We start from the raw sequence: 57,254 nt of genomic DNA on the forward strand, positions 1-57,254 counted from the left end.
GCCGCTGCCCAGCCAACGCCGCGAGCAGATTGTCGACCGCGCAGCGCGCCATGGCTTCGCGAGTTTCATGGGTTGCCGAGCCGATATGCGGGGTCGCCACCAGGTTATCCAGTTGCAGCAGGGGTGAGTTCGCGGGCAGCGGTTCACGTTCGAAAACATCCAGCCCGGCCGCGCGGATCTGCCGCTGTTGCAGGGCCTGGATCAGTGCCGGTTCATTCACCACCTTGCCCCGGGAAATATTGATGAAGATGCTGTCCGGGCGCATCAGGGCAAACTCCTTCGCGCCAATCAAGCCTTCGGTGGCGGCGGTCAGGGGCAAGGTCAGGCAAACGAAGTCCGCTTGTTGCAACAACTCGGGCAGGCTGCGGTACTGCGCATCGAAGCGTTTCTCCACGGCAGGTTTCGCGCTGTTGCTGTGGTAGAGGATCGGCATGCCAAAGCCGAAATGCCCGCGCTGGGCCAGCGCCTCGCCGATGCGGCCCATGCCGATGATGCCCAGGGTCTTGCCGTGTACGTCGCTGCCAAAGTGGGCCGGGCCGATATTGCCGGTCCAGCCGCCCGCACGCACCAGGCTGGCAAGTTCCACCACGCGCCGCGCCGTGGCCAGGATCAGTGCGAAACCGGTGTCGGCGGTGGTCTCGGTCAACACGTCCGGGGTGTTGCTGAGCAGGATCCGGCGCCGGGTCAGGTAATCGATGTCGTAGTTGTCGACACCCACCGAGACACTGGCGACGGCCTCAAGCTTGGGCGCCAGGTCAAGCAGCCCGGCATCCAGGCGCAGACTCGCGCCCAACAGGCCATGGGCGCCGGGCAAGGCATCGCGCAGGCGCATCAGGCCATCGTTGTCCAGGCGTTCGATCAGCGTCACCTCAACCTGCGCTTGCAGGCGCGCCATCAGCGCGGGAGACAGTTTCTTGTAGAGCACGACGTGCTTGTTCATCCGTTCACCTTCAATTCGATTCAAGAGTGTGCGCTCGCCAGCGGTTGCGGGCTCGCCTTGGGGGCTTGGCGGTCACTGGCGCCGGGCTTGAGACAGAGCGTCAGCAGCACCGCCAGCAGCAGCGACACGCTCATCAGCAAAAAGGACGCACCGGGCGAACCGGTAGCACTGTTCAGGTAGCCCACCAGGTAGGAACCGCCGAACGAACCGAGGGCGCCCATGCTATTGATCAGCGCCATTGCGCCACCGGCGACGTTGGCCGGGAGGATTTCCGGAATGATCGCGAAGAACGGTCCGTAGGGGGCGTACATGCACGCGCCGGCAATCACCAGCAAGGTGTAGGACCACCAGAAGTGTTCGGCGCCCAGGGCATAGGAGCCGTAGAACGCAATCTTCTGGGGCTTGATAAAAGTTAGAAGGTAAGTACTTTATAAACAGTAATTTAGAAAGCAACCATAGAAGCATTGGTTTAGATCATAGGTTGGGGGGGCGGTTGATGGAGCTTGTGTGGGCTACTGAACTCTTGGTGATTGGCGGTCGCCCGTATCCAGGCTTTCCGATCTTGCTTTGGGACACGATGGACAGTTGCGTTCCTGCCAATGAATTCATGCGCCACTTTCTATTGCGGGGAGCCATTGGGTCGCGGAAATCTTGGCCAAGCACGGGGCGTGCTCTTTACGACTTTTTCAGTTTCCTTCAGGCACATGAGCTCGACTGGCGAGACGTAGATCGTGGCGAGGCCAAGAGTGTCGTTGCCGGTTACCGGGACTACTGCCTGGTGGAGTGTCAGTTGGCCCGATCAACAACCCGGCAACGACTCCACTATATCTGCAAGTTTTATGAGTATGCCCAGCAGCAGGAATGGGTGAGCAGACTGCCGTTTGGTTATGAGGAGCGGAAGATCAAGCGGGCTCCCGGCTTTCTTGCACACATCGATGCCAGCGGCGGAAAGGCAATGGTGAACGACGTCATGCCGCGTCAGCATCGGGTGCTGCCGAAGTTCCTCAGCATGGATGAGATTAAGGAGTTGCTGGAGAAGGCGGAAAATCCGCATCACCGAATGATGATTCGACTTGGACTTCAGACTGGCCTGCGGCGAGCGGAAATCGCCTCTTTTCCGTTGGCGTATGTCTTCGATCCGGACAAAGCCGGTAGGCACGAGCGCAACATCCGGATTCGCCTTGATCCACACGATGGTCACGGAATGCGAACGAAGGGAAGCAAGCCGCGTGACATCTATATCAGTCGACGCTTTCTCGCGGATCTGTACCGGTATGTAGTGCAGGTTCGTGGTGAGCGGGCTTCACTGAGTCGTACTCAACACAAATCGCTGTTCTTGAATCAGTTCGGTGAGCCCTACGCCGATGATGGTAAACGCATCGAACGCATTGTCCGAGAAATTGGCAAGCGTGCGGATATCAAGGTTCATACGCACATGCTTCGCCACACCTACGCGACCCATACTCTGGTCGCCCTTCAGCGCAATGGCAGCAGCCTGGAACCGCTCGTGTTTGTGCAGCGGCAGCTCGGTCATAGTTCGATCCAGACGACGATGGTGTACCTGCACTTGGTCAACGAACTGGCCGACAACGCGGTGCTGGCTTACGACGATGAACTGTCTGACGACTTGGGAGCTGTTTAATGGGGAAGCGCAAGGTCTTCTTAAAGACCGACCTCAATATCCCGCAAGTCGAGCATAGTCACGACGCGAACGGGTCTGTCATTGTTCTGCCCGAAGTGATTCCACCTGTCCACACAAAGGTCAATTTCGGAAGGAATGCCACGCGTTCCCGAGGCATCGACTTCGCTTTCTGGTACGGCGTGGGTATCGATTCAATCACGTATGCCTGTCAGCGACAGACTGAACGCTTTCTGGCCCAGCAGGACACTGGGGTCGAAGCGAGTACCGTAGCAAGCTTCTGTAAAGGCGGTTTACGCCACTTCCTTAACTTCATGATTTTGCGTGCAACCGCGCTCAGCCGTGAGTTGACCCTGAACGCCATCGATCGCGCATTGATTGACGATTTTCTTGGCTACCTTGCTGGATTGGGCATTACCACGCTTAGCCAGAGTACTCACTACACCGGTATGAAGTGCGTCCTTCACGCGTTGGGCCGCAGAGGGATAATTTCGTTGGTCACCACAGGGGACGATGCGACGTTTCCGCGAAACCCGTTCCCAAACAGTGGCAAGAGTAAGGGGGAAACGCCACTACCGAAACGTCAGCGACAAGCGTTCACCTCAGCATTAAAACAGGCGACCCTGCCAATCTGGAATGAAGACGCCGTTGTGACAGGTGAGCTACTGGCTTATGCCTTGTTGACCGTTGCGCTGCACACCGGGCGTAACGCCACGCCGCTGCTGGAGATGGGGCACGATTGCCTGCGCGCTCACCCCAAAGACAACAGTGTCTTTTTGGTCCTCTGGAAACGTCGCGGACACAGCAGCAGTAAAGTGGCTCTGCGCGCAGAGAGCGCCACTGAGCGTCGTCTGGAGTCGACCCCAACCATCAAAACCAACATTGAACGCCTGATCCGCCGTGTCCTTGCTCACAGTGAAACGCTGCGTGCGGAGGCTCCGAACGACATCAAGGATTGCGTTTGGCTGTATCGCGTGCACCGTGGTCCAGGCGTCGGCACGGTCATTGTCCTGACGGATTCAGCGTTGAAACTAGCGGCCAAAAAATTGGTGACTGATTATGGACTCGTCGATACGGATGGTCGGCCGCTGCGCATCAACATCTCTCGACTACGTAAAACGTTTGCCAACCGAATATTCGAATTGCTCGCGGGTGACCTGATGACCACGGCCATCGCGCTTGGTAACACACCACAGGTGGCCGGACGAAATTACTTGGCACCTAGCGCAGACGCGAGGCGCAACTGGCAGTTTATGGGCGAGATAATGGTTCAGGAACTGCTCAGCCGGACCATTGGCGCTACTTACAAAACTACCCCAATGGGGCGCTGTGGTGATCCGGTGAACGGCCAATATGCACCAAAACGTGAGGGGGAAGCGTGCTTCTCATTCCTCAACTGTCTGCGATGCAAACATTACGCGGTCACGGGAGACGATTTGCACCGGCTATTTAGTTTTTACTTCCGTGTGTTTGCGGAGCGTACCCGCATGAACAAGCGGCGTTGGGCGCAGGAATACGCGCATATTCCTCGATTGATTGACGACTATATCGTGGCTGAAGGGCTGCGGCGTGGAACCTTCAAATCGGCCGTCGTTGAAGCTGCTCGCGAGCAGGCTCGCCGCGATCCGCACCCGTTTTGGTCGTCCGATGTAGTGGAAAGTCTGGAGATGTTTGCATGAGCAAAAGCAATGTGGCCATGTTGCCTTGGGCAAGCATCGAACTACAACCAGGGGATATACGTGAGTTGCCCGAGGGCGACCGCGAAGCACTCATTGTCAGCGCCATCCATGTTGATGGCCACTGGGTCATCCTCAGTCGCTATCGCGACAACATTTGGCAGCTCGAAGGGTTGACTAGCAATGTACCGGACAACATGAGGAATTTGGACTTCAATCGAGTACCCGCTGCGTTTGTAACGGTGATGAAGTCCCTCTTGTACCGCTACCTACGGCGCGGTCGCGCAGGGCAGAAGCGTCCCGTGGCAAGTACTTTGCGCAATGTTTTTGAAAATGTATTGCCCTTTCTACGGTATCTAAGCGCGCTTAAGCTCGGTCACTTCGGCGCTGTAACGCCCATGATCTGTGCAAATTACGTCGCCGAGTGCAAGGAGATCCGACAGACGCGTCGCAATCGGGGGCAGGCGCTGTCTCCGGCGGCCCTTGAACGTCGTTTTATGTCAGTCGAGGCGCTTCATGAACTCAGTCAGTACACCAACGACCCAATCCCAAGACATCCCTGGCCTGATACATCGGCGAGAGCCCTGGCCGGTAGAGCCTCCCTCAACAGTGAGGCCGGCAAAACGCCGTTGATACCAGATGAGGTGTTTTGTACTTTGTTCGAGAAGGCCTATGAACAGGTTCAGCGCGGTGAGCGTCTGCTCGATCTGCGCGACGCCCTCGATAGCGTCGCAGTAGCGCGCAAGGGACAGGTGATCAGATCAGTTCAGGAGCATAAGGTTCGCCAGCTGACGGCTCTTGGGTGGGAAGGCGGGCTTGAGACATTCAACCAAGCGATTAAAGATTTGAGAACTGCCTCCTATATCGTTCTGGCCAGCACCTCCGGTTGCCGGAATCATGAGTTGGCCAACGTAAAATCTGGCGCGCACCACCGTACGGAAGACGATGAAGGCACGGTCTTCCACTGGCTGCGCTCCACATCGGAAAAAACCGATACCGGCGTGCACGACTGGATGATTCCAGAAATTGCTGTGCACGTGTTGCGCCTAATGGAGCGTTGGGCCGAGCCGTACCAGGCGATGATCGACGCTGAGATCGCCGAGCGAAGAATGCTTAACTCGAGTGATCCGCAAATCGCCACGGCGCAGAAGCATCAGCAGGCTCTCTTTCTCGGGGTGGCTGCCACGAAGCGTAATCAAGTTCGTACCCTCTCGGGTTCGGCATGGAACATGTGCCTCAAAGCGTTCGCGAAGAGCTGTGGTCTGATCTGGATCTTAGCCAGCCATCAATTTCGCCGTAAATTCGCCAACTACGCAGCGCATAGCCAGTTTGGCGACCTGCGTTACCTGCGTGAGCATTTCGCGCACTGGTCCATGGACATGACCTTGGGCTACGCCATGGATCAAGATTGGGGGCAGCATCTCGATATCGAACTGTACGAAGACATCCAGTCAGAACTCGAAGACATCAAGTCCGAGGTCGTCGGTACTTGGCTGGGGGACACACCACTGACTGGCGGCTACGGTCGATCGATCAAGCATTGGCAGCGCGATTCGGCGAACCTCGCGATCTTCAAGAACCACGCCTCGATGGTGACCTCGATTGCTGAGAGCACCGCGATTCGAAGTAATGGTCATGCCTGGTGTACCGCCGCCGATGATCGTTGCGTCGGCAACACCATGGAGCGAACGCGCTGCGGCGACTGCAACAACGCCGTGATTGGAGGTGCCCATGTTGGTATCTACCAGCGTCTTTATGGCAACTTGAAGGGGTTGTTGGATTGCAACGATATTGGTGACGGTGGTCGACAGCGCGTATTGCGTGATTTGGATCGCTGTCGTGACGTGCTTATGCAGCTTGGATACGACCCGGAGGCGAACGTAGTATGACGATCAAACGCAAGCCCTCGGACGCCCGCGAGCGGGATTTGCAACTCGCGCTCGCGCGCATCCAGCGTGGTCGGACGCACACCGGAGAATCCAAGGTCACCATCGCCGCGGTGGCGCGTGAGGCCGGTGTTTCGACGGCGCTGATCCACAATCACTACCCAAATATCGCCGAAGCGATCCGTGAAGCTCAGGGACGTTCGAGTCGTGCTCAGCGGGATGTGAAACACCAGGATCTCTTGGCTGAACGCGAGAAAAATCGAATGCTCCGCCAAGAGAATGAGGAGCTACGCGTGAAGATTGCCAACCTCGCCTCGATTAACGAGGTATTGATAGCCGAGACCCGTGTTCTAAAGGCAAAGCAGAGCGACCCCAAGGTAGTAGATCTACCCTCGGGCAAGTTGTAATTCCGTAAGCTCTCGCTCTCTAAATGTGCTACGAAAATGCTCTGATACTCCCTCCAAGTATGTTCTGTCCGTCGGACGGAATCTGCCAGAAGGGAAGGACTTACAAAAAAATCACTGGGGAGTGTCAGCCAAACAACATGCCGCAGACGAATCGTTTCAAGAAGTGTGCCCATAACCGTCCGTCCAACACACCTTCCTGATCCCAACGCTAAGGGCGATTGTGTGCAAGTGATGCGACTGCTGTTCAGTGGGAATGTGATCTGGCAACGTATCGGTCGGCAACCCATTGAGCAGCAGGTCCCCTCAACACCAGTGTTCCTCGATGCATAATTTGACGAGATAGAGGTAGCAAGCTCTAATTCCAGTAATGCATCGTGGCGATGCTCTAAAGCCAGCGATAGAGGAGTCGGACATGAGCAAGGCTCTGTTTTTTACAACAGCTCTCCGATGTAGTGTCTGTAGAACAGCAGTACTCCAGCGCTCTCGACCCGGCGCGCAATCAGGTTGCAGTGACGCTTCTCGGTGATCAGCAAGGACGCATCGCCCAGGCGGAGGGGTTTAGCGTGAAGTCGGCACCTGCGCTGGTATCGACCACCAATCATTCACATCAACTTCGGTGCCGCGCTCGCGGACTGAAGTACTGAGGCAACCATGAAGCGCTTACTCGCTGCACTGACACTGGCAACCCTCGTCAACCCTGTCCTGGCGACAGATGCGGAAGTGCCGTACCCGACCGGCTACCGCGACTGGCACCACGTCAAGAGTATGGTCATTGACCAGGGACATCCGCTTTACGAAGCCTTCGGCGGCATCCATCACCTGTATGCCAATAAGCAAGCGATGGAAGGTTACCGATCAGGTAAGTTTCCGGATGGCGCGGTCATCGTGTTCGATTTGCTGGACGCGAAGCGGGCCGACAATGCTGTGACCGAAGGAGCGCGCAAGGTTGTGGGCGTCATGCACAAGGATGCGAAGCAGTTCAGTGCGACGGGGGGCTGGGGGTTCGAAGGCTTCGGCAGCGGTGACTCAGCCAATCGCGTCGTGCGTGCCAAGGCGACGACCGCCTGCTTTGCCTGCCATACCCCGCAAAAAGATCACGACTACGTGTTCAGCCGCTTGCGTGACTGAGCGAGAAACATCGACAGTTTTGCGGTGGTCTCAGAGTGACAAATGAGCCAATGGTTCAATAAGGTTTCTGAAATTAATGCGACTTTTCTCAAATTAACGCAGACTTCATATTCGCCTGCTAGCTGAAGCCTTCAATTGATGTGGCGGGGGTAACGCAATCTCTCAAGAATGAAACTCTTGGTCGGATTTACCTTGTTGGGTGGTCGTCATGATGCTCGGACGTTTGCCCTTTACGCGGCGCTGCTCCAAGCGTGACATGGTTCAAAATCATTCATACTGGTTAAAATTGGTTCAGGCTGAATCAATTTACAACCCTAACGAATAGAGCTTACTTGTTTGAGTATTCATATGGATTGAATTGGCTGTCGATTACGAAGCGAAAGGGAGCGCTTACGTCTTTCGCAACGTGCGTTTGGTCAATTAGGTGGTGTGGAGGCAAACGCTGAAGGCAAATACGAAAGTGGCAAACGCATGCCTAAAGCTGATTATCTCGCAGCCATCACGAATCACGGTGTAGACATTCTCTTCGTGCTCACCGGCACGAATACGCCGATTTCTGCCGACAGTCTCAACCAAGTCGAAAAAAAGATACTGGTTAGCTTCAGAACCTTCGGGCATGGGCAGCCCGTAAGCTGCGCATCACTGGCACGCCTGACCCGCAGACCCTGCAACTCATCTTGCAGCAGTTATTGCGATGATTTCTCCTCCCGCTGGAGCCCGCATCTGGATCGCCGCCGGTGTCACGGACATGCGCCGTGGCTTCGACGGTTTAGCCGCACTGGTGCAGACTCAGCTTAAAGCCGATCCGTTCTCCGGTCAGATTTTCGCCTTTCGCGGACGGCGCGGTGACCGGATCAAATTGCTGTGGTGGGACGGCGACGGGTTGTGTCTGTTTTGCAAACGGTTGGAACAAGGACGCTTCGTCTGGCCGCAAGCAACCAGCGGCAGCGTGTCGCTGACGGCTGCGCAGTTGTCGATGCTGTTGGAAGGCATTGATTGGCGCAGGCCAATTCGTACAGCACCCGTCCTCGCGGTCTGACTTGCCACGCTGAAAAAATCCCAAGTAACATTCGGTCATGACTCTCGCGACCGACTCCCTGCCTAACGATCTTCAAGCCTTGAAGGCTCTGGTCTCTGCCCAGCGGGCAGAGATTGAGCGTTTGAAAATGATGATCGCCAAGCTGCGTCGTATGCAGTTTGGTCGCAGCTCCGAGCAACTGGACGCGATGATCGATCAGCTCCAACTGAGTCTTGAAGAGTTGCAAGTCAGCCAGACGGAACTGACGCCGCCAACCGAACCGCCACCTCGCCCTATCTCTCGGCGCAAGCCATTACCTGAACACCTGCCTCGCGAAATTCACGTCCATCAGCCCGAATCACAATGTTCTGGTTGCGGTGGGAAACTTCGCCTGCCGTCAGTGCCAAACGACCGGCACCACGGCTACCGGCAACTCGAACTTCTCAGTAGCCGCCCAGCAATGCCTTGAACACTTGCGTAGGTCCAATCCGAAGTTCTCCGCGGGCTCCAGCCCATAAGACGCTGCCTTGGGATAATGTTCGTAACTGCGCGCACGATGTTCGTAACGAACTTTTTTCAACAAATCCAATGCGGGTGTAATGGTAGCTCTTGGCTTGGCGGCTGAAGAAAAATGGTGTGCTGGATTCTAGGTCATTGATCGACACAAGGCTCTATTTGGCCAATTTCCAAAGGGCTACCAGCGCTTGTTGCCGCTCGTCAGAGAGAGGCGCTGATTAAGCAAGAACGATGATTCATGTGACTAATGACTAATAGTTGAATTGGGTTTTTATTCACTTTCGACCTTTGACACCAGTGTTCAATGTCTGTATTTTTCGAATGTGAACATTTTGCGAATGTTCCACTGCAACACTCGGCAGCAAGCTCGAGATCGAAGGGGATCTTGCTTCAGTGAAAATCGCGCTTTGACCCTGATGAAAAAGCGCCCGACAACAACAAAAAACGAGGTTTTCAATGACGACTGCATTACAACAACCTTCGCTCTCGAGCCAATGCATGGCCGAGTTCCTGGGTACTGCTTTACTGATCTTCTTTGGTACGGGCTGTGTTGCCGCGCTCAAGGTCGCGGGTGCCAGCTTTGGCCTTTGGGAAATCAGCATCATCTGGGGGATCGGCGTGAGCATGGCGATCTACCTGACCGCCGGTGTTTCCGGCGCCCACCTCAATCCGGCAGTCAGTATTGCGCTGTGCATTTTTGCCGACTTTGAAAAGCGCAAACTACCGTTCTACATCTTCTCCCAGGTCGCTGGCGCCTTCTGCGCAGCGTTGTTGGTTTACACGCTTTACAGCAACCTGTTCTTCGATTTCGAACAAACGCACCATATGGTTCGCGGCACACAAGCCAGCCTGGAACTGGCCTCGGTGTTCTCGACCTTCCCGAACCCTGCCTTGTCGACGGGCCAAGCATTTCTGGTTGAAGTGATCATCACCGCCATTCTAATGGGCGTGATCATGTCCCTGACCGACGACAACAATGGTCTACCAAAGGGCCCACTGGCGCCGTTGCTGATCGGTCTGCTGATTGCCGTGATCGGCAGCTCGATGGGCCCGCTGACCGGTTTTGCGATGAACCCGGCGCGCGATTTCGGTCCTAAATTGATGACCTTCTTCGCCGGCTGGGGTGAAATATCTTTTACCGGCGGGCGCGATATTCCGTACTTCCTGATTCCGATTTTTGCACCGATCATCGGTGCCTGCCTCGGCGCTGCCGCCTATCGCGGGCTGATTGCCCGCCATCTACCCAGCGTCATACCTGCTACAAAGGATGCAGAACACGCCTGCAGAACACGCCATTGACGGCAAAGTAAAAGTTTCTTGAAAGCGGCGGCGCGAAATCCTGCCCAACCCTGATCTCGCGCCCCCACCCCCCCTTATTTCGTCCAAGGCAATCGACATGACCGACATTCAGAATAAGAACTACATCATTGCCCTCGATCAGGGTACGACCAGCTCCCGGGCGATCATTTTCGACCGCGACGCCAATGTGGTCTGTACCGCTCAGCGCGAATTCGCCCAGCATTACCCGCAAGCCGGTTGGGTCGAACACGACCCGATGGAAATCTTCGCCACCCAAAGTGCGGTGATGGTCGAGGCCCTGGCTCAAGCCGGCCTGCATCACGATCAGGTTGCCGCCATCGGCATCACCAACCAACGCGAAACCACCGTAGTCTGGGACAAGACCACCGGCCGCCCGATCTACAACGCAATCGTCTGGCAGTGCCGACGTAGCACCGAGATCTGCCAGCAGCTCAAACGCGATGGCCATGAACAGTACATCCGCGAAACCACGGGCCTGGTTACCGACCCGTACTTCTCCGGCACCAAGCTGAAGTGGATTCTCGACAACGTCGAAGGTAGCCGCGAACGCGCCCGCAACGGCGAGTTGCTGTTCGGCACCATCGACAGCTGGCTGATCTGGAAATTTACCGGCGGCAAGATCCACGTTACCGACTACACCAACGCTTCGCGGACCATGCTCTTCAACATCCACACCCTGGAGTGGGATGCGAAGATGCTTGAGATACTGGATATCCCGCGGGAAATGCTGCCAGAGGTAAAGTCGTCCTCGGAAATCTACGGCCATACCAAAAGCGGTATCGCCATCGGCGGCATTGCCGGCGACCAACAGGCTGCTCTGTTCGGTCAGATGTGCGTCGAGCCAGGCCAGGCGAAAAACACCTACGGCACCGGCTGCTTCTTGCTGATGAACACCGGCGACAAGGCCGTGAAATCCAAGCACGGCATGCTCACCACCATCGCGTGTGGCCCACGCGGCGAAGTCGCTTACGCGCTGGAAGGCGCGGTGTTCAACGGCGGTTCCACCGTGCAGTGGCTGCGTGACGAGCTGAAAATCATCAACGACGCTCACGACACCGAATACTTTGCCGGCAAGGTCAAAGACAGCAACGGCGTGTACCTGGTCCCGGCCTTCACCGGTCTAGGCGCACCGTACTGGGACCCGTATGCCCGTGGTGCGCTGTTCGGCCTGACCCGTGGCGTACGCGTGGATCACATCATTCGCGCGGCCCTGGAATCGATTGCCTACCAGACCCGCGACGTGCTCGACGCCATGCAACAGGATTCGGGCGAACGCCTCAAAGCCCTGCGCGTCGACGGCGGTGCAGTCGCGAACAACTTCTTGATGCAATTCCAGGCGGACATTCTCGGCACTCACGTCGAACGCCCACAAATGCGTGAAACCACTGCCCTGGGCGCTGCCTATCTGGCAGGTCTGGCCTGTGGCTTCTGGGGCAGCCTGGACGAACTGCGTGGCAAAGCCGTGATCGAGCGCGAATTCGAACCTCACTTGGCCGAAGCAGAGAAGGAAAAACTCTACGCCGGCTGGCTAAAAGCCGTGAGCCGCACCCGCGATTGGGAACCGCACGAAGAGGCTAAGTAAGCCAGAGCACTGACTCGTATCCGTATGTAACTGGCAGGGAGTGGATTCCTGCGGCATCATGGGCAAATTTTGCACGGCAGCCCAAAGGAAGCCCCATGAATCTGCCTCCCCGTCAGCAGCAAATCCTCGAGCTGGTCCGCGAACGCGGTTACGTCAGCATCGAGGAAATGGCTCAGCTGTTCGTCGTTACACCGCAGACCATCCGCCGCGATATCAATCAATTGGCGGAAGTAAATTTGTTGCGTCGCTATCACGGCGGCGCTGCTTACGATTCAAGCGTAGAAAACACTGCCTACGCCATGCGTGCCGATCAAATGCGCGATGAGAAACAACGCATCGCCGAAGCTATCGCCGCCCAGATTCCCGATCACGCCTCGCTGTTCATCAACATCGGCACCACCACCGAATCCATCGCCCGGGCGCTGCTCAATCACACCCAGCTCAAGGTGATCACCAACAACCTGCACGTCGCCTCGATCCTCAGCGCCAAGGATGATTTCGAAGTCCTGCTCGCTGGCGGCAATGTGCGCCGCGACAGCGGTGTCGTCGGCCAGGCCAGCGTCGATTTCATCAACCAGTTCAAGGTCGACTTCGCCCTGGTCGGTATCAGCGGGATCGACGAAGACGGCAGCCTGCTGGATTTCGACTATCAGGAAGTGCGGGTATCCCAGGCAATCATCGCCAATGCCCGACAAGTAATACTGGCGGCCGACTCCAGTAAATTTGGTCGTAACGCCATGGTTCGACTGGGACCGATCAGCCTGATCGATTGCCTGGTCACCGATCAGCCGCCAGTGCCGGCGCTGGCGCAGCTACTGAGTCAACACAAGATTCGCCTCGAGGTTGTTTAACCCCAAGGGCGGTTAAGCCCGCACTACAAATCCCCCCCCCGCACATCTAAATGTTCGAAAATGTTCCTTTAGCGGCCCTTCGATGAGTATTTTCAATCGAAGTTAAGTGGTCGCGGGCGTCAATTTCGGTTGCAATTTTCGAAAATGAACATTAATGTTCGAATTCAAATGCACAACAAAGCCCTGAGGCCTGCCGATGCTCACTTCTACCTTGCCTACGCCCCCTCTCGCTGAGGTCTACGATATCGCCGTCATCGGTGGTGGGATCAATGGCGTGGGGATCGCAGCGGATGCCGCCGGTCGCGGTCTTTCGGTGTTCCTTTGCGAAAAGGACGACCTGGCCAGCCACACGTCGTCGGCCAGCAGCAAACTGATCCACGGCGGCCTGCGCTACCTCGAACATTACGAATTCCGCCTGGTTCGAGAAGCCCTGGCCGAGCGCGAGGTGCTGCTGGCCAAGGCGCCGCACATCGTCAAGCAGATGCGCTTCGTGTTGCCACACCGCCCGCACCTGCGACCTGCATGGATGATCCGCGCCGGTCTGTTCCTTTATGACCACCTGGGCAAACGGGAAAAACTTGAAGGTTCGAAAAGCCTGAAGTTCGGTCCGGACAGCCCGCTGAAAAGCGAAATCACCAAAGGCTTCGAATATTCCGATTGCTGGGTCGATGACGCTCGCCTCGTCGTATTGAATGCCATGGCCGCCCGCGAGAAAGGCGCTCATGTTCACACCCAAACCCGCTGCGTCAGCGCCCGGCGCAGCAACGGTTTGTGGCACCTGCACCTGGAACGCGCTGACGGCAACCTGTTTTCGATTCGCGCCAAGGCGCTAGTGAATGCGGCCGGCCCCTGGGTCGCCAAGTTCATTCGCGATGACCTGATGTTGGAATCACCGTATGGCATCCGCCTGATCCAGGGCAGCCACCTGATCGTGCCGAAACTCTACGACGCGCCGAATGCTTTCATTCTGCAGAACGAAGACCAGCGCATCGTGTTCGCTATTCCGTATCTGAACCACTTCACCCTGATCGGTACCACCGACCGCGAATACACCGGCGACCCGGCCAAAGTGACGATCACCGAAGGCGAAACCGATTACCTGCTCAAGGTGGTCAACGCGCACTTCAAGAAGCGACTGAGCCGCGAGGACATCCTGCACAGCTACTCTGGCGTTCGCCCACTGTGCAATGACGAATCCGACAACCCTTCGGCCGTGACTCGCGACTACACCCTGGCCCTGTCCGGCAGTGCGGCAGAGGCGCCATTGTTGTCGGTGTTCGGGGGCAAGCTGACGACTTATCGCAAACTGGCCGAATCGGCCCTGGCGCAACTGGCGCCGTTCTTTAAAGGCATCAAGCCGAGCTGGACCGCGCAATCGACTCTGCCCGGCGGCGAAGACATGACCACCCCGCAGGCATTGAGCTCGCTGATTTGCGACAAGTTCGACTGGATGCCAAGCGAAATCGCAAGCCGTTGGGCCACCACTTATGGCAGCCGCACCTGGCGCATGCTGGAAGGCGTGCAGAACCTGAGCGATCTGGGCGAACACATCGGCGGCGGGCTCTACACCCGTGAAGTCGATTACCTGTGCAGTGAAGAGTGGGCCACCACCGCGCACGACATTCTGTGGCGCCGCAGCAAGCTCGGTTTGTTTATCACACCGGCGGAACAGGAAAACCTCAAGGACTACCTGAATAAGGTCGAGCAGAACCGCAGCAAGATCGAAACGGCCTGATCGGGAGTCCGGTTAAAGCAAAGCCCCTGAACTCTACGATTCAGGGGCTTTCTACCGCGAATCATGACCGACCTTCGAGCATCCCGGCCGGCTTCGGCGTGCCGGGCTCGAACAATTCGCGCATGGGTTAGCGAAGCAGGGCTTCGGATTTATACGGGGCGCTATTCATACGAACGTATTTGAAGTGGTGACTGTCATGCAACGCAGAACAAAAATTGTGGCTACATTGGGGCCAGCAACCGAATCATTCGAAGCCATCGAGGGGTTGGTCAAAGCAGGCGTGGATGTCGTGCGTCTGAATTTTTCTCACGGCAAGGCGGAGGATCACATTGCCCGGGCGAGGTTGGTCCGTGAGCTGGCTGCCAAGCATGGCCGCTTCGTGGCGGTGTTGGCTGATTTGCAAGGTCCGAAAATTCGAATTGCGCGATTCGCGCAAGGAAAGGTGATCCTGGAAAAGGGTCAGCAGTTCGTTCTCGACGCTTCCCTGGACAAGAATGCAGGGGACCAGCAGCGAGTCGGTATTGACTACGAAGCGCTGATCACCGATAGCCGTCCGTACGACATTTTGCTGCTTGATGATGGGCGAATCGAGCTTAGGGTCCTGAAGGTCGAGGCGACGCGATTGATCTGCGAAGTCCTGGTCAGCGGGCCGCTTTCGAACAACAAAGGGATCAACCGCAAAGGTGGGGGATTGTCTGCGTCGGCACTGACCGAGAAGGACTTCGCCGATATCAAGACTGCCGCAGAAATGCAGGTGGACTACCTGGCTGTGTCGTTCCCACGCGATGCTTCGGATATGGAATTGGCGCGTCGGTTGCTGCATGAAGCTGGAGGGCAGGCAGGCTTGATCGCGAAGATCGAGCGCGCAGAAACCGTCAACGATCTACGTATTCTGGACGCGATCATTGAAGCATCGGAAGGTGTAATGGTCGCTCGTGGCGATCTGGGCGTTGAGATTGGCGATGCAGAATTGGTGGCCGTGCAAAAGCTGATTATTGACCGTGCTCGCACACTGAATCGCGTGGTAATCACGGCGACGCAGATGATGGAGTCGATGATCACTCAATCTATGCCGACCCGTGCTGAAGTGTTCGACGTGGCCAATGCGGTGCTGGATGGTACCGATGCGGTGATGCTCTCCGCTGAAACCGCGGCCGGTGCCTATCCGATCGAGACGGTTGAGGCCATGCACCGGATCATTATCGGTGCGGAAAAACACCCTCAATCCCATCGCTCCAAGCACCGTGTCGATCAAGTGTTCCACAAGATCGACGAATCCATCGCGATGTCAGCGATGTATGCAGCCAACCATCTGCATGGCGTCAAAGCCATCATCTGCATGACGGAGAGCGGCGATACCCCTCGTTTGATGTCGCGCATTCGCTCGCACCTGCCCATTTTTGCATTCTCTCGCAATCTGGCTACTCAGAACCGGGTCACGCTGTTCCGTGGTGTCACCACCATTCCGTTCGACAGCGATGATTTCGACCCTGAGTTGGTGAACGAGAAGGCCGTTGCGGAGCTGACCCGGCGTGGCGTCGTCAAGGCTGGCGATCACGTGCTGATTACCAAAGGCGACTACGCCAACGCCCAAGGTGGCACGAACTCCCTTCGAGTCGTGTGCGTCGGTGAAGCCATTCGCTGAGTGAGGAAGGACTGATGAGTAAGACCCATTCAGCAGATCACGACGCAACGAATAACCATGATCGTGAATCGTGGCCAAGAGATTTCGATTTTCGTGAGCAGTACGCGGAGCAGCAGGAATTACTGAAGTCGCCGAGCGACGGCACGCAAGCTCCGAACCATCCGAAGGGGGAAAACCATGCTTAACAAGACCAGCCAGATTCAACACATCAGCGCTCGGGAAATCCTCGACTCGCGAGGCAACCCGACGGTTGAAGCCGTGGTGACACTCGCCAATGGCGTCAGTGCTACCGCCAGCGTGCCCTCTGGTGCTTCGACGGGGTCACGCGAAGCGCTTGAATTGCGGGACAACGCAGCGCGCTACATGGGCAAAGGCGTTATGCGAGCGGTCGAGAACGTGAACAACCCGATCCGCGAGTGCCTGATCGGACTGGATGCTTTGAACCAGCGCGAAATCGACAACGTCATGATTGCGCTGGATTGCACCGAGAGTAAGAGCATCCTGGGGGCCAATGCGATTCTCGCCGTGTCACTGGCGACCGCCAAAGCGGCGGCCAAGGTTCAGAACATTCCTTTGTATGAACACTTGGCGGCGCTGTACGGCTCGCCTGGCCAGTTCAGCATGCCGGTTCCCATGATGAACATCATCAACGGGGGTGAGCATGCCGATAACAACATCGACATCCAGGAATTCATGATCCAGCCCGTCGGCGCATCGTCGTTCCGTGAAGGCCTGCGCATGGGCGCCGAGGTGTTCCATTCCTTGAAGAAGGTTTTGTCGGAGCGTGGCTTGAGCACGGCGGTGGGGGATGAGGGTGGGTTCGCGCCTTCGCTGGCCTCCAACGAAGAAGCACTGGTTGTTATCAAGGAAGCGGTGAGTCGAGCGGGTTATGAGCTGGGCAAGGACATTACCCTGGCACTCGATTGCGCGGCATCCGAGTTCTACGAGGGCGGTCAATATGTGCTCGCCGGTGAAGGCCAGTCGTTCAATTCGGCAGGCTTTGCCGATTACCTGGCGATGCTGTGCGACAAGTACCCGATTATCTCCATTGAAGACGGGATGGACGAAAGTGACTGGGACGGCTGGGCAGGCCTGACCCAAAAGCTGGGTCACGTGCAATTGGTGGGTGACGACTTGTTCGTGACCAACACCAAGATACTGCGTGAGGGCATTCAGAAAGGGATCGGTAATTCGATCCTGATCAAGTTCAACCAGATCGGCACGCTCAGCGAAACGCTGGACGCCATTCGCATGGCGCAAGATGCCGGTTACACCGCCGTCATCTCCCATCGTTCGGGTGAGACCGAGGACACCACCATCGCCGACCTCGCCGTCGCCACTTGCGCGGGACAGATCAAGACAGGCTCCCTCAGCCGGTCGGATCGCGTCGGTAAATACAACCGCTTGTTGCGCATCGAAGAGGCCTTGCAGGAGCGGGCGCCTTACAACACGGCCGCGCTTGTGAACAGGAAAGCCTGAATCATGCAGACCTCTTCGAACAAAAAACAACTGGTGATCGGCAACTGGAAAATGAATGGCAGCAGTGCTGAAAACGCGTCGTTGCTGCTTAGTTTGCTGCCGGTGATTTCACGCTTTGAAAGCGTTGAAGTTGCGCTTTGCCCGCCGTATCCCTACCTGACGACCGTAGCCGATTTGCTTGATGATTCAGATGTTGCACTGGGTGCGCAGAATCTCAGCGCCCAGCTCTCAGGCGCTCATACCGGTGAGGTCAGCGCTTCGATGCTCCACGATATCGGCTGTCGCTTTGTGTTGGTCGGGCATTCGGAGCGCCGTGCACTTTATGCCGAGGACGATGATCTCGTGGCAAAGAAATTTGCTACGGCGCTGCGTGCCGGGCTCATTCCGGTGTTGTGTGTGGGCGAAACACTCGCTCAGCGTCAGAGCGGCGAAACGGAAGTGGTCGTCACCAATCAGCTGAATGCGGTACTGAAGGCTGTTGGCATTCAGGATCTGGTTAAAGGCGTGATTGCCTACGAGCCGGTCTGGGCCATTGGTACTGGCGAAACGGCGACGCCCGAGCAGGCGCAAGCGGTGCATCGACACATCCGCCAATATTTGGCTGACCAAGATCGCGCAGCGGCCGCCGATTGCCGGATTTTGTACGGTGGCAGTGTGAAGGCCGACAACGCAGAACAATTGTTCAATCAACCCGATATCGATGGCGGCTTGATCGGCGGAGCGTCTCTGGATGCGATGTCTTTCGCTGCCATTTGCTGGGCGGCTCAAACCGGGCCGATCACCGACTCTATCGCGATCTGAATTCTTTTGAATGTGCAGGCGCTGCGTGTCCGATCGTTTCTTTCGGGCCGCGCGAGCACCTGCACAGAGGGATGAAAAATGACTTTGAATAATCGACTTGAAGCACTGTTCCCAAGCGCTGACGAAATCCCTGCGGCTTTCCGTCCAGGACCGGCCATTGAGCAGCGAGAGTATCTGGTCAATGGGGAACTGCGGTTGTGGGACGGCCCATTAGCGCCGGTCCGTAGCCCTGTGTGCCTGAAAAAAGAATCGGGACACGAGGCCGTGATTCTGGGCAGTACTCCGCTACTGGATGCGCAAACCGCGATGACGGCATTGGATGCGGCGGTGCAGGCCTATGACCGTGGTCAGGGCACCTGGCCCACCCTGCGTGTGGTCGAACGTATTCGCCACGTCGAGGTTTTCCTCAAGCGTATGCGCGAACAACGGGAAGCCGTGGTGAAGTTGTTGATGTGGGAGATCGGCAAGAACCTCAAGGACTCAGAGAAAGAGTTCGATCGCACCTGCGACTACATTGTCGACACCATCAATGCCCTCAAGGAACTGGATCGTCGTTCCAGCCGTTTCGAGCTGGAGCAGGACACGCTGGGACAAATCCGCCGCGTGCCTCTGGGCGTGACCCTGTGCATGGGGCCTTACAACTACCCGCTAAACGAGACGTTCACCACGTTGATCCCGGCGTTGATCATGGGCAACACCGTGGTGTTCAAACCCGCCAAGTTCGGTGTGTTGCTGATCAGGCCATTGCTGGAAGCGTTCCGCGACAGCTTCCCGGCAGGGGTTATCAACATCATCTACGGCAGCGGCCGGGAAACCGTCAGCGCTTTGATGGCCAGTGGCAAGATCGATGTCTTCGCATTCATCGGCACCAACAAGGCGGCCAGTGATCTGAAAAAGCTGCACCCCAAGCCACATCGCCTGCGTGCAGCCCTCGGTCTGGATGCCAAGAATCCCGGCATCGTCCTGCCTGATGTTGATCTGGATAACGCCGTTTCAGAGGCCGTGACCGGTTCTCTGTCGTTTAATGGGCAACGTTGCACGGCGCTGAAAATTCTCTTTGTTCATGAAAACGTAGTTGACGCCTTTCTGGATAAGTTTCAGTCGAAGCTTGCCCAGCTGAAACCGGGCATGCCTTGGGAAGCGGGAGTGGCCTTAACTCCGCTGCCGGAGCCTGGCAAGACTGATTTCCTTACCGGACTTGTGGCCGATGCTGTCAGCAAAGGCGCCCAAGTGGTCAATGCCGGAGGCGGGGAAGTCTGCGAAACCTTCTTCTACCCGGCGTTGCTGTACCCGGTGACTAGCGAAATGCGGGTGTACCACGAAGAGCAATTCGGACCCGTCGTACCAGTGGTGGTTTACCGCGATCTGGAAACAGTCATCAACTACGTCCTCGACTCCGATTTCGGCCAACAACTGAGCATTTTCGGCACGAACTCCGCAGAAGTGGGGCGTCTGGTCGATGCGTTCGCCAACCAGGTAGGGCGCATCAACATCAACGCGCAATGCCAGCGTGGTCCGGACAGCTTTCCCTTCAACGGCCGCAAAAACTCTGCCGAAGGCACGCTCTCGGTCGATGACGCGTTGCGGGTGTTTTCCATCCGGACACTGGTCGCCACCAAGTTCCAGGAGAGCAACAAGGATCTGGTCAGCGACATCATCCGTCATCGTGAGTCGAGCTTCTTGACCACCGACTACATCTTTTAGGGGGCACGATGACTACGCGCTCTTTGATTATTCTCGACGGTGTCGGCATTCGTCAGGCGACTGAGTCGAACGCTTTTGCAGCGGCCAGGACACCTACATTCGATGCGTTGCTTGCGCGTTTTGCGAACAGCCAAATCGAAACATCAGGTTTGGCGGTTGGGCTTCCTCAAGGCCAGATGGGGAACTCCGAAGTTGGGCATATGAACCTGGGAGCGGGCCGGGTGGTTTATCAAAGCCTGACCCGGGTTGATAAAGCGCTCGCCGATGGCGAGTTCTCCCGCAACCCCGCGTTGCTGGAATTGATCCAGGGAATAAAGACGCGCGAGGGTGCTGTGCACGTCATGGGTCTGCTTTCTCCTGGCGGTGTTCATGGCCACATCGATCAGATTGTCGCGGCATGCGGTTGCCTGGTTGAGCAGGGTGTCGAAAAAATCTATGTGCATGGCTTCCTGGATGGTCGGGATACTCCGCCCAAGAGTGCGCAGGCATCGCTTGATGCCTTGGAGATTGAGTTCGCTCGCCTGGGCGCTGGACGGATCGTCTCGTTGGTCGGTCGTTACTATGCAATGGACCGCGATAACCGCTGGCCTCGGATTGAATCGGCGTACCGCCTGATTGTTTCAGGGGATGCTGAACATCAAGCGGCAACCGCTTCTGAGGCTTTGTCAGCAGCTTACGAGCGCGGGGAGTCGGACGAGTTCGTCAAGCCGACAACGATTGGGCAACCTGTCAGTGTCGGCCCTGATGACGCGATGATCTTCATGAACTTCCGCCCCGATCGGGCGCGAGAATTGACCCAGGCATTGATCAAACCTGACTTCGACGCGTTTGAGCGGCCTTTTGTGTTGCCCAAGGATCGACTGCTGACGTTGACCCGGTATTCCGAAGAGCTGGACTGCCCCTGTGCGTTCGCTCCAGAGGCGATCAGCAACAGCTTGGGCGAACACCTGGCGAATCTTGGGAAGAAGCAATTACGTATTGCCGAAACCGAGAAGTATGCCCACGTCACGTTCTTCTTCAACGGTGGCCGAGAGCAGCCTTTTGCCGGTGAAGAGCGAATCCTGATTCCTTCGCCTGATGTGGCTTCCTACGATCTCCAGCCTGAGATGAGTGCACCGCTGCTGACGGATCATCTGGTCAACGCCATCGCCGGCGGCACATTCGACCTTATCGTTTGCAACTACGCCAATGGTGACATGGTGGGCCACACCGGCTCTTTTGACGCCGCAGTAAAGGCCGTAGAAGTACTGGATGACTGTCTGCGCCGAGTGGTCGAAGCGACGCTCGCAGCAGGAGGCGAATGTCTGATTACTGCCGACCACGGCAACGTCGAACAAATGCTCGACGTCAAGTCTGGTCAGGCACACACGGCTCACACCTTGAATCCTGTTCCCCTGATTCTGGTCAGTGAGCAGCCTGATCGTTTGGGACTGAAAAACGGCCGGCTGTGCGATATCGCTCCAACTTTGTTGCAGATGCTGAGTTTGCCTATTCCGTCAGAGATGGATGGCAAGTCGCTTCTTACCGTCTGATTGGCTTACAGGTGCCATCAGTGCATCGCCGTACAGACGATTTGATTGGTCTCCTATCGTTGAGGTAATGCGGCTTATCACGACTCGCTCATTTGAGCATGCGGGCATCGCCAATTTTTGGTGATGCCTTTTTTTGGTGCGCCAGGCATGGCGCGTTGCGGAGGTCATGCCGAGATAAAGGAAAATTAGGACATTTGAGTCACAAGGTTATGATTTTATAGCTTTATTTCATGCAAATAAAACACAATATTCGGCCCCTTCTGCTAGGTTTCGTGGATGCATGTAAACCACGTAACCGAGGACTACATTAATGGTTTTCGCCGTAACAACGAGCCGGCGGCATTGTCTTCGAAGGCTCTAGCCTCCTCGATATAGCCATGTACGGTGTCATCGTGCCGCCACCCACCCTGGCGCTTGATTTCCAGAAAGTCCGCCCCGGCACGGTAAGCGCTGGTGGCCAAGCCTCGGCGCAGGCTGTGGCTGCTCATCTGTGGCACATACAACAGTCCCGCGGCTTCGGCACGTGTCGCCAGGATGGTATTGACGCTACCCTCGTGCAGCGCCACCTCGCCGATCACGCCCCAACGACTGACGCGTCGAAACAATGGTCCTTGCTCAATCTGAGCGGCTTCCAACCAGCCCCGTAACACCTTCGTTGGACAGCAGAGGCCGTCGCCATAGGGGATCACGCGCTCCAGTCCCTCGCCCTCTTGATCGGTTTTGGAGCGCGGGAGCGTGATCCGTAGACCTTCCCGTTCCCACTGCAGATCGCGGACCTCCAGCGTGACCAGCTCACTGCGGCGGAAGGCGCCGAAGTACCCCAGCTGTAGCAGCGCGCTGTCACGCAGCGCGGCGAGCCCTTCGAGCGTGTCCAAGTGCGACACGATGAGTTCGAGATCCTCCAGCAGCAGGGCCTTGGCTTTTTGTCGAGGGCGCCCGTTCACTCGCTCAATACCGCGCAAGGTCTTACGCACGGTGGCGCTGGCTGCTGGGTCGGGAAAGCCCTGATAGCGGTGCCATTGAGTCAGCGCGGTCAGGCGCAGGGCCAGGGTCCGCGGGTTAAGCACCTCCGCGAAGGTCAGCAGGTAGCGATGTCGGTATTCACGATCATGACTTTCTTCCAGTTTTTGTTCGGATCGTAAGTGATCACAACAAAGGGATTTTCCCCCCAGTCCTCGTCTGGTCCAGTCACCTTCGATAGAGCTTCTGTTTTTTGCTCGGGAAGCATCTCGCTGGAAACTAGGGTTTCAAAATATGGCCTCCCGCGATGATCGAAGTATTGCTCATTCATCCCCCCTAGGGCGTCCATCTCTTCCATCATGTTCAGAGCGACCATCGCGGGAATTGTCCAGCAACCATTCTTTGTCAGGTAGAAACGGCGATTCGAGCCATCCGACGAATATTTTGTCCGCCAACTCAATGTCCACCAGGAATGATCGACTGATGCACTGGTCCGTTGCTGCAATGCAAGCTTTACCGGAATTCCTTCTATGATTCTCTCCACCTCGAGTCGACGATCATAGGTTGTCGATGGAGTGCGATCGCTCACAGCCCTCTTCACGGAGGCCGCCAAAGAGGCCTGTGCGACTATCCATTGCTCTCGATACTCATCTGCCGCCAGAAGCAACTGGCCCTGATTGTCCTTGGTGGGTGTCTGGAGATTGAGAAATTTTTTGTTGCGACTGTCGAAAGGCGTCGAAGCCGTTCGACTAAATGATGCCGACACATCGAGTCCATCCACGTTGGCAACAGGAGCCCACCATGAGCACCACCCTTACTCCCTACCTCAGCTTCAACGGCAACACTCGCGAGGCCTTTGCATTCTACGAAAAGGCGCTCGGCGCGAAGATCGAAACCATGATGAGCTACGCCGACATGCCTGCGTCCGCCAACCCCGGCGAAGGCTGTGATAGCGGCAGCGCACCCAGTGGGGATGGCATCATGCACGGCTGCCTGGCGCTGCCCGGTGGCGCGATGCTGTTTGCCGGCGACACCCCGCCCGGCATGCCATACGAAGGCGTCAAGGGCGTGATGCTCGCGCTTCAGTACGACACGATCGACAAGGCCCACAGCACCTTCCACGTGCTGTCGCAAGGTGGCCAGGTGACGATGCCGCTGGCACCCGCGTTCTGGGCCAAGACCTTCGGCATGCTGACCGACCGCTTCGGCGTGAGCTGGGCCGTCAACGGCGAACCGGTCGCGTTTAAGTAATTCCGTCGAACCAGGAGAAAGACATGGGCAGGCCAACGAATGGTTGATGCGTTACCTGGTGCACAGACTTTGCCGTAGAGCGCAACATGGTCTTGCATAAGACTGAAGCTCGCCTACATGGGGTCAAGCCGAGATAAGGGAAAACTCATTTGGTCTGCAACTACTTGTCGGAATTGAAAATTCCAGAGACCAGGCGACAGGCGTGCGAGGATAGGTCGAGGTCTGCGCCTATCCTTCAGTGAAACCATTATAGATCAACAGCTTACGGAATAAATGTCCTGATTTTCCTTTATCTCGGCTTAACCCCTTGTGTGCCAGCGCGCAAGCGAGCCAGGTTTTGCCTACGCCAGTGGGGCCGCCGATGATCAAGTTCAGGCCGTCCCGTAACCACTGGCCGCTGCCCAGTTGCAGGATCAGTGACTTGTCCAGACCACGGGGGCTGCGGTAATCGATGTCTTCCAGGCAAGCGTTATGACGCAGTCGGGCCGCTTTTAGGCGGCTGCTCAGGCGCGTGTTTTCACGCTCGGTCAGCTCGCGATCAACCATCAGGCCCAGGCGTTCCTCGAAGCCGAGGCTGGCGATATCCGGCGTGCTGTGTTGCTCGCTCAACGCTTTGATCATGCCGTGCAGTCGCAGGGTTTGTAGTTTGTCGAGGGTTGGATTGGGTAGCATTTTGGTGCTCCTTCAGGTCAGTGGTAGTAGCCGGGGCCGCGCAGGTTGATGTGCTCTTCGGGTAACAGCGGCAGGTTTTGTTGGGCCAGTGGCAGCCGCTCCAGACCTTGGCGAAGGATCGATTCGAGGCTTTTGTAACTGCACGCACCCAGCGCCAGGGCGCGCTGGCAAGCAGCTTCCAGCCGATCTTCGCCATGGTGTTTTCCTAGGCGCAGGATGCCCAGACAGGCACGGAAGCCGTCCCGCGGATGGATCCGGCGTTCGAGGATGTAGGCGATGACACCAGCAGTGTTCGGCCCGGTTTGCTCCGCCCAGCCGATCAGCCGTTGCGGTGTCCATTCGGCGTGTTCGCGGTGGCTCTTGGGCATGTGCTCGGTTTGGGTAGTGTGGCGGCCTTTGTACAGCGAGCGCAGATGGCTGGCCACTCGTTGGTTGGCGTGGAAGCACTCCACCGTTTGCGCCGTCAGGCGCACTTCGAGCTGGTGCTTCACCAGCTGGTACGGCACCGAGTAGTAATCCGCATCGCCACCACAGTCGAGTTGAAAATCCTCTATTGGGAGCGCAACGGGTTTTGCCTTTGGCTCAAGCAGAAATTTTGGGGGTATGTGTCTGGGTGCTCCATCACCTCTAGATCGGTACATGTCATGACCATCGCGCTGAACGCAGTGGCGCCCAGATTATTCCATTTGCGGGGTTCAGTAGAACACGCTCGAAAAACCTAAAAATAGTTACTAAGGTTAAAGCATTGAATTACATTGATAAAATCAAAGCTAACGGTTAATTAGGGTCCAGAATTGTCGGAGGCAATCAGCAACGGTGGCCAGACAAAACGTTTACGTTTCTGCAGTTTGTCCGAGCCCCAGGACACCAGCAGCATGCCGATCACGGCCGCCAGATACGGCAGGGCCGACAGCCAGCCGGCCTCGATCATGTCCATCTGCGCGCCTTGCTTGAGGATCGACGGCAGCCACAACACGAAGCCGTAGACACCGATGCTCCAGCAAAAAAACTGCAAGGCCAGGACGATGACTTTCGGCGAGCGGAAGGCTTCGGCGTAGTTCTTCACCGCCTTGATCCCGACCTGTTCGGCCGCCAGGGCGCTTTCCAGGTGGTGTTTTTCCTGGTCGTTGAGCCATTTGGCCTGCGCCGGACGATCGTCGGCCAGGCGCCACCAGATGAAGGCCCAGAGCACCGCCGGCAAGCCTTCGATGATGAACATCCAGCGCCAGCTGTAATGCTGCACCAGATAGCCGGAGACCACCGACATCCAGAGCATGGTCACCGGGTTGCCGAGGATCAGGAAGGTATTGGCGCGCGAGCGTTCGGCGCGGGTGAACCAATGACACAGATAGATCAGCATCGCCGGCATCACCGCGGCTTCGACGACGCCGAGCATGAAGCGGATGACGATCAGCCAGTAGGCGTTGGAGACCACCCCGGTCAGGGTCGCCAGGCTGCCCCAGAGGATCAGGCTGACAAAGATCAGCTTCTTCACGCTGTTTTTCTGTGCGTAGATCGCGCCGGGGATCTGGAAGAAAAAGTACCCGAGGAAGAACAGCGCACCGAGCAACGACGACAGGCCTGGGGTGATCATCAGATCGGCGGCCATTCCGGAAGCGGCGGCGAAGCCATAGTTGGCGCGGTCCAGATACGCCAGGCTATAGGTGATAAAGACAATGGGCATGATGTACCACCAACGGCGGGCGGCGAGTTTTGGCGTTTGCATGGTAGTGCTCCTGAGCTTGTTGTTTTTGTCGCAGCAGGTATCGGAATCTTCAGTGATCGGGTTGGCCTTATCGTAAGCAGGCCGCAAACGGGCGCTAGCCCCACAGGGTTTCTATGCCCGGCACAAATCCCCAGTGGGAGCGAGCTTGCTCGCGATGGCGGCCTCAAATTCAGCAGACATCTCAAGCCGGGTCGGCAGGCCCTCCATGTCGCCACGGCTCTGCACGGCGCGGCTGCCAATCCAGTTGGCCCGTTGCACCGCGTCGCTGACGCTGTGGCACTCCAGCAATGCGCTGATCAGGCCCACCGCAAAACCATCGCCGGCACCGACGGTATCGACCACCTGCGCCACCGGCACGGCGGCGACAAAGCCCTGGTCCTGCGCCGTGCGGTAGTAGGCACCGTGGGCGCCGAGCTTGATCGCCACGACCTGGGCGCCTTGATCCAGATAGAACGCGGCAATGTCCGCCGGGTCGTCGAAGCCGGTCAGCAGGCGGCCTTCGCCCAGGCCCGGCAACACCCAGTGGGCGAGGGCGGCCAGGCGGTTGATCTCTGTGATCATCTGCTGCTCGCTGGCCCACAACGCCGGGCGCAGATTGGGGTCGAACGACACGGTGCGGCCGGCAGCGCGCATCTGCGTCATCAGCTCCAGAGACAGCTCGCGGGCGGTCGCCGACAGTGCCGGCGGAATGCCGGTGGCATGCAGGTGCCGGGCTTGCAGCAACGGCGTCTGGATCGCCTGGGGCGACAGGTGACTGGCGGCCGAACCCCGGCGGAAGTATTCCACCTGGGGATCGGCGCCGGCTTCCTCGCGGGACTTGAATTGAAAGCCGGTCGGGTGCAACGGATCGACGTCGACCTGGGAGCAGTCCAGGCCTTCACTTTGCAACGTGTCGAGGACAAAGCGCCCCAGGGAGTCAGCGCCGACCCGGCTCAGCCAGGCCACCTTGAAGCCCAGTCGCGACAGGCCGATAGCGACATTGCTGTCGGCCCCGGCAATGCGTTTGTGAAAGTTTGCGACCTGCGCCAGGTCGCCGGTTTGCTCGGCGACCAGCATCGCCATGGTTTCGCCAAACGATAGGATATCGACTTCAGACATGGGCGTGCTCCGGGCCGGGTTGACCCAAGCGGGCGAGGACGGCCACGTGCTCGGTGGTCAGTTGCTGCAGGTCATCGGCCTGTAACGGGTATTCGGCGGCGCGGGAGATGCCCGGTGCCATGTGCGTGAGCAACTGTTCCCACTGCTGCAGGTCGGCGGCGGCCGGCGCAATCGCCACCAGCTTGCTGTCGGCGCGGCGGGTCACCGCCTTGCAATGCACGTAGGCGACATGCCGGCCCAGCAGGCGCGCAGCAGTGGCGGCGCTCTGGTCCTGCCAGGACCAGTTGCCGATATCGAAGGTCATCCGCACCGGCAACACGTGTTGCTCTACCTGCGCGAAAAAACGCTGGAACGGCTCGATGCGTCCGCCGTGCAGGGTCTGGTCGTTTTCCACCAGCAACTGCACCGCGTGCTCGGCCAGGCACGCGGCCAGGCTGTGCAGGTCGTTGGTGTCGGTGAAGTAGCCCAGGGACACCTTGAGCCAACGGGCACCGAAGCTCTCGGCGCGTTTGAGGGTGGCGGCCAGCAACGGGTTGGGCTGGGCGCGACCGGCGACCCACAGTTCCAGCGGCGAGGAAAACACCGCCTCAAGCCCCTGTTGCTCAATGGCGTGGGCCAGTTCCCGCGGGTCTTCGCTGGTCAGCAATTCTTCGCGCCACTCAATCCGCTGGGCGCCGGCCTTGGCCAGGACCTCGACAAATGCCAGTTGGCCCACCTGGCGAACTAGATCGGCGCCGTAGCTGGACAAGCTGATGGAAACAGGTGATTTACTCATTGTTATTGACCTCTGAAACCGGTTTCATTTTTGTTCAAAAAAAATCTGCACACCTGTGTAGCAACTGCCACCTGTAGGGATCAGTGGCGGGTGCCTGAGGATCGTGGTGAACGGGACAATTGCGTCGACCCGCGCACAACCAACTGCGCCGGGTAATCCAGGGTCCGCACGGGGCCGTCGTCGCCGCGCAAGCGTTTGAGCAGGCAGTCGAACGCACTGGCGCCAATGGCTTCGGTCGGCTGGGCGAGGGCGGTGATGCCGCTGCCCACCAGCGGGTACCAGTCCAGATCATCGAGGGCGATCAGGCCGACGTCGGCGAACAAGTCGCAACCCAGTTCACGCAGCGCCCGAGTGGTCGCCAGGGCGGCAATGCCGTTGGCACAGAACAACGCTTTAGGCCCGGGTGCCGGGGCGTCGAGGAAGGCTTGCAGATGGCCACTGAGTTCGACACCGGTCTCGACCACCGCCCCCCGCAGCGCCGGGCGCTGGCCGATTTGCTGCTCAAAGCTGGCAACGCGTTCGATCCGCGAACTGGTGCCGTCATAGGGCTCGCTGACCAACAGCACGTCGCGGTAGCCCTGGTCCTGCAGATGGCTCAAGGCGGTGTGGACGGCGGCCGGGTTATCCAGGCCGACCAAGTCGCTGTGCAATGACTCGACCTTGCGGTCCACCAGCACCATCGGCATCTCGCGGTGCAGTTCGCGCAACAGGTCCGGGTGGTGACCCAGGGTGTTCACGATCAGGCCTTCGATGTTGTACGAGCGCAAGGCTGCCAGGTGCTGGCTTTCCTGCTCGTCATCGCGATCGGTGTTGCACACCACCAGGCTGTAGCCGTGCTGGCGGCAGGCGGTTTCCACGCCATGCATCACGGCAATTGAATAGGGGTTGCGGATATCGGCCACCAGCATGCCGATCAGGCGGGTGCGCCCGCGTTTCAGGCCGCGGGCCATCTGGTTCGGGCGGTAACCCAACTCGTCGATCGCCTGCTCGATGCGCAAGGCAATGGCATCGGACAGCAAGGCGCGGTCTTCGCCGATGAAGCGTGACACGCTGGCCTTGGATACCCCGGCGCGTTCGGCGACATCGAGCATGGTCACGCGGCTGCGTTGGGCGGCAGAAAAACTATTCACGGCGACGACCTTATTATTGGAGTTATCGGCAGCAGCGTCGGTTAGCCCTCGCTGAAACCGGTTTCAGGAGACACCAAAAGCCTTTGGGTCGTCAAGCGCGAAAATGCGGGTTTCGAAAAAAGTTGATCAAGCGCGTGCGCCATCGTCTGGATCACGGGTTGGGCACAAAGGCAACTGGCAGATCTGTCAGGTACGCAACAGGTCGGTTTGGTCAGACACTGTGCGACACAAGGTTAACGCGCACAGGAGCTTCAATCATGATCTGCAGTCCCGGTGGAATACAAGGAGAACGAACCAGCCCCACAACCGCGCGCCTGACGTGGGATGAGCCCTACACTCAGTGTGTGTATTGCCCCTATAACGCCTCGGGTTATGAGGTCATGGCCGAGGGGCTTGCGACCCTTACCGTGAGCCGCCCACCGTGTGTCATCAACGGATTGAACCCTAATCAAGAGTACTTTTTTTATCTCTATGCCAAGGCGGCGGGCAACATCCGCTCCAACCCGAGTCGGGCTCGCATAGGGCTGTATGTGCCGGATCGCACGCCACCGAGCAAGCCAACGCAGTTACGCACTGAAAGTGTGGCGAGTAAGAGGGTCAACCTGGCGTGGATGGCGTCGGTCGACAATGGAGGGGTCGTTGAGTATCAGGTTTTCTGTGACGGGAAACTGATGGGCAGTACTGATAGCACTCGTTATACGGTCGCCAATCTGAATGATATGACGACTTATATTTTCATGGTGCGGGCGAGGGATCCCGATGGAAACTATGCCGATTCCGACCCCTTGACGGTCTCCACCCCAGATTGGACAGCCCCTTCCACGCCTGGAAACTTGAGGGCGAGCGCTATCACCAACAACTCCGTCGTCCTTGAGTGGAACGCCTCGCAAGACAATGTCGGAGTGAGTGGGTATGAGCTGCGTAATGGCAGTTGGCTGCTTGATACGGTCAGGGATACTCGCTATCAGGTTGCAGGGTTGAGCAGTAACACCAATTACAGCTTTTCGGTGATCGCCCTGGATGCTGCCGGTAATCGCTCGGATGGAACCGTGATCTGGGTAACCACATCCGCCGAGAGCAACGCACCGACTGAACTCAGATTGTTCCGTCAACTGGGCCGGGGTGACCTGACCTGGAGGCCACCGGTACAAAGTGGTGGTGTCACCGGGTACCAAGTATTCCTGGATGGAACCTTTCTCCGTGAACTGAGCGATACGTTTATCAGCCTCTACAATTTGACGCCCGGCACTGAACACCTGTTTGAGGTGCGTGCCATACGCAATGGTGTGCTCTCGGATCCCGCTTCGATCCGTGGTTGATCGCTCAGCCAAACAGTCCCGCCGCGATATTGATCGAAAACCCCAATATCGCGGTGTTGAATACAAAACCAATCAACGACTGGGCCAGGACAATTTTGCGCAGACCTCGGCTGGCCACGCCGACATCGGCGGTTTGCACGGCCACGCCAATGGTGAAGGAGAAGTACAGAAAGTCCCAATAGTCGGGGGTTCGCAGGCCTTCGGCAAAGCGCAGCGGCGGTTCCTTGCCTTCCCAGGTGTAGAACAGGCGGGCGTAGTGCACGCTGAAAATGGTGCCGATCAGCAGCCAGGAGCCGATCACGGTCAGGCCGGTAAAGCCGTAGCGCAGGAGCTTTTGAGTGGCATGCGTGTCGCCGATTCCCGCCAGTTCGAAGGTAATGGCGGCGAGGCTGGCAATCGCGGCAATGCAGACGATGAGCAGCACCAGCCCGGCATTTTCGTCTTCGACCTCGGCGATGCGTTTGACGTCATCGGCCTTGGCGCGGACAGTGAGCCACAGCATCAGGGCCAGGTAGGTCCAGACGCCGGCATTCCAGCCAATGAGGATGTTGCTGATGAAGGAGTCGGCGGGAGCCAGAATACCTGCCGTGATGCCAATCAGGCTGGCACAGGTGAGGCGAGGGTGGGTGCGCACGAGGTGGGGCATGGGGGCTCACTGCAATGGGACTTGAAAGAACCATAGCGCAGCGCAGCCCGTTGTGGCCATAAAGGTGAGCCTGATGAAGCCCTGTGGGAGAGCGAGCGGAGCACCGCCCGACCCGCCCCCACAGGTGAGGTTGCTCAGATGTCCTTGTGACGCTTGCGCACCAGTTTCATCACCACCACAAAAAACACCGGCACAAACACCACCGCCAACGTTGCGGTGATCATCCCGCCGATTACCCCGGTGCCAATCGCTTGCTGGCTCGCCGAGCTGGCGCCGGTGGCAATGGCCAGGGGCACCACGCCGAGGATGAACGCCAGGGAGGTCATGATGATCGGCCGCAGGCGCAAGCGCGCAGCTTGCAGCGTGGCATCGATCAGGTCGTGGCCTTCGTCGTACAGGCTCTTGGCGAATTCGATGATCAGGATCGCGTTCTTCGCCGACAGGCCGATGATGGTGATCAAGCCGACCTTGAAGAACACGTCGTTGGGCATGCCGCGCAAGGTCACCGCCAGTACCGCCCCCAATACCCCCAGGGGCACCACCAGCAGCACCGAGGTGGGGATCGACCAGCTCTCATATAACGCCGCCAGGCAGAGGAACACGATCAGCAACGACAGGCCCAGCAGGATCGGTGCCTGACTGCCCGACAAGCGTTCCTGCAACGACAGCCCGGTCCATTCCTGGCCCAGCCCGGCAGGCCCCAGGGCCACCAGGCGCTCGATCTCCGCCATGGCCTGGCCGGTGCTGTGGCCGGGGCTCGGTTCACCGGAAATGCTCACGGCTGGGTAGCCGTTGTAGCGGGTCAACTGGGTCGGGCCCTGGGTCCAATCGGCCCGGGTGAAGGCCGACAGCGGCACCATACTCCCACTGCTGTTGCGCACATGGATCTTGAGCAGGTCTTCGACCTGGCTGCGACGATCGCCCTCGGCCTGCACCACCACCCGCTGCATCCGTCCCTGGTTGGGGAAGTCGTTGATGTAGCTTGAGCCGACCGCCGTGGACAATACGCTACCGATGTCGGCAAACGATACGCCCAGGGCATTGGCCTGCTTGCGGTCGACGATCAGTTGCACCTGCGGCGCTTCGGCCAGGGCGCTTTCGCGCACATTGGCCAGGATCGGGCTTTTTTCGGCGGCGTCCAGCAAGGCCGTGCGCGCTTGCATCAACGCGCTGTGCCCCAGGCCGCCACGGTCTTGCAGGCGGAACTCGAAACCGCTGGAAGTGCCCAGCCCATCCACCGGCGGCGGCAGCACCGAGTAAGCGACCGCGTCCTTGATCTGGCTGAAGGCAATGTTGGCGCGCTCGGCAATCGAGTCCGCCGAGTCATCGCTGCCGCGCTGCGACCAATCCTTCAGGGTACTGAAGGCCAGCGCTGCGTTCTGCCCGCTGCCGGAGAAACTGAAGCCGAGGATCACCGTACTGTCGCCGATCCCCGCTTCGGTGGCGTTGTGCGCCTCGATCTGTTGCACCACCTGCACCGTTCGGTTCTTGCTGGCGCCCGGCGGCAGTTGAATGTCAGTGATGGTGTAGCCCTGGTCTTCGGTGGGCAGGAACGAGGAGGGCAGGCGACTGAACAGTACGCCGAGCGCCACCAGCAACACACCGTAAATCAGCAGGTAGCGGCCGCTGCGTTTCAGCGCATAGGCCACCCAACCCTGATACCGATCGGTGAACTGCTCGAAGCGTCGGTTGAACCAGCCGAAGAACCCCGTCCGGGCATGCAGCTCGCCCTTGGCGACCGGCTTGAGCAGGGTCGCGCAGAGGGCCGGGGTCAGGGTCAGGGCGAGGAACGCCGAGAACAGGATCGAGGTGGCCATCGACAGTGAGAACTGCTGGTAGATCACCCCCACCGAACCCTGCATGAACGCCATCGGGATAAACACCGCCACCAGCACCAGGGTGATACCGATGATCGCCCCGGTGATCTGGCTCATGGCCTTGCGGGTCGCTTCCTTGGGCGACAGACCCTCTTCGGCCATGATCCGTTCGACGTTCTCCACCACCACGATGGCATCGTCCACCAGGATACCGATGGCCAGCACCATGCCGAACATGGTCAGCACGTTGATCGAAAAACCCAGCGCCAGCATGGTGGCGAAGGTGCCCATCAGCGCCACCGGCACCACCAGCGTCGGGATCAGCGTGTAGCGGATGTTCTGCAGGAACAGGTACATCACCGCGAACACCAGCAGCATTGCCTCGCCCAGGGTGTAGACCACCTTGGTGATCGAGACTTTGACGAAGGGCGAGGTGTCGTAGGGAATCTTGTATTCGACGCCGGCCGGGAAGTAGCGGGCCAGTTCGTCCATCTTCTCGCGCACCAGGGTGGCGGTGTTCAGTGCATTGGCGCCGGGGGCCAGTTGCACACCGACCGCGGTGGAGGGCTTGCCGTTGAGGCGGGTGGCGAACTGGTATTCCTGGCTGCCGATCTCGACCCGCGCCACATCGCCGACGCGCACGGTGGAGCCGTCCGGGTTGGCCTTGAGCACGATGTCGGCGAACTCTTCGGGCGTCGACAGTTGCCCCTTGACCAGCACGGTGGCGGTGATTTCCTGGCTGTTGTGGGTCGGCAAGTCGCCGATGCTGCCCGCTGACACCTGGGCGTTCTGCGCGACGATCGCGGCGTTGACGTCCGCCGGGGTCAGATTGAAGCCGATCAGCTTCTGCGGGTCGATCCAGATCCGCATCGCCCGTTCGGCGCCGTACAACGAAGCCTTGCCGACCCCGTCCAGGCGCTTGATCTCGTTCATCACGTTGCGCGCCAGATAATCGCTGAGCGCCACGTCATCGAGCTTGCCGTCACTTGAGGTCAGGGTGATCAGCAGCAGGAAGCCGGAAGACACCTTCTCCACCGACAAGCCTTGCTGAATCACCGCTTGCGGCAGGCGCGACTCCACCACCTTCAGGCGGTTCTGCACATCGACCTGGGCCAGTTCCGGGTTGGTGCCTGGCTTGAAGGTGGCCTTGATGGTGGCCGAACCGAGGCTGCTCTGGGATTCGAAATACAGCAGATGGTCGGCGCCGTTGAGCTCTTCCTCGATCAGGCTGACCACACTTTCGTCGACGGTTTGTGCCGAGGCACCCGGATACACGGCGTAGATCTCGATCTGTGGCGGCGCCACATCCGGGTACTGGGCCACCGGCAACTGCGGGATGGCCAGGGCACCGGCCAACAGGATGAACAGCGCAACCACCCAGGCGAACACCGGGCGGTCAATAAAGAAATGCGGCATAAAATCTGCGTCCTGCCTACTGCCCGGTGACCAGGGCGTGCGGAAGAGGGGTGGCGTCGATGGCTACTTTGTCGCCGGGACGGGCGTGCTGCAGACCTTCGATGACAATGCGGTCGCCGGGCTTGAGGCCGGCGCTGACGATCCAGCGGTCCTGTTGCACCTGGCCCAGTTGCACGGCTTGCTGGCTGACCCGGTCCTCGCTGTCGAGCAGCAACACCTGGGCAATGCCGGCGCTGTCACGCTGGATCGCCCGTTGCGGCACGCTGATGCCTTGCTGGTTCACCGCTTGCTCCAGGCGCACGCGAATGAAGCTGCCGGGGAGCAGGTCGAGGTCAGGGTTGGGGAATTCGCTGCGCACAATGATCTGGCCGGTGCCGGGGTCGACACTGATCTCCGAGAACAGCAGCTTGCCCGGCAACGGGTAGTGGCTGCCGTCGTCCTGGATCAGCGTGGCCTTGGCCTGGTCCTGGCCGACCTGCTGCATCTGCCCGGCGCGGAAGGCGCGGCGCAGTTCGTTGAGCTCGCGGGTCGACTGGGTCAGGTCGGCGTGGATCGGGTCCAGTTGCTGGATCAGCGCCAGGGGCGTGCTTTCGTTCTGGCCGACCAGTGCGCCTTCGGTCACCAGTGCGCGACCGATGCGCCCGGAAATCGGTGCGGTCACCGTGGCGTAACCCAGGTTCAGCCGGGCACGGGCCACGGCGGCCTGGTTGGCGGCGACGTCGGCATTGGCCTGCAGCGTGGCGGCACGGGCGTTGTCGTACTCCTGGGCGCTGATGGCCTGGTCGTTGATCAACTGGGCGTAGCGTTTTTCCTGCAAACGCGCCTGGAACGCATTGGCCTGGGCCTTGCGCAACGCCGCGTCGGCGCTGTCGAGGTCGGCCTTGAACGGCGCCGGGTCGATGCGAAACAGCACCTGGCCCTGTTTCACGTCGCTGCCTTCGCGAAAGGCGCGTTGCAGCACCACCCCAGCGACCCGGGCGCGTACTTCGGCGATGCGCGGCGCGGCGATCCGCCCGCTCAGCTCGCTGCTGATCGACAGGGGACGCGCTTCGATGGTTTCGATGCGCACGCTGGCCAGCGGCTCGGCCTCCTCAAAGGTGGAAGACTTGTCGCAGGCGCTCAGCATCAATGCCAGTGCAATCAGGCTGAGCGGTGCAAGCAGGTTCTTGGACATGTAAATACCCCAATAATGACCCGGGCATGCTACGGGCAGCCGGCTAGGGTAGCGGTGAAGCTTTGTAGTGGCTGTGTGAAATTGTGTGAAGGTTTTGCTCAGGCGCGCGTGAGGGCGTATATCCTTGACTTCTTTTGTGTCTGTTCAGCCGCCTTCGCGGGCAAGCCCGCTCCCACCTGCCACACCCTGTGGGAGCGGGCTTGCCCGCGATGGAACCGGTCCAGACGCCATCGCTATTTCTGGAAACACCCATGCCCAACATCCTCCTGGTCGAAGACGATTCTGCGCTCTCCGAACTGATTGCCAGCTACCTCGAACGCAATGGCTATCAGGTCAACGTGATCAGCCGTGGCGATCAGGTGCGCGAGCGGGCGCGGGTCAGCCCGCCGGACCTGGTGATCCTCGACCTGATGCTGCCTGGGCTCGATGGCCTGCAGGTGTGCCGCCTCTTGCGCGCTGACTCGGCAAGCCTGCCAATCCTGATGCTGACCGCCCGCGACGACAGCCACGATCAGGTGCTGGGCCTGGAAATGGGCGCCGACGACTACGTCACCAAACCCTGCGAGCCCCGGGTCTTGCTGGCGCGGGTGCGCACCTTGCTGCGGCGCAGCAGCCTCAACGAACCGCAAAGCGCCAGCGACCGGATCCTCATGGGCAACCTGTGCATCGACCTGTCGGAACGCACCGTGACCTGGCGCGAACAGCCGGTGGAACTGTCCAGCGGTGAATACAACCTGCTGGTGGTCCTGGCCCGACATGCCGGCGAAGTGCTGAGCCGCGACCAGATCCTGCAACGCCTGCGCGGCATCGAGTTCAATGGCACCGATCGCTCGGTGGACGTGGCGATCTCCAAGCTGCGGCGCAAGTTCGATGACCACGCCGGCGAAGCGCGCAAGATCAAGACAGTGTGGGGCAAGGGCTATCTGTTCAGCCGTTCCGAGTGGGAATGCTGACGCCATGCTACGTATTCTGGTGCGCCTGTACCTGATCACCATCGTCACCTTCAGTGCGGCGATCTACCTGGTGCCAGACCTGGTGGTCAGGGTCTTTCACGAGCGCTTTTCCAGCTACAACCTGGACCACTCCCGGGGTGTGCAGAGCCTGCTGGTCAAGCAGTTTCAGGGGGTGCCGAGCGCTCAATGGCCGGCGCTCGCCGCTGAGCTGGATCAACAATTCAGCCCGTTGCAGATCGCCGTGGTACCGATCAGCGACGCGGGTTTCACCACTCACGAACGCGAGCGTCTGCAGCGCGGTGACATGGCGGTGCGCACGGGCGACTGGGGCTGGCGCACGCTGGCCGCGGCGCCATTGAATGAGACGCAGGCGGTCAAGCTGGTGGTGCCGCCGGATCCGCTGGACGTCAGCCTGCTTTACTGGGGCATCAATGTGCTGATCGGCGCGGCGCTGCTCGCCTGCCTGCTGGTCTGGCTGCGTCCTCACTGGCGCGATCTGGAGCGCCTGCGCAACACCGCCGAACGGTTCGGCAAAGGCCACTTGAGCGAACGCACGCAGATCGCTGCCAGCTCCAACATCGGCAGCCTGGCCCACGTCTTCGACACCATGGCCGGGGACATCGAGAACCTGCTGAACCAGCAGCGCGACCTGCTCAACGCGGTGTCCCATGAACTGCGCACGCCCTTGACCCGCCTGGACTTCGGCCTGGCCCTGGCGCTGTCCGATGACCTGCCGGCCGCCAGCCGCGAGCGCCTGCAAGGCCTGGTGGCGCACATTCGTGAACTGGACGAGTTGGTCCTTGAGTTGCTGTCCTACAGCCGCCTGCAGAACCCGGCACGTTTGCCGGAGCAGGTCGAGGTGGCACTGGACGAGTTCATCGACAGCATCCTGGGCAGCGTCGATGAAGAGCTCGACTCCCCGGAAATCGTGATCGACGTGCTGCTGCACGGCCATTTCGAACGCTTCAGCCTCGACCCGCGCCTGACCGCCCGGGCCATCCAGAACCTGCTGCGCAACGCCATGCGTTATTGCGAGAAGCGCATCCAGATTGGTGTGCAGGTGCAGCCCGAGGGGTGTGAAATCTGGGTCGACGATGACGGCATCGGCATCCCCGACGACGAGCGCGAGCGGATTTTCGAGCCGTTCTACCGCCTCGATCGCAGCCGTGACCGCGCCACCGGCGGCTTTGGCCTGGGCCTGGCCATCAGCCGCCGCGCCCTGGAAGCCCAGGGCGGCACCCTTACCGTCGAGGCGTCGCCGCTGGGCGGGGCGCGGTTCCGGTTGTGGTTGCCGACCTCGGCCTGACCACCGGGCGGTCGGTGGTCAGGTAGTCCAGCGCCATCAGGAAGGACGGTTCACCCTTCGATCACCTCCTGCAGCAACTGCTGCACGCCCTCATGGGCTTCGGCGCGCAGTTGTTCCAGGTCCAGCCCCGGGATCACTCCGTTGTCCACTACCAGGCGGCCGCCGACCAGGCTGTAACGCACCGTAATCGGTTCGCCCGCCACCACCGGGGCCACGGCGAGGTCGTGGAAGCCGAGGAAGCGTGGGTGATCCAGGCCGTACAGCACCAGGTCGGCGGCTTGCCCGACCTGCAAGGTGCCGACGGCACCCAGCCCCAATACCTGCGCGCCGCCGGCCGTGCCCCAGTGGATCACTTCTTCGGCGGTGGTGGCCGCTGCGCCCTGGGCGGCGCGGTGGATCAGCCAGGCGGTGTGGGCTTCGCCGACCATGCTTCCGGATTCATTGGACGCCACGCCGTCGACGCCCAGGGAGATCGGCACGCCGGCCGCTGCCATGGCCGGCACCGGGGCGATACCGCTGCCCAGGCGGGCGTTGCTGACCGGGCAGTGGGAAATCCCGGTGCCGGTTTGCGCCAGCAGGCGGATTTCCGAGGGCTGCAGATGCACCGCATGGGCGAACCACACGTCGGGGCCGAGCCACTCGTTTTCGGCGACGAACTCCACCGGCAGGCAATTGTATTGCTCGCGGCAGAAGTTCACGTAGTGCTGGGTCTCGGACAAATGGGTGTGCAAGCGCAAGCCCATGCCACGGGCGGTGTGGGCCAGTTCGCGGAGCAGGGTGGGCGGCAGCGAGAAGGTCGGGGTCGTCGGCGCCACCACCACCCGGCGCATGGCATCCGGGCTGTCCTGGTGGTAGCGCGATTTCAGCCGCTCGATGTCGCCGACCATCTGTTCGAGGCTTTCCGGTTGCAGCGCGGTTTTCGAGAACCCGGGGTGGGCCGTGGCCGACTCCAGCGCGCCCCCCCGGCACAGCACGAAGCGCATGCCGAACGCCTCGGCGATGTCGAACAGCTGGTCGCCGCTCTCGGTGCTGCCATGGGCGTGATACAGGTAGTGGTGGTCGGCGCAGGTGGTCACCCCCGACAGCAGCAACTCGGCCATGCCCAGGCGTGCGGCGATGCGCGTCAGGTGTGGGGTAAAGCGGTTCAGGCGCGGGTAGGGGACGCTGGCCAGCCAGCCTTGCAGGTCCTGGTTGATCCCGGCCGGGACGGCCTTGAGCAGGTTCTGGAACAGATGATGGTGGGTGTTGACCCACCCGGGGTAGACCACACAGTGGCGCGCGTCGATCAGCCGTTCGCCCGGTTGCGGGCTGAGGTTGGCGGCCATCTCGCTAATGCGCCCGTCGACGATGCGGATGTCGACAGCGCCCGCGCGGGCGTGCTCGCCCCGGCGGCCGGTCATCACCGCCGTCGGGTTCTTGATCAGGATGTTCTGGGTATGAGTCATGGACTTCTCCAAGGCAGAAAGAAACGCCAATCAAAGGCTGTGGGTCGCGGCTTCTTTGGTCGCGGCCGGGCTGCTGACGCCGTTGAGCGCGGCGTTGAGCAGTACCGACACCAGGCAGGCGATCACCACGCTGCTGTGCAGGAACGGCTGGCTCCACTCGGGCAGTTGCTTGAACAGCGCCGGGGCCAGTACCGGGACCAGTGCGGCGGCGATGGTGAAGCCGACGATCAGCACGTTGTAGCGATTGCGCTCGTAATCGACCTTGGCCAGGGTCTGGATTCCCGCTGCCGCGACCACACCGAACATGGCGATCCCGGCACCGCCGAGGGCGGCGGTGGGCATCGAGGCGATGATGGCGCCGGCCTTGGGCACCAGCGCCACCGCGCACATCAGCAGGCCGCTGACGGCCACCACCCAGCGGCTGCGCACCCCGGTGAGGATCACCAGGCCGACGTTTTCCATGAAGGCAATGAACGGAAAGGCCGCGAACATGCCGGCGATGGTGCTGGCCAGGCCGTTGGCGCGCAGGCCGTTGACCACCTGTTGGTCTTCCACCGGCTTGTCGACGATGTCACCGATGGCGACAAACAGGCCCATGGATTCGACCATCTGCACGATCATCACCACCACCATGGTGGCGATCGGGATGATGCCGAAGGTCGGCAGGCCAAAATAGAAGGGATAAGGCACGGTGAGCCAGGGCGACTCCTGCACGCTATGGAAGTTGCCCATGCCCAGCCCATAGGCCAGCGCCGCGCCCACCAGCATGCCGATCAGCACCGCCATGTTGCGCAGCATCGGCCCGGCGTAGCGGTTCACCAGCAGGATGGTCGCCAGCACCACGGCGGCCACGGCCAGGTAGGCGGGTGCACCGAAATCACTGGCATGGCGCCCGCCGCCAATCCATTCGTAGGCAATCGGGAACAGCTGTAAACCGATCACGGTGACGATGCAGCCCGTCACCACCGGCGGGAAGAAGCGACGCAATCGGCCCACAAAGGGCGCGGCGAGGATAGTAAAGATCCCCGCGCCGATCACCGCCCCGCAGACCCCGGCAAAACCCACCTCGGGGTTGGTGCCAATGGCGATGACCGGGCCGACGCTGCTGAACGCGACACCTTGGAGAATCGGGAGGCGCACGCCGAACTTCCAGAAACCGACGGTTTGCAGGAGGGTGGCGATGCCGGAGCAAAACAGCGTGGTGCTGATCAGCACCACGGTTTGTGCCTGGGTCATTTTCAACGCACTGGCGACAATCAACGGCACGGCAATGGCGCCGATGTACGAGACGGCCATGTGTTGCAGGCCCAGGGTAAGCATCTGGCGGACCGGCAGGATCTGGTCCACCGGGTGAATGGCGCGAATCACGGAATCTGAAGACATGGTGAATCCTCTGGCTGTTTTTATGCTGTAGAGAGGGGTACCCGTTCAGTCTGTCCAGAGCCGCCATCCACCGGCTCCAGCGTCTGTTGCTAGCCTGCCAGGCAGGCGGCGAAACCTTGGTTCAGCGCCGCCCGATCCAGGTCGCGGCCAATGAACACAATCTTGCTGGAGCGCGGTTCACTGCCCCACGGGGTCGATGCACGAAACTCCACCAGGCTGTGCACCCCCTGCAGGACATAGCGCTGGTCCTGGTCCTGGACCGCCAGCACACCTTTCATGCGGTAGAGGGAGTCGGCCTGGTCATCGCGCAACTGGCTGATCCAGCGATGGAAGGCCAGCAGGTTGACCGCGCCGTTCACGGCAATGCCCACCGACGACACGCTGGGGTCGTGATCGTGGGCCAGTTCGTCATGCTCGTGGGCGTGCGCGTGTGGATCGGCGTGGTGGTCATGTTCGGCACCGATCTCCATGAGTTTCTGGGTGGCTTCAAAGGCACCGATGCCAAGGATCCTCGACAGGTCGATCTGTGCGTAGCTGCTGGTCACCAGCTCGGCGGTCGCATTGAGGCCGCGGATTTTGCCGCGCAGCGACTCGACTTCAGCCGGCGTCACCAGGTCGACCTTGTTGATGACGATGCGGTCGGCGCAGACGATCTGGTCCACGGCCTGATTGTCGACGCCGTCCAGTTGCAGGTCTTCCAGGTGCTGGGCGACGTGCTTGGCATCGACCATGGTGACAATGGCGTCGAGTTCCACTTCAGCGGCGATCGGGTCGTTGATGAAAAAACTCTGGGCCACCGGGTACGGGTCGGCCAGGCCGCTGGTCTCGATCAGAATGTGGTCCAGGCGCACCGGGCGTGCCACCAGTTCGCGGACGATGCGCACCAGGTCCTCGCGGACCTCGGCGGTGCAGCACACGCAGCCATTGACCATCTCGTAGATTTCTTCGGTTTCCGAGCTGAGCACCAGGTCGCCGTCGATCCCGACTTCGCCGAACTCGTTTTCGATCACGGCGATTTTGCGGCCGTGGTTTTCCTTGAGGATGTAGTTGAGCAGGGTGGTTTTTCCGGCGCCGAGAAAGCCGGTAAGGATGGTCACCGGAATCTTGCGGTTGGGCGTTGGTGCATTGAATGGACTGTTCATAGGAGCTCCTTGGGGGTCGCAAAAGGGCGGGCTGGATCTTGGCTGGCGGGGGTGGGTTCACCCCAGCGCAAGGCGGTGCCGGCATCGAGGCCAAACAGGTCGAGGACCCGGCCCAGGCTGTGGTCGATCATCTGTGAGAGGTTCTGCGGCCTGGCATAAAACGCCGGCACCGGGGGAGCGATGATCCCGCCCATCTCGGTCACGGCCGTCATGTTGCGCAGGTGCGCCAGGGTCAGCGGGGTCTCGCGGGCCATCAGCACCAGGGTGCGGCGCTCTTTCAAGGTGACATCGGCGGCGCGGCTGATCAGGCTCGAGGAGGTGCCCGTGGCAATTTCCGCCAGGGTGCGCATCGAACAGGGCGCGACCACCATGCCCAGGCAACGGAACGAGCCACTGGCGATCCCGGCCGCGACGTCGTCGCAGCGGTGGTAATGGCTGGCCAGGGCGCTGACGTCGGCCAGCTTGTAGTCGGTCTCATGGGCCATGGTCAGCAGTGCCGCGCGGCTGATCACCAGGTGGGTTTCGACCCGCAGTTCGGCGAGCAACTGCAGCAGGCGGACCCCATAGACAAACCCCGAGGCGCCGCTGATGCCCACCACCAGGCGTTGCGGGGTCATGAGTGCAGGCCCTGGAGCAGGTCCCGGGCACGGGCCTGGACCGCCTCGCTCAATTGCGCGCGAATGCCTTCGAACCCCGAGCCGCGGGTGGCGTCCAGGCCCATGCGCGAGGTGGTGCCGTTGACCGAGGAGGATGGGTCGAGCGGGCTGCCGGGCAAGCCGTCGATGACGAACAGGTCCTGATGGGGCTGAAAGTGCGTGGCCAGGGCCCAGAGCACCTGGCTGTCGTCACTGATGTCGATGTCGCTGTCCACCGCAATCACGCTTTTGAGGTAGGGGTCCCAGCCCAGCAGGGCGAGCATGATCTGCCGGGCCTCGCCGTCGCGGCTCTGGTCCAGGGCCACGTAGCAATGGAAATGGGTGCCGGAGTTGGGGTAGTGCACGCCAGTCACCGCCGGGAAGCGTGCCTTGAGCTTTTCGCTCATCTCGGCTTCGCGGGGCAGGCGGGCCAGGGTCAGGTGTTCGGCGTAGCGCCCGCCGACCACATCCACCAGCCAGGCGTCCTTGCGCCGCATCAGGGTGTCGACCCGCAGCACGTTGTTGGTCGAGCGGTCCGAGGAGTAACCGCTGAACTCACCGAAGGGGCCTTCTTCGGCGTAGGCCGTGGGGTCGATGGCGCCTTCGAGGACGAATTCGGCGCAGGCCGGCACGCCGATGCCGTAGCGTGGCGTCTTGACCAGTTCCAGCGGGGCGCCGAACAGTCCGCCGGCCACCGCTCGCTCGTCGCTGCCAAACGGCAGGCGCGCGGCGGCGGCGAGCATGAACAGCGGATGGGCGCCGACCACCATGGCCACGGGCAACTCCTCGCCGCGCTCGCGGGCCGCTTGCAGCATGCGCCACAGGTGCCCGCGCGAATGCAGGCTGGTGGCCAGGGCCTGGCGGGCGTGCTTCATCGAGCGGTGGTAGCTCATGTTGGCGATACCGGTCACCGGGTCCTGGGCAATGATCACGGCGTTGGTGATGTAGGGCCCACGGTCGCTGTCGAAGTGCTTGAGCATGGGCAGCAGCGCCAGGTCGACGGCTTCGCCTTCGAAGATTTCATCGAGCACCGGGCCGGTTTCCAGGTAGCGCGGTGCGATGGGCTGGTTGGCGCGGGTCTGGAACGTTTCGTGCAGCTGCGCCGGGGTGACGCCGAACATCCGCGCGATACGGATGCGTGAGGCAAACAGGTTGGTCACCACCGGCACGCCCAGGGCGCCAACCTGCGAGCAGATCAGCAAGGGGTGGCGGCCCTGGACGGCCAGCGCGTCGACCAGGGCGGTGACGTCCTGGTCGGCCGACAGTGGTGCGTCGATGCTCAGCACATCGTCCGGGAACTGGCGGCGATAGGCGTCGATGAAATCGTGGAAATCCTGGGTCTGGCCAAGCGTGTAGAGGGACATGGTTTCACCTCATGGAGTCAATTCTGGTCACTCAATAAAACCTAAGCCAGGCACATTCCCTGTGGGAGCGAGTAGCTCGCTCCCACAGGGGGCGGCGTAGCTAGAGGTAGGTGGTGGTCAGGCGAATGTCCGCCTCGATCAGGTCCTTGGGTGGCGGCGTCGGTTCGATGCCGCACAGCCGGGCGATGTTGTTGCCCAGGTAGTCCTCCAGGTGATCCTCATCGATCCCCAGGCCCTGGGGCGCCGGGGAGCACAGGACTTCCAGTTCCCGCAACCACATGCCCGGTTCGTTGGGCGGCGAGTCGGTGCCGAACACGATCTTGTTGCGCGGCAGTTCCTTGGCGAACTCGACAATCCGCGACTGGAAGCACCAGCCCGATTCGCAGTAGACGTTGGGCGTGTCCATCGCCATCCAGAACGCCTCGAACGAGTAGTTGCCACCGGTCTGGATGCCGAAGTGACCGATGATGAAATTGACCATCGGGAACTCGCGGATGATCGGGTAGAACATGGTCGGGATGGTGTACGGCCCGTCGCCGGTGTGGATCAGCACCACGATGTTGTACTTGGCGCAGACTTTCATCGCCGGGCGCAGCCAGTCCAGGGCGCGGTCCGGACGGTAGCCGTGCATGTTGGCGTGCAGCTTGAGCATCTTGAAGCCGTACTCCTTGATGTGGAATTCCAGCTCGGCCGCACCGTTTTCCGGTCCCCAACGCGGGTTGAAGTTGAAGTTGCCGATGAACCGGTCCGGGTACTTCACGCACAGTTCGGCGATGTAGGACATGTAGTCGCGCACGCCTTCGCGGCCCCGGCGGTTGCCGTCGCGGTAGCCGGTGTTGCCCGGTGGCGGCTGGATAAAGCCCATGTCGATGCGGCGTGGCTTGCCGTTGATCATGTAGGGGCCGTCCATCAGCTTGAGCATGCGCTCGCCGGTGAAGGGCTCGCCGGTGTGGCGCCAGGCCTCGTCGACCAGGTTGGTGGGGTGCAGATGGGTGTCGATGATCATCGGTTCAGCTCCTGGCCGGTTGAGGGGTGACGGGGCGTTTGAGGTACGCCTCTGCTTCGCTGACGCTGCGCGGCGGGGGCGACGGTTGCAGGCCGATCATTCGTGCAGTGTTGTTGCCCAGGTAGTCTTCGAGGGTGTCCTCGTCCAGGTTCATGCCCTGGGGCGGTTCGTGGCACAGCACTTCCAGCAGGCGCAGCCACATGCCCGGCTCGTTTGGCGGGGTGTCGGTGCCGAACAGAATCTTGTGGGTCGGCAGGACCTTGGCGAACTCGACGATCCGCGACTGCAGGCACCAGCCCGACTCGCAGTACACGTTGGGCAGCTCCATCGCCCATTGCATCGGCTCGAACACGTAGACGCCGCCGGTCTGCACGCCGAAGTGGGCCATGATGAAATCGACGTTGGGGAATTCCTTGATCATCGGCACCCATTCGGACGGGATGCTGTAGGGGCCGTCGCCGGTGTGCAGCTTGACCGGGATGCCCAGCTCGGCGCATTTCTCGAAACACGGCCGCACCCAGTCCAACGCTCGGTCGGGCCGGTAGGCGTGCATGTTGGCCTGCATCTGGACCATCTTGAAGCCGTGCTGGGTGACGTAGCGCTCGATCGCCTCGACGCCGTTCTCCACCCCGCAGCGCGGGTTGTAGACGAAGCAGCCGATGAACCGGTCGGGGTAGGTCTGGACCATCTTCAGGGTGTACGCCATGTAGGCGTCGATGGATTCGCGCCCCGACAGGTCGCCGTCGGTCCAGGTGTAGATGGTGTTGCCCTGGGGCGGCTGGATGAAGGCTTTGTCGATGCGCCGGGGTTTGCCGTTGACCATATAGGGGCCATCCATCATCTCCAGCAGACGCTCGCCGGTGAAGGGGTCACCGTCGTGCCTCCAGGCGAGGTCCACCAGGTCGGTGGGATAGCAACTGATATCGATGATCATTGAAGTCGATCTCCTGATAGAGCGGGGAAGGGAACCTTGCGGTTCACAGCAGCCACGTCCCGGGCAATCGGCCGTTTCTATGCGCAACGGATCGCGCATTCCCTCGCCTGGTCGCATCCGGCTCGGGACGCTGTCTGCATGGCGGGAAGTATTGGAAGCAGGGGTTGGATCCGTACAATATTAATTGGACGAGGGGGTGATACCGGTTCGATATCGGGGCAATGGACGATCACGCCATGCCCCGTGGCGGCCCTTAGGCGAGGGTGTGGCTGGCGAGGGTTCTGATGACTTCCACCACCGGCGCCACTCGCTCGGCGTGGCCGTGGGGCCACACGGCGTAGAGGTTGTAGTGGGCCGGGATCCGGGCGCTGGTCAGCTCCACCAGGCGTCCGCTGCGCAAGGCGTCTGCCGCCAGCAAGCCACGCACCAGGCCGGCACCGACCCCGGCCTCGGCCGCGGCAATCAGGTTGGCGGCGTTGTCGAAGATCACCCGCGCCCGGGGTTCGTTGGGCGCAAGGCCCGCGGCGTCCAGCCAGGGAATCCAGGAGCGGCGCGTGTAGCCCAGCAGCGGCAACTCCAGCACCTGCGCCGGGTCGATCGGCCCCTCGATGCCGTGGCGTACGAGCAAGGACGGAGCCGCAACCGCGGTGACCCGGTCGCCGCAGATCTGGCTCATTTCACAATCTTCCCAATCGCCATAACCGTAGCGCAGTGCCAGGTCGACCCGTTCGAAGGCGCTACGGTCGGAGCGGGGCATCGACAGCAGCACCACCTCGGTGTCCGGCAAGGCTGCCAGCAGTTGGGGCAGGCGAGGATTGAGCCAGCTCTGGGCCAGTTCGCTGTCGACGTCCAGGGTCAGGCGTTGGCTGAGGCTGCGGTTCTTCACTGAAGACAAGGCCCGGTCGACCTGGGCCAGACCATCGGACAGCACGCTGGCAAACAGTTGGCCGGCGTCGGTGAGGGTGCTGCCGCCCCCTTCGCGGACAAACAGCGGCTGGCCGATGAACTCTTCCAGGGAGCGGATCTGCTGGCTGATGGCGCTGTGGGTGAGGTCAAGCTTGCGCGCCGCGCTGGAGAAACTGCCACACCGGGCGGCCTGGATGAAGGCACTCATGGACTGCACCGAGGGGTATCGCTTGTACATGCTGTTAGTCCTCCTTACACAGGGTGGCAGAAAACGTCGCTGGCCCGATTTGCCCGGGCCTACCAATAATCCGGCACCAGGCCCGCACAAAGACGGGCCGCTCTGCTGGAGCCTGACAATGATCGACATCACGGTAAACGGCGTACGTCACGAGCAGGTCGAGGCTGAACCCTCGATGCCCTTGTTATGGGTCTTGCGCGACCGCTTGCACCTCACGGGCAGCAAATTTGGCTGCGGCATGGGCCTGTGCGGTGCCTGCACCGTGCACCTGGATGGCGTCGCGGTGCGTGCCTGCCAGTTGCCGGTCGGCGCTGCCGTCGGGCACCAGATCACCACCATCGAAGGCTTGTCACCGACCCAGACCCATCCGCTGCAACTGGCCTGGGTGGCCGAAGATGTGCCGCAATGCGGCTACTGTCAATCCGGGCAGATCATGTCCGCGGCTGCCTTGCTCAATACCGGCGCGGCGGTGACTGATGATTCGATCCGCAATGCGATGTCCGGCAATCTCTGTCGTTGCGGCACCTACGGGCGCATCAACAAAGCCATCAAGCGCGCGGCTGCCGCGTCGAAGGAGGCCTGATGGACCTGGCACGCCGCACATTCCTCAAACAGTCCGCGACCCTGGCCTCAGGGCTGGCCGTGGCGTTCTATCTGCCGCCCAGCCTGGCCGGCACCGACCCCAAGGCACCCGCCGCGGCCAGCGAGTTCGAACCCAACGCCTGGGTGCGGATCTTTGCCGACGGCACGGTCAAGCTGGTGGTGCACAAGCACGACTCTGGCACCGGCACCCACACCGCCCTGGCGGCCTGCGTGGCGGAAGAGCTGGATGTGAACCCGATGACCGTGCAGGTGATTTCCCCCGAAGACCCGTTCTTCGAGGCCTACATTCACCCGGTGTGGAAGGTGTTTTCCACCGGCGGTAGCACCAGCGTCTCCCTGGAGTACGATCGCCTGCGCCTGGCCGGGGCCACGGCGCGGGCCTTGCTGGTGGCGGCAGCGGCTCGGCAATGGCAAGTCAGCCCGGCCAGTTGCAGCACCGCCGAGGGTCGGGTGCTGCACGGCAACGGCCGACACAGCCTGGACTACGGCGAGCTGGTGGCGGTGGCCGCGCATTTGCCGATGCCCGAACACGTCAGTCTCAAGGACCCGAGTCAGTTCAAGTACATCGGCAAACTGCGGCACAAGCGCGACGCTGCGGCCAAGGTCTGCGGGGCGTTCCAGTACAGCCTCGACCTGCGCTTGCCGCAGATGCTGGTGGCGCTGCTGCAACGCACCCCGGTAGTCGGTGCGCGGGTGCTGGATTTCGACGCCCGCGCGGCGCTGCAAGTGCCCGGGGTACGCAAGGTGTTGGCGATTCCCGGGCGCCCCGATGTGCTGGGGGGCAATCAGGAAAGTGTCGCGGTGCTGGCCGATGACTACTGGTCGGCGCAACAGGGCCGGGCGTTGCTCAAGGTGCAATGGAGCGATTCGCCCTTGGCGCAGTTTGCCAGCGACCAGCTCCCCGCAGCCCAGGCTGCGGCCATTGACGATCCCAAGGCGCTGCGGGTGCCGAGCCTGAGCGCAGGTGACGTGGCGGCCCAGTGGCCGTTGGCCAAGCAGTTGCTGGAAGCCGACTACGTCATGCCCTACAAGGTGCAGAACCCGCTGGAGCCGATCTGCATCACCGCCCACGTGGCAGACGGCGCGATCACCTGGTGGGGCGGGGTGCAGGTGCCGTCGTCGGCGCTGGAAGCGGCCCAGGTGGTGTGCAAGATCCCCAAGGACAAGGTGACGATCAATGAAAGGGTGTCCGGCGGGAGCTTTGGCGCGCGGGAATCCAAGTACTGGCTGTTCGAGGTGGCTTACCTGGCCCAGCAGGTCGGGGTCCCGGTAAAACTGATGAACAGCCGGGAAGACGAGATGCGGGCCCTGTTCGCCCATCCGGCGACCTTCCACCGCCTGAAGGGCGCGCTGGATGGACAGGGCGCCTTGACCGCACTGCAGCTCCACGCGGTGTCCCCCGCATCGCCGGAGCAATGGGAGCCGGGCTACTTCGAGCGTGCCGATCACATGGACTACAGCACCACCGAAGCCATCACCGCCTGGGATTTTGCCTACCGTCCCGCTCACCTGGACCTGGCGTGGGTGCGCCACGAGAGCCAGGTGCCCAGTGGCTGGTACCGTTCGGTGAGCTTCATTCCCAACGTGTTTGCCGTGGAGAGCTTCATGGATGAACTGGCCCATGCGGCCGGCCGTGATCCGCTGCAGTTTCGCCTGGCCCACATGCACGACCGGCCGCGCCACGTCGCGGTTCTGCAGCAGGCCGCCGCCCGCGCCGGTTGGGGTCAGCCGCTGCCGCCCGGTACCGCGCTGGGGATCGCCACCAACCAGGGCTACACCAGCTTCATCGCAGTGGTGGCCCGGGTGGTGCAAGAGGAGGGCGCGATCAAGGTGCAGAAGCTCACCTGTGTGGTTGATTGCGGCCTGGCGGTGTCGCCGGGCGGGGTCGAGGAGCAGATCTATGGTGGCCTGATGTGGGGCCTTGGGCATGCTTTGTTCGACCGCATGGAGATGAAAAATGGCCAGGTACTGCAGAGCAACTTCCACGATTACCGGGTGCCGCGAATGTCGGACATGCCGCCCGTGGACATCCTGGTGCTCGACGGTGAGCCGTCCAAGCCCGGTGGCGTCGGCGAACTGGGCAGCCCGTCGGTGGCGCCAGCGATCGCCAACGCGCTGTTCAGCCTGACCGGGGTTCGCCAGCGCGCAACGCCGCTGGACCTGAGCAAACGGGGATAAGCCGCCATGGACCTGCGCCTGCTGCGTTACTTCATGGCCCTGGCCGAAGAGCTGCACTTCGGCCGCGCTGCCACGCGCCTGCACATCTGCCAGCCGCCCTTGAGCCAGCAGATTCGCCTGCTGGAGGAGGAACTGGGGACCCCGCTGTTCGAACGCAGTCACCATCGCGTCGAGCTGACGGCGGCCGGCAAAGTGCTCAAGCAGCAGGCGCCCCTGGTGTTCGAGCAGCTCAACCGCGCGCTGGACCTGACCCGCCAGACCGGACGGGGGCAGTTGGGCGAGCTGGAAATCGGCATGATCAGTTCGGTGATGGTCGGTGTGTTGCCGCGGGCCTTGAACCGCTTTCGCGAGCGCTACCCTGAGGTCACCTGGCGCCTGCACGAGATGACGCCCGCGGCGCAACTGACGGCATTGAAGGAAAAACGCATCGACACCTGCGTCTTCCGGGTTGGCACCGATGACCCGGATTTGCGCAATGAACTGCTGATCTATGAACCGATCCGGGCGGTGCTGCCCATCGGTCATCCGCTGGCCGCGCGCGCCACGCTGGCGCCTGCGGACCTGGCCCTGGAGCCGTTTGTGGCGCTGGAACTGAAGCAGTCGCGTTTCGCTGATTTTCTCTACCAGTGTTGCATCAAGGCCGGGTTCACCCCACAGATCTGCCAGCAGGTGATCGAGGTGCAAACCTTGCTCAGCCTGGTACGCGCCGGGTTCGGCGTGGCGCTGCTGCCGGCCTCGATTGAGCAACTGGCGCCCGCCGGGGTGGTGTTCCGCAACCTGACCCCGGCTTTGCCGCAAGTCCCCTTGTATGCCACTTACCGCGCGGACGACAGCTCGCCGGTGCTCAAGCTGTTTCTCGATACCCTGCGCGAGTTGGTGGTGGAGGAGGGGCAAACCCAGCGCATTGATCCCGACACCCGAAATCACGGTGGGGGTATGTAGATCTGTGGGCAGCCAAAATCCCAGGTTTGGTGGGGGCATGCAAAATCTGCCAACACCCATCTAGCCTGTGGGAGCGGGCTTGCCCGCGATGAGCATAGGTATCTACATAACTGTGGTGCGACGTTGCATCGGTGGGCCGACCAGGATGTTGGATATGTACCCAGTCGAATCCAACACCACGGACGGCCCAGAGGCCGCAATGGGAGCAAGTTCGCTCCCACAGGACCTGATGGGTGTATGCGAGATTTGCGGGCAGCCAAATCGGTGGTGCCTGACTACCGCCATCGCCAGCAGGGTTCTTTTGCGCACGAACGCCGTGCGTTGCGGTCGTACCTTTCACAGGGTATCGGCCCAGCGCAAACGGGGAGACGTAATGAGCCAGGATGTACTTGCCACTGAAACCAATCGCCGGCAGTTGCAGCAGATCATCGCCGGGCTGTCCGACGGGGTGATTCTGCTGGATGCGGACAAGACCGTGCTGTGGGCCAATGATGCGGCGCTGGCCATGCATGGGGTCGAGCGGATCAGCGACCTGGGGGCCAACGCCCGCGAGTATGCCCGGCGTTTCACCTTGCGCTATCGCAACAACCATCAGGTGCTGGTGAAAAACTATCCCATCAGCCGGGTCGCCAATGGCGAGACCTTCAGTGATGTGGTGGTCGAAGTCACGCCCAGCGCCGACCCGGAGCGCACTTGGGTGCACCGCATCCGCAGCATGATCCTCACCGATCAGCAGGGTGCGCCGGAGTCTCTGGTGCTGATCCTCAGCGATGCCACCGAATGGGCCAGCGCCGAGCAGCGCTTTGAAAAAACCTTCAATGCCAACCCGGCCCCGGCGGTGATCTGCCGCCTCAGCGACCTGCGCTACCTCAAGGTCAATCAGGGTTTCGTCGAAATGACCGGCTACCCACGCGAGCAGATCATCGGCCGCTCGTTGTACGAACTGGACGTGCTGGAAGACGCCGAACGCCGCGACCTGGCCATCGAGCGCCTGAGCCAGGGCATTACCGTTCCGCAGATGCAGGCCGACCTGCGTATGCCCGACGGCAGTCGCAAACTGGTGGTGGTCGCGGGGCAGCCGCTGGACCTCAACGAAGAACCGTGCATGCTGTTTTCCTTCGTCGACCTGGAACTGCGCCGCAAGGCCGAAACTGCGCTGCGCCAGAGCGAGGAGCGGTTCGCCAAGTCATTTCGCATGAGTCCGGTGCCGACCCTGATCTGCAGCGCTGAGAGTCTGCAGGTGGTGGACGTCAACGATGCCTTCCTCAGCAGCAGCGGTTACGCCAGTGAGGCGCTGTTGGGCAAGACCATCGAAGCACTTGGCTTCTTCGCCACCCGGGATGCCGCCAGCCAGCTGTTTGCCAATTTGAAGCGGGCCGGCAGTGTGGAAAGCATCGACCTGCAAGTGCGCAAGCAGGACGGTGCGCTGATCGACTGCGCGGTCTGGGCTGACACCGTGAGCATTCACGACCATCCGTGCTATCTGCTGGTGTTGATGGACATCACGGAACGCAAACGCACCGAGCTGGAGCTGATGATGGCGATCGAGGAGGTGATGCAGGACGCCTCCTGGTTCAGCCAGACCCTGATCGAAAAGCTGGCCAACGCCAAGAGTGCCCATCGCAGCCATCAGCCGAGCGTGGCGTTTACCGAACTGACCGCCCGCGAGCGCGACGTGCTGGGCTTGATCTGCGAAGGCCTGGCCGACAAAGAGATCGCCGCGCGCCTGGAACTGGCACCCAACACCGTGCGTAATCACGTGGCGACCCTGTACTCCAAACTCGCCGTGCACAGCCGCAGCGAGGCGATCGTCTGGGCCCGTGAACGCGGGCTGTTCGGCGGCGGGCGACGGTTGAAGAGCCCGAAATAAAGGTGCAAATGCACTAGTGGCGACAGTGCAAATTCAGCTTCTGCAACGGCTCGCCAATTCTTAGGCTGTCAGGGTGTGCATCGTCCATCGGACGTTTGCCGCTCCCTTTGCTCCCAGCCCTATGGATGCCTGCCGTGATGACCCAAGCGCAACTGCGCAGTTACATCGAACAAGCCTTGGCCCCGCTGGCCTGCGATTTCAGCATGGATGCCGATGGCTGCCTGACGCTGCGGGTGTTCGAAACGCAAGACGAGCGTGTGCACCTGGTGGTCACCGGGATCAAGCCCGGCCGCCTGACCAGCGCCGATGACCTGGCGCAAATGATCGAAGAGCTGCGTTATGAGCTGAGCGCTACCCGCCTGGGGCAGGCTGACAGCGCTTGAAGTGCACCCGCGGGCTGAACTATCTCGCGTGCCCGCGGCTCTACTGATCAGGCCCTCTGCGGCCTGGATATGGAAAACAACCTTTCAACCCGACTCGCAGGCCACCTCATGCCTATTCTTTTGAGATCTGCTTTTGCCCCATTGCTGTTGCCATTGTGCGCGGTTGCCATGCTCAGTGGTTGCGCCAGCCCCCCACCGCCCCCTGTGGTGGTGCAAGCCCCGCCCGTCAAGACGTGCAACACCGCGCAAGATACCCAGGTGTTGGGTCAGGCCCGGGCGGAGGGTGAAGTGACCCGGGTCACCACCACCACCCGGTGCATCACTCAGTAGCCGGCAACAAACGCTGGCGGCAATCGAGTGTCAGGCGCGCACCGCCCCATTCGCTGACCCCGACGTCCAGGCTGAACCCGTGCAGGTGGACGATGGCGGCGACAATCGACAGGCCCAGGCCGAATCCACCGTTCTGGGCATTGTCGTCAACCCGGTAGAAGCGCTGGAACACGGCTGTGCGTTTGTCGGCGGGAATGCCGGGGCCGGAATCGAGCACTTCGATCCGGCAACTGCCGGCATGGTCGCTGGCCCGTACCTGCACCTGGCCACCGGCGGGGGTGAACTTGATCGAGTTGCTCAGCAGGTTGGACAAGGCCTCGAACAGCAGCGCCCGGTCGCCGGTCAGCGACGGCAGGCTGGACGGTGCCTGCAGGCTCAAGGTCAATTGGCCTTCTTCGGCCAGGGGCAGGTAGAAGTCGTGCAACTCCTGCAGCAGCGGTAGCGGGTCGAACAGCACAAAGCCGGAACGCCGCTGTTGATCCTCCAGCTCGGAAATCCGCAGCAGTGCGCGAAAGCGCGCCATCAAGGTGTCGGTCTCGGCAATCACCTGGTCCAGTTGCGCCGCCTCGCTCGAGCCTTCGGCGGCTTGCTGCTGGATCCGGTACAGCTGGGCGCGCAGCCGGGTGAGCGGGGTGCGCAGGTCGTGGGCGATGTTGTCACACACGCCTTTGACCTCGTTGACCAGGCGCTCGATGCGCTCGAGCATGGCGTTGACGATGGCCGCCAGCATATCCAGTTCGTCGCGGCGGCTGGACAGCGGCAGGCGGTGGTTGAGGTTGCCGGCGACGATGGCTTGCGCACTGGCCTGCAGGGCGTGAATCCGGCGCAGGGGGCGGCGGCGCAACAGGTACCAGCCGGCGATGCCGGGAATGATGGTCAGCGATACACCCCATAGCAGCGCATGCAGGATGATCCGGTTCACGGCAAACAGTGAGCCGTTGTCGCGCGCCAGCACCAGCCAGCGACCATCCAGGGTCGGGGTCGCCACGGCGTCGCAGCTGTCGGGGGGCAGGCCTGGGTCATGGGGGTCGGCGCAGTTGGCGAGTTCATGCACTTTGCCGTCCAGCGGCAGGCCCTCGGGGATCTGCTGGATCAGCCCGTGCAGAGGTCGGTGAAAGGCGTCGAACAGGCCGTAGGCATCAACGCCGCGTTGGTCGAAGGTACTGCTGGCGATCAGGGCTTCATCCAGTTGCTCGCCGTGAAAGCGCGAGAACAGGTGCTGGCGTTGCATGATCGAGTGCCGGGACAGGTTGTCCAGGTAGTTCGACACCTCGTAGTACATCACGCCCATCAGCAGGCAGCTCCAGACCACGAACAGTGCGCTGTAGAGGGCCAGCAGGCGGCTGCTGGAGGAGCGCCAGCCCTTAGACGGGTTCAGCAATGACATAACCCGAGCCTCGCACGGTGCGGATCAGCGGCAGCAGGCCCGGTGGGTCGACTTTTTTGCGCAGGCGGCCGATGTGCACGTCGATCAGGTTGGTGCCGGGGTCGAAGTGGTAACCCCAGACTTCCTCGAAGATCATCATGCGCGAGAGGATCTGCCCGCTGTTGCGCAGGAGGAATTCCAGCAGCTTGTATTCGGTGGGCAAAAGGATCAGCAGTTGCCCGGCGCGGGTGGCTTCGCGGCTGATCAGGTTGAGCTCCAGGTCGGCCACCTGCAGGGTGGTTTCCACGCTCTTGACGGTGTTCTGGCGGCGCAGCAGGACTTCGACCCGGGCGGCCATTTCATCGGTGGCGAAGGGTTTGGTCAGGTAGTCGTCCCCTCCGGCGCGCAGGCCGCGTACGCGTTCGTCGACATCGGACAGGGCGCTGATCATCAGGATCGGGGTGGACACGCCCATGGTGCGCAGGGTGGTGACGATGGCCAGGCCGTCGAGTTCGGGCAGCATGCGGTCCAGGGTGATCAGGTCGTAGTCGCCGCTGACCGCGCGGGCCAGGCCTTCGCGACCATTGGCTACCCAGTCTACGTCGAGGCCGTGGCTGCTCAGTTCGGCGACGATCTCCCGTGCGGTGACTGCGTCATCTTCAATGGTCAGGATTCGGGTCATGGGGTTGCCTGAGGATGGGTGAGTTACCTGGCGTAGTGTGCCAAGAAATGGGGGTTGGGTTGCTAAATTAAAGTTTATGTAGGGGCCGCCCTTACGGCGGGTCACTTTCGAAAAGCGCGAAAGTAAGAGCACGGCGACCTGCCGGCCGGCCTGCTTTTTCTGGGTGGAACATCTATGTGGGATACCTCTGTGGGAGCGAGCGCCCGCTTGCGGCTTGCTCGCGATGGCGATTTGCGCCACACCGTGGATCTCGGCAATCCCCCCGCCTGGGAGGCTCAAGATCAAGAGTGGCAGGCGAGCTGGCGCTTGGCCTGTTGAGGGGCGGTAGTGGGTGTAGTGGGTTGTGCGTGGAACATTGATATCATCCAGCCATACTTTTCTCGGGAGCTTCATCGTGCGTGTTTTGTCTCGCCGTGGCTGGATGCCGTTTTTGTCTGTGTTGCTCCTCCTGGGGTTCACGATGTCTTTCGCTTCGGCGGCGAATCAGCCGTGCTCCGGAAAAAAAGGTGGGATTGCCCGTTGTGACGGCGCGTTGTTTTTGTGCAACGACGGTTCCATCAGTGCGTCGAAAAAAAGCTGTTCGGCCACCTTCGGTCAGAAGGCCGGCAGTGCCGTGGCCCAGCCTTTGTTGCGGGACTCGGGTGGGTGTCAGTGTGGCAGCGGGGCGTTTTGTACCGGGCCCAGGGGTGGGGTTTATTGTCTGACGCCCAGTGGCAACAAGAGCTACAAGCGTAAGTAGCGGCGGTGACGCTGACAGTGCATTAAGCCCGCTCCGCGGGGGGCGGTTGTTGCAAATTGCATGGGCGGCAAACCGCAGTAGTTTTCAACTGATTGAAATAGAACGGTTTATTCAAAGTTGGTCGCTGGCATGTTGGCTGCAATACCAGGTCTGAAGCGTTGCAACCGTCTTCCTCATGCCTGGAGCACTACAACAATGAATAGAACCTCTGATATGTATCCGGCCGATCTGCCAGCGTCGAGTGCGCTGTCGGGGGTGTCCTGGGCGGCGATTTTTGCCGGGGCCGCTGCGGCGGCTGCGCTGTCGCTGATTCTGGTGGTGCTGGGTTTTGGCCTCGGGTTTTCGGCGGTGTCGCCGTGGGCCGGGAGCGGGATCAGTGCCAAGGGCCTGGGGATCTCCACTATTGTCTGGCTGGCGTTCACCCAGATTGTCGCCTCGGGGCTCGGTGGCTACATCGCCGGACGGCTGCGGGTGAAGTGGTCGAACATGCATGGCGATGAGGTGTATTTTCGCGACACGGCCCATGGCTTTTTGGCTTGGGCGGTGGCGACCCTGGTGACTGCGACCCTGGTGGTCGGCTCGGTCAGCAGTATCGTCGGTGGTGGCGTGCAGGCCGGTGCCAGTGTGGCGGGTGGCGCGGCCAGTGCCATGACCCAGGCCGCGGGGACCGCTGCCAGCCAAGGTGGCGCGGATGATTACGGCTATTTCGTCGACACCCTGTTTCGCGATGATCGTCCGGCGGCGGTGAGCGACGATGCCGCCCATGCCACCGTGACGCGGATCTTCGTGCAGACCTTGAGCCACGACGGTCAACTGGCGGCGGAGGATCGCGCCTACCTGGCCCAACTGGTGGCCCAACGGACCAACCTGACCCAGGCCGATGCCGAGCGCCGTGTCGATGACGTCTTCGCCAAGGTGCGCAAGGCGGTCGACGATGCCAAGCTCGCAGCCAAACAAGCGGCGGACACGGCCAGTAAAGTGGCGGCCTGGACTGCGCTGTGGATGT

The 57,254-nt window shown here is 60.8% G+C and carries 47 protein-coding genes and 7 pseudogenes (2 of these 54 only partly in view); 30 read left to right on the forward strand and 24 right to left on the reverse strand.

What is annotated here, in order from left to right:
• Positions 1–940: the 5' portion of a 2-hydroxyacid dehydrogenase gene (locus tag H7995_RS03840; RefSeq protein WP_166591703.1), read on the reverse strand. Its footprint begins 38 nt before the window's first position; the window shows 940 of its 978 coding nt (coding positions 1–940); the start codon lies at positions 938–940; its stop codon lies beyond the left edge, outside the window.
• A 20-nt stretch (positions 941–960) separates the two neighbouring features.
• Positions 961–1,332, reverse strand: a pseudogene (locus H7995_RS03845) (MFS transporter); the annotation flags it as partial.
• A 104-nt stretch (positions 1,333–1,436) separates the two neighbouring features.
• Between H7995_RS03845 and H7995_RS03850 the strand changes: the two are divergent.
• The 8 genes and pseudogenes from H7995_RS03850 to H7995_RS03880 form a co-directional block, all read left to right on the forward strand.
• Positions 1,437–2,582 carry a tyrosine-type recombinase/integrase gene (locus H7995_RS03850; RefSeq protein ID WP_041506144.1) on the forward strand — a complete coding sequence of 382 codons (1,146 nt, stop codon included), beginning with the start codon at positions 1,437–1,439 and terminating at the stop codon, positions 2,580–2,582.
• Positions 2,582–4,258 carry a hypothetical protein gene (locus H7995_RS03855; protein ID WP_041506143.1) on the forward strand — a complete coding sequence of 559 codons (1,677 nt, stop codon included), beginning with the start codon at positions 2,582–2,584 and terminating at the stop codon, positions 4,256–4,258. Before H7995_RS03850 ends, H7995_RS03855 begins: the two co-directional genes overlap by 1 nt.
• Positions 4,255–6,144 carry a site-specific integrase gene (locus H7995_RS03860; protein WP_041506142.1) on the forward strand — a complete coding sequence of 630 codons (1,890 nt, stop codon included), beginning with the start codon at positions 4,255–4,257 and terminating at the stop codon, positions 6,142–6,144. The genes H7995_RS03855 and H7995_RS03860 overlap by 4 nt, the downstream gene beginning before the upstream one ends.
• Positions 6,141–6,548: a TetR/AcrR family transcriptional regulator gene (locus tag H7995_RS03865; RefSeq protein WP_041506141.1), complete on the forward strand. Its 408-nt coding sequence runs from the start codon at positions 6,141–6,143 to the stop codon at positions 6,546–6,548. The genes H7995_RS03860 and H7995_RS03865 overlap by 4 nt, the downstream gene beginning before the upstream one ends.
• Before the next feature lie 651 nt (positions 6,549–7,199).
• On the forward strand, positions 7,200–7,676 hold the full coding sequence (locus H7995_RS03870) for a cytochrome P460 family protein (RefSeq protein WP_041506140.1): 477 nt from the start codon (positions 7,200–7,202) through the stop codon (positions 7,674–7,676).
• A gap of 357 nt (positions 7,677–8,033) precedes the next feature.
• Positions 8,034–8,282, forward strand: a pseudogene (locus tag H7995_RS28420) (helix-turn-helix domain-containing protein); the annotation flags it as partial.
• Between the two features lie 88 nt (positions 8,283–8,370).
• On the forward strand, positions 8,371–8,715 hold the full coding sequence (gene tnpB / locus H7995_RS03875; protein ID WP_041506139.1) for an IS66 family insertion sequence element accessory protein TnpB: 345 nt from the start codon (positions 8,371–8,373) through the stop codon (positions 8,713–8,715).
• 37 nt (positions 8,716–8,752) lie between these two features.
• Positions 8,753–9,085 (forward strand): annotated as a pseudogene (locus H7995_RS03880) (transposase domain-containing protein); the annotation flags it as partial.
• A gap of 15 nt (positions 9,086–9,100) precedes the next feature.
• Here H7995_RS03880 and H7995_RS28425 read toward each other — a convergent pair.
• Positions 9,101–9,295, reverse strand: a pseudogene (locus H7995_RS28425) (YbaK/EbsC family protein); the annotation flags it as partial.
• A 371-nt stretch (positions 9,296–9,666) separates the two neighbouring features.
• Here H7995_RS28425 and H7995_RS03885 point away from each other — a divergent pair.
• The 10 genes from H7995_RS03885 to gpmI all read left to right on the forward strand — a co-directional run bounded on the left by H7995_RS03885 (position 9,667) and on the right by gpmI (position 21,859).
• Positions 9,667–10,509, forward strand: coding sequence for an MIP/aquaporin family protein (locus H7995_RS03885; protein ID WP_057978705.1), 843 nt, complete (start codon positions 9,667–9,669; stop codon positions 10,507–10,509).
• 97 nt (positions 10,510–10,606) lie between these two features.
• Entirely contained in the window at positions 10,607–12,112 is a 1,506-nt protein-coding gene (gene glpK / locus H7995_RS03890) for a glycerol kinase GlpK (protein WP_057978703.1), read from the forward strand.
• A 95-nt stretch (positions 12,113–12,207) separates the two neighbouring features.
• Positions 12,208–12,963 carry a DeoR/GlpR family transcriptional regulator gene (locus H7995_RS03895; protein ID WP_057978701.1) on the forward strand — a complete coding sequence of 252 codons (756 nt, stop codon included), beginning with the start codon at positions 12,208–12,210 and terminating at the stop codon, positions 12,961–12,963.
• Positions 12,964–13,159: 196 nt separating this feature from the next.
• On the forward strand, positions 13,160–14,698 hold the full coding sequence (gene glpD, locus H7995_RS03900) for a glycerol-3-phosphate dehydrogenase (protein WP_057978699.1): 1,539 nt from the start codon (positions 13,160–13,162) through the stop codon (positions 14,696–14,698).
• 196 nt (positions 14,699–14,894) lie between these two features.
• The gene (pyk, locus tag H7995_RS03905) at positions 14,895–16,343 is read left to right on the forward strand and encodes a pyruvate kinase (protein ID WP_057978697.1); all 1,449 of its coding nucleotides are present in this window, start codon (positions 14,895–14,897) and stop codon (positions 16,341–16,343) included.
• A 14-nt stretch (positions 16,344–16,357) separates the two neighbouring features.
• The gene (locus H7995_RS03910) at positions 16,358–16,528 is read left to right on the forward strand and encodes a hypothetical protein (RefSeq protein WP_166729440.1); all 171 of its coding nucleotides are present in this window, start codon (positions 16,358–16,360) and stop codon (positions 16,526–16,528) included.
• Complete coding sequence (eno, locus tag H7995_RS03915; RefSeq protein WP_185818020.1) at positions 16,521–17,822, forward strand: phosphopyruvate hydratase; 1,302 nt, start codon at positions 16,521–16,523, stop codon at positions 17,820–17,822. The genes H7995_RS03910 and eno overlap by 8 nt, the downstream gene beginning before the upstream one ends.
• A 3-nt stretch (positions 17,823–17,825) precedes the next feature.
• Positions 17,826–18,623: a triose-phosphate isomerase gene (gene tpiA / locus H7995_RS03920; RefSeq protein ID WP_057978693.1), complete on the forward strand. Its 798-nt coding sequence runs from the start codon at positions 17,826–17,828 to the stop codon at positions 18,621–18,623.
• 78 nt (positions 18,624–18,701) lie between these two features.
• Positions 18,702–20,327, forward strand: coding sequence for an NADP-dependent glyceraldehyde-3-phosphate dehydrogenase (locus H7995_RS03925; RefSeq protein WP_057978691.1), 1,626 nt, complete (start codon positions 18,702–18,704; stop codon positions 20,325–20,327).
• An 8-nt stretch (positions 20,328–20,335) separates the two neighbouring features.
• Positions 20,336–21,859 carry a 2,3-bisphosphoglycerate-independent phosphoglycerate mutase gene (gene gpmI, locus H7995_RS03930; protein ID WP_057978689.1) on the forward strand — a complete coding sequence of 508 codons (1,524 nt, stop codon included), beginning with the start codon at positions 20,336–20,338 and terminating at the stop codon, positions 21,857–21,859.
• A gap of 302 nt (positions 21,860–22,161) precedes the next feature.
• Here the strand turns inward: gpmI and H7995_RS03935 are convergent, their stop codons facing one another.
• Both H7995_RS03935 and H7995_RS28295 read right to left on the reverse strand, forming a co-directional pair.
• Positions 22,162–22,926 carry a site-specific integrase gene (locus H7995_RS03935; RefSeq protein WP_235575256.1) on the reverse strand — a complete coding sequence of 255 codons (765 nt, stop codon included), beginning with the start codon at positions 22,924–22,926 and terminating at the stop codon, positions 22,162–22,164.
• 11 nt (positions 22,927–22,937) lie between these two features.
• On the reverse strand, positions 22,938–23,585 hold the full coding sequence (locus H7995_RS28295) for a hypothetical protein (protein WP_206684467.1): 648 nt from the start codon (positions 23,583–23,585) through the stop codon (positions 22,938–22,940).
• A 35-nt stretch (positions 23,586–23,620) separates the two neighbouring features.
• Between H7995_RS28295 and H7995_RS03940 the strand changes: the two genes are divergently transcribed.
• On the forward strand, positions 23,621–24,070 hold the full coding sequence (locus H7995_RS03940) for a VOC family protein (RefSeq protein WP_041506109.1): 450 nt from the start codon (positions 23,621–23,623) through the stop codon (positions 24,068–24,070).
• Positions 24,071–24,376: 306 nt separating this feature from the next.
• Here the strand turns inward: H7995_RS03940 and H7995_RS03945 are convergent.
• The 6 genes and pseudogenes from H7995_RS03945 to H7995_RS03970 form a co-directional block, all read right to left on the reverse strand.
• A pseudogene (locus H7995_RS03945) lies at positions 24,377–24,742 on the reverse strand (ATP-binding protein); the annotation flags it as partial.
• A 17-nt stretch (positions 24,743–24,759) separates the two neighbouring features.
• Positions 24,760–25,266: pseudogene (locus tag H7995_RS03950) on the reverse strand (Mu transposase domain-containing protein); the annotation flags it as partial.
• Between the two features lie 275 nt (positions 25,267–25,541).
• Positions 25,542–26,468 (reverse strand): annotated as a pseudogene (locus tag H7995_RS03955) (MFS transporter); the annotation flags it as partial.
• 111 nt (positions 26,469–26,579) lie between these two features.
• Positions 26,580–27,566 carry a sugar kinase gene (locus H7995_RS03960; RefSeq protein ID WP_166591705.1) on the reverse strand — a complete coding sequence of 329 codons (987 nt, stop codon included), beginning with the start codon at positions 27,564–27,566 and terminating at the stop codon, positions 26,580–26,582.
• Positions 27,559–28,341 carry a sugar phosphate isomerase/epimerase family protein gene (locus tag H7995_RS03965; protein WP_166591706.1) on the reverse strand — a complete coding sequence of 261 codons (783 nt, stop codon included), beginning with the start codon at positions 28,339–28,341 and terminating at the stop codon, positions 27,559–27,561. Before H7995_RS03965 ends, H7995_RS03960 begins: the two co-directional genes overlap by 8 nt.
• Positions 28,342–28,421: 80 nt before the next feature.
• Positions 28,422–29,471, reverse strand: a complete 1,050-nt coding sequence (locus tag H7995_RS03970; protein ID WP_166591707.1) for a LacI family DNA-binding transcriptional regulator — start codon at positions 29,469–29,471, stop codon at positions 28,422–28,424.
• A gap of 257 nt (positions 29,472–29,728) precedes the next feature.
• Between H7995_RS03970 and H7995_RS03975 the strand changes: the two genes are divergently transcribed.
• On the forward strand, positions 29,729–30,790 hold the full coding sequence (locus H7995_RS03975; protein ID WP_185818021.1) for a fibronectin type III domain-containing protein: 1,062 nt from the start codon (positions 29,729–29,731) through the stop codon (positions 30,788–30,790).
• A 4-nt stretch (positions 30,791–30,794) separates the two neighbouring features.
• On the opposite strand, the gene H7995_RS03980 is transcribed toward H7995_RS03975, so the two are convergent.
• From H7995_RS03980 to H7995_RS03990, 3 genes are all read right to left on the reverse strand, one after another.
• Positions 30,795–31,436 carry a DUF1345 domain-containing protein gene (locus tag H7995_RS03980; protein WP_166591709.1) on the reverse strand — a complete coding sequence of 214 codons (642 nt, stop codon included), beginning with the start codon at positions 31,434–31,436 and terminating at the stop codon, positions 30,795–30,797.
• Between the two features lie 134 nt (positions 31,437–31,570).
• The gene (locus tag H7995_RS03985; protein WP_166591710.1) at positions 31,571–34,669 is read right to left on the reverse strand and encodes an efflux RND transporter permease subunit; all 3,099 of its coding nucleotides are present in this window, start codon (positions 34,667–34,669) and stop codon (positions 31,571–31,573) included.
• A 16-nt stretch (positions 34,670–34,685) separates the two neighbouring features.
• The gene (locus H7995_RS03990) at positions 34,686–35,843 is read right to left on the reverse strand and encodes an efflux RND transporter periplasmic adaptor subunit (RefSeq protein ID WP_166591711.1); all 1,158 of its coding nucleotides are present in this window, start codon (positions 35,841–35,843) and stop codon (positions 34,686–34,688) included.
• 251 nt (positions 35,844–36,094) lie between these two features.
• Between H7995_RS03990 and H7995_RS03995 the strand changes: the two genes are divergently transcribed.
• Together H7995_RS03995 and H7995_RS04000 are read left to right on the forward strand one after the other, a co-directional pair.
• On the forward strand, positions 36,095–36,796 hold the full coding sequence (locus tag H7995_RS03995) for a response regulator (RefSeq protein WP_185818022.1): 702 nt from the start codon (positions 36,095–36,097) through the stop codon (positions 36,794–36,796).
• Between the two features lie 4 nt (positions 36,797–36,800).
• The gene (locus tag H7995_RS04000; RefSeq protein WP_185818023.1) at positions 36,801–38,102 is read left to right on the forward strand and encodes an ATP-binding protein; all 1,302 of its coding nucleotides are present in this window, start codon (positions 36,801–36,803) and stop codon (positions 38,100–38,102) included.
• A 50-nt stretch (positions 38,103–38,152) separates the two neighbouring features.
• On the opposite strand, the gene H7995_RS04005 is transcribed toward H7995_RS04000, so the two are convergent.
• From H7995_RS04005 to H7995_RS04040, 8 genes are all read right to left on the reverse strand, one after another.
• Positions 38,153–39,547 carry an amidohydrolase family protein gene (locus tag H7995_RS04005; protein WP_166591713.1) on the reverse strand — a complete coding sequence of 465 codons (1,395 nt, stop codon included), beginning with the start codon at positions 39,545–39,547 and terminating at the stop codon, positions 38,153–38,155.
• A gap of 30 nt (positions 39,548–39,577) precedes the next feature.
• Positions 39,578–40,930 (reverse strand): nucleobase:cation symporter-2 family protein, encoded by a 1,353-nt coding sequence (locus tag H7995_RS04010; RefSeq protein WP_166591714.1) that lies wholly within the window; start codon positions 40,928–40,930, stop codon positions 39,578–39,580.
• 89 nt (positions 40,931–41,019) lie between these two features.
• A complete protein-coding gene (locus H7995_RS04015; protein WP_185818024.1) occupies positions 41,020–42,072 on the reverse strand; it encodes a CobW family GTP-binding protein in 1,053 nt (350 codons plus the stop codon).
• Positions 42,069–42,689, reverse strand: coding sequence for a UbiX family flavin prenyltransferase (locus H7995_RS04020; protein WP_166591716.1), 621 nt, complete (start codon positions 42,687–42,689; stop codon positions 42,069–42,071). The genes H7995_RS04015 and H7995_RS04020 overlap by 4 nt, the downstream gene beginning before the upstream one ends.
• Entirely contained in the window at positions 42,686–44,071 is a 1,386-nt protein-coding gene (locus H7995_RS04025) for a UbiD family decarboxylase (RefSeq protein ID WP_166591717.1), read from the reverse strand. Before H7995_RS04025 ends, H7995_RS04020 begins: the two co-directional genes overlap by 4 nt.
• A gap of 100 nt (positions 44,072–44,171) precedes the next feature.
• On the reverse strand, positions 44,172–45,077 hold the full coding sequence (locus H7995_RS04030) for an amidohydrolase family protein (protein ID WP_129443729.1): 906 nt from the start codon (positions 45,075–45,077) through the stop codon (positions 44,172–44,174).
• Between the two features lie 4 nt (positions 45,078–45,081).
• Entirely contained in the window at positions 45,082–46,011 is a 930-nt protein-coding gene (locus H7995_RS04035) for an amidohydrolase family protein (protein ID WP_166591718.1), read from the reverse strand.
• Between the two features lie 253 nt (positions 46,012–46,264).
• A complete protein-coding gene (locus tag H7995_RS04040) occupies positions 46,265–47,155 on the reverse strand; it encodes a LysR substrate-binding domain-containing protein (RefSeq protein ID WP_185818025.1) in 891 nt (296 codons plus the stop codon).
• A gap of 118 nt (positions 47,156–47,273) precedes the next feature.
• Here H7995_RS04040 and H7995_RS04045 point away from each other — a divergent pair, with 118 nt between their 5' ends.
• The 6 genes from H7995_RS04045 to H7995_RS04070 all read left to right on the forward strand — a co-directional run bounded on the left by H7995_RS04045 (position 47,274) and on the right by H7995_RS04070 (position 53,461).
• Complete coding sequence (locus tag H7995_RS04045) at positions 47,274–47,738, forward strand: (2Fe-2S)-binding protein (RefSeq protein ID WP_166591720.1); 465 nt, start codon at positions 47,274–47,276, stop codon at positions 47,736–47,738.
• A complete protein-coding gene (locus H7995_RS04050) occupies positions 47,738–49,936 on the forward strand; it encodes a xanthine dehydrogenase family protein molybdopterin-binding subunit (protein WP_182344512.1) in 2,199 nt (732 codons plus the stop codon). The genes H7995_RS04045 and H7995_RS04050 overlap by 1 nt, the downstream gene beginning before the upstream one ends.
• Before the next feature lie 6 nt (positions 49,937–49,942).
• On the forward strand, positions 49,943–50,878 hold the full coding sequence (locus H7995_RS04055) for a LysR substrate-binding domain-containing protein (protein WP_166591722.1): 936 nt from the start codon (positions 49,943–49,945) through the stop codon (positions 50,876–50,878).
• A gap of 373 nt (positions 50,879–51,251) precedes the next feature.
• Positions 51,252–52,748, forward strand: a complete 1,497-nt coding sequence (locus H7995_RS04060; RefSeq protein ID WP_166591723.1) for a helix-turn-helix transcriptional regulator — start codon at positions 51,252–51,254, stop codon at positions 52,746–52,748.
• Positions 52,749–52,885: 137 nt separating this feature from the next.
• The gene (locus H7995_RS04065) at positions 52,886–53,131 is read left to right on the forward strand and encodes a DUF1652 domain-containing protein (RefSeq protein WP_232534608.1); all 246 of its coding nucleotides are present in this window, start codon (positions 52,886–52,888) and stop codon (positions 53,129–53,131) included.
• Positions 53,132–53,239: 108 nt separating this feature from the next.
• The gene (locus H7995_RS04070; RefSeq protein WP_185818026.1) at positions 53,240–53,461 is read left to right on the forward strand and encodes a hypothetical protein; all 222 of its coding nucleotides are present in this window, start codon (positions 53,240–53,242) and stop codon (positions 53,459–53,461) included.
• Here H7995_RS04070 and H7995_RS04075 read toward each other — a convergent pair.
• Together H7995_RS04075 and H7995_RS04080 are read right to left on the reverse strand one after the other, a co-directional pair.
• Positions 53,451–54,848: a sensor histidine kinase gene (locus H7995_RS04075; RefSeq protein ID WP_166591725.1), complete on the reverse strand. Its 1,398-nt coding sequence runs from the start codon at positions 54,846–54,848 to the stop codon at positions 53,451–53,453. The two genes, H7995_RS04070 and H7995_RS04075, sit on opposite strands and share 11 nt — an antisense overlap.
• Positions 54,826–55,509: a response regulator transcription factor gene (locus H7995_RS04080; protein ID WP_095168383.1), complete on the reverse strand. Its 684-nt coding sequence runs from the start codon at positions 55,507–55,509 to the stop codon at positions 54,826–54,828. Before H7995_RS04080 ends, H7995_RS04075 begins: the two co-directional genes overlap by 23 nt.
• A gap of 421 nt (positions 55,510–55,930) precedes the next feature.
• Here H7995_RS04080 and H7995_RS28430 point away from each other — a divergent pair, with 421 nt between their 5' ends.
• Positions 55,931–56,248, forward strand: a complete 318-nt coding sequence (locus H7995_RS28430) for a YdcA family protein (RefSeq protein ID WP_244647613.1) — start codon at positions 55,931–55,933, stop codon at positions 56,246–56,248.
• A gap of 195 nt (positions 56,249–56,443) precedes the next feature.
• A protein-coding gene (locus tag H7995_RS04085) for a hypothetical protein (protein WP_185818027.1) crosses the window boundary here: on the forward strand, positions 56,444–57,254 show its 5' portion. Its footprint extends 131 nt past the window's final position; 811 of the gene's 942 nt are visible here — the first part of the coding sequence; the start codon lies at positions 56,444–56,446; its stop codon lies beyond the right edge, outside the window.

Origin of the sequence: Pseudomonas kielensis (assembly GCF_014236655.1) — a bacterium.
GTDB lineage: Bacteria > Pseudomonadota > Gammaproteobacteria > Pseudomonadales > Pseudomonadaceae > Aquipseudomonas > Aquipseudomonas kielensis.

Excerpts from the sequence above, each read along its gene's own strand:
- H7995_RS03850 (WP_041506144.1), top strand. The coding sequence starts at position 1,437 with ATGGAGCTTGTGTGGGCTACTGAACTCTTGGTGATTGGCGGTCGCCCG.
- H7995_RS03855 (WP_041506143.1), top strand. The coding sequence starts at position 2,582 with ATGGGGAAGCGCAAGGTCTTCTTAAAGACCGACCTCAATATCCCGCAA.
- H7995_RS03860 (WP_041506142.1), top strand. The coding sequence starts at position 4,255 with ATGAGCAAAAGCAATGTGGCCATGTTGCCTTGGGCAAGCATCGAACTA.
- H7995_RS03865 (WP_041506141.1), top strand. The coding sequence starts at position 6,141 with ATGACGATCAAACGCAAGCCCTCGGACGCCCGCGAGCGGGATTTGCAA.
- H7995_RS03870 (WP_041506140.1), top strand. The coding sequence starts at position 7,200 with ATGAAGCGCTTACTCGCTGCACTGACACTGGCAACCCTCGTCAACCCT.
- tnpB (WP_041506139.1), top strand. The coding sequence starts at position 8,371 with ATGATTTCTCCTCCCGCTGGAGCCCGCATCTGGATCGCCGCCGGTGTC.
- H7995_RS03885 (WP_057978705.1), top strand. The coding sequence starts at position 9,667 with ATGACGACTGCATTACAACAACCTTCGCTCTCGAGCCAATGCATGGCC.
- glpK (WP_057978703.1), top strand. The coding sequence starts at position 10,607 with ATGACCGACATTCAGAATAAGAACTACATCATTGCCCTCGATCAGGGT.
- H7995_RS03895 (WP_057978701.1), top strand. The coding sequence starts at position 12,208 with ATGAATCTGCCTCCCCGTCAGCAGCAAATCCTCGAGCTGGTCCGCGAA.
- glpD (WP_057978699.1), top strand. The coding sequence starts at position 13,160 with ATGCTCACTTCTACCTTGCCTACGCCCCCTCTCGCTGAGGTCTACGAT.
- pyk (WP_057978697.1), top strand. The coding sequence starts at position 14,895 with ATGCAACGCAGAACAAAAATTGTGGCTACATTGGGGCCAGCAACCGAA.
- H7995_RS03910 (WP_166729440.1), top strand. The coding sequence starts at position 16,358 with ATGAGTAAGACCCATTCAGCAGATCACGACGCAACGAATAACCATGAT.
- eno (WP_185818020.1), top strand. The coding sequence starts at position 16,521 with ATGCTTAACAAGACCAGCCAGATTCAACACATCAGCGCTCGGGAAATC.
- tpiA (WP_057978693.1), top strand. The coding sequence starts at position 17,826 with ATGCAGACCTCTTCGAACAAAAAACAACTGGTGATCGGCAACTGGAAA.
- H7995_RS03925 (WP_057978691.1), top strand. The coding sequence starts at position 18,702 with ATGACTTTGAATAATCGACTTGAAGCACTGTTCCCAAGCGCTGACGAA.
- gpmI (WP_057978689.1), top strand. The coding sequence starts at position 20,336 with ATGACTACGCGCTCTTTGATTATTCTCGACGGTGTCGGCATTCGTCAG.
- H7995_RS03940 (WP_041506109.1), top strand. The coding sequence starts at position 23,621 with ATGAGCACCACCCTTACTCCCTACCTCAGCTTCAACGGCAACACTCGC.
- H7995_RS03960 (WP_166591705.1), bottom strand. The coding sequence starts at position 27,566 with ATGTCTGAAGTCGATATCCTATCGTTTGGCGAAACCATGGCGATGCTG.
- H7995_RS03965 (WP_166591706.1), bottom strand. The coding sequence starts at position 28,341 with ATGAGTAAATCACCTGTTTCCATCAGCTTGTCCAGCTACGGCGCCGAT.
- H7995_RS03975 (WP_185818021.1), top strand. The coding sequence starts at position 29,729 with ATGATCTGCAGTCCCGGTGGAATACAAGGAGAACGAACCAGCCCCACA.
- H7995_RS03980 (WP_166591709.1), bottom strand. The coding sequence starts at position 31,436 with ATGCCCCACCTCGTGCGCACCCACCCTCGCCTCACCTGTGCCAGCCTG.
- H7995_RS03985 (WP_166591710.1), bottom strand. The coding sequence starts at position 34,669 with ATGCCGCATTTCTTTATTGACCGCCCGGTGTTCGCCTGGGTGGTTGCG.
- H7995_RS03990 (WP_166591711.1), bottom strand. The coding sequence starts at position 35,843 with ATGTCCAAGAACCTGCTTGCACCGCTCAGCCTGATTGCACTGGCATTG.
- H7995_RS03995 (WP_185818022.1), top strand. The coding sequence starts at position 36,095 with ATGCCCAACATCCTCCTGGTCGAAGACGATTCTGCGCTCTCCGAACTG.
- H7995_RS04000 (WP_185818023.1), top strand. The coding sequence starts at position 36,801 with ATGCTACGTATTCTGGTGCGCCTGTACCTGATCACCATCGTCACCTTC.
- H7995_RS04005 (WP_166591713.1), bottom strand. The coding sequence starts at position 39,547 with ATGACTCATACCCAGAACATCCTGATCAAGAACCCGACGGCGGTGATG.
- H7995_RS04010 (WP_166591714.1), bottom strand. The coding sequence starts at position 40,930 with ATGTCTTCAGATTCCGTGATTCGCGCCATTCACCCGGTGGACCAGATC.
- H7995_RS04015 (WP_185818024.1), bottom strand. The coding sequence starts at position 42,072 with ATGAACAGTCCATTCAATGCACCAACGCCCAACCGCAAGATTCCGGTG.
- H7995_RS04020 (WP_166591716.1), bottom strand. The coding sequence starts at position 42,689 with ATGACCCCGCAACGCCTGGTGGTGGGCATCAGCGGCGCCTCGGGGTTT.
- H7995_RS04025 (WP_166591717.1), bottom strand. The coding sequence starts at position 44,071 with ATGTCCCTCTACACGCTTGGCCAGACCCAGGATTTCCACGATTTCATC.
- H7995_RS04030 (WP_129443729.1), bottom strand. The coding sequence starts at position 45,077 with ATGATCATCGACACCCATCTGCACCCCACCAACCTGGTCGACGAGGCC.
- H7995_RS04035 (WP_166591718.1), bottom strand. The coding sequence starts at position 46,011 with ATGATCATCGATATCAGTTGCTATCCCACCGACCTGGTGGACCTCGCC.
- H7995_RS04040 (WP_185818025.1), bottom strand. The coding sequence starts at position 47,155 with ATGTACAAGCGATACCCCTCGGTGCAGTCCATGAGTGCCTTCATCCAG.
- H7995_RS04045 (WP_166591720.1), top strand. The coding sequence starts at position 47,274 with ATGATCGACATCACGGTAAACGGCGTACGTCACGAGCAGGTCGAGGCT.
- H7995_RS04050 (WP_182344512.1), top strand. The coding sequence starts at position 47,738 with ATGGACCTGGCACGCCGCACATTCCTCAAACAGTCCGCGACCCTGGCC.
- H7995_RS04055 (WP_166591722.1), top strand. The coding sequence starts at position 49,943 with ATGGACCTGCGCCTGCTGCGTTACTTCATGGCCCTGGCCGAAGAGCTG.
- H7995_RS04060 (WP_166591723.1), top strand. The coding sequence starts at position 51,252 with ATGAGCCAGGATGTACTTGCCACTGAAACCAATCGCCGGCAGTTGCAG.
- H7995_RS04065 (WP_232534608.1), top strand. The coding sequence starts at position 52,886 with ATGACCCAAGCGCAACTGCGCAGTTACATCGAACAAGCCTTGGCCCCG.
- H7995_RS04070 (WP_185818026.1), top strand. The coding sequence starts at position 53,240 with ATGCCTATTCTTTTGAGATCTGCTTTTGCCCCATTGCTGTTGCCATTG.
- H7995_RS04075 (WP_166591725.1), bottom strand. The coding sequence starts at position 54,848 with ATGTCATTGCTGAACCCGTCTAAGGGCTGGCGCTCCTCCAGCAGCCGC.
- H7995_RS04080 (WP_095168383.1), bottom strand. The coding sequence starts at position 55,509 with ATGACCCGAATCCTGACCATTGAAGATGACGCAGTCACCGCACGGGAG.
- H7995_RS28430 (WP_244647613.1), top strand. The coding sequence starts at position 55,931 with ATGCCGTTTTTGTCTGTGTTGCTCCTCCTGGGGTTCACGATGTCTTTC.